A 55,808-nucleotide genomic window follows, 5' to 3' on the forward strand; every position below is an offset into this window, starting at 1 on the left:
GGGCCGCCGCCGAGCAGGTGTGCCGGTGGGCCGGGATCACCGATCCCTGGCAACTCGCCGAGTGCGTCTTCGACGTGGCCGTGACCGGCCGTCCCGAGTTCGCGGTCAGCGGCGTCGGCACCGAGCGGATCGCCCCGCCGGCCGACGCGCCGATCGCCGCGACACCGATCGCCACCGGCGCGCTGACCCCGGGCGGCGACCCGCTGACCTTCCGCGGCCGGGCCGGCGACGCCGTGTTCGTCGACGTCAGCGCGCCCGGCCTGGCGGACCGCTGCTCCCCGTACCGGCTGCTCGACCCGACCGGGACGGAGCTGGCCAGCGGCTGCAACATCGACGGACGCGGCCTCGTCGACCGCACCGAACTCACCCGCGACGGCAACTACACGGTGGTGGTCGACGCCGCCGCCGGGGCACCGGTCGGGCGGCCGTGCGGGTCTACGCGGCCCGGGACGTCACCGGCACCCTGCGACCGGACGGGCCGGCGGTCCCGGTGACGATCGCCGGGCCGGGCGGCCGGGCCCGGTACCGGTTCACCGGCGTCGCCGGCCAGCGGGTCTTCGTCGAGGTGCCGGAGAGCACCCTGCCGGACCAGTGTTCCCCGTTGGAGCTGCGCGATCCGGACGGACAGCGGCTCAGCAGTGGCTGTGTCGTCAACGGCACCGGCGACATCGACGGCACGGTGCTGCCCGCCGACGGCACGTACACCGTGCTGGTGGACCCGGTGGACCGTACCGTCGGCACGGTGGCGCTGCGGCTGTTCGTCACCGGGGACCGGTTCGACCCGATCGCGCTCGACGGACCGCCGGTCGTCGCCACCGTCGACCGGCCCGGCGCGGTGCTCGGCTACCGGTTCACCGGTACGGCCGGCACGTCGGTGACCGTGACGGCCACCGACGCCACCCTGCCGGACCAGTGCTCGCCGCTGGAGCTGCGCGACCCCGACGGGGTGCCGGTGGGCACCGGCTGCGTGGTCAACGGTGCCGGTGGCATCGACGCGACCGTCCTGCCGGCCACCGGTGTCTACACCGTCGTGGTGGACCCGTCCGGGGCGGCCACCGGCACCGTCACCCTCACCCTGCGACAGTGACCTGAGGGCGAGGGTCGGCAGGTGAGGGTGGCGTGGACCGCGTGACGCCCACGGAGCGGACGGCTCCGGTCCGGGGCTTGAAATCCTATCGCATTGATAGGAAAATGAGGCCATGCTGCGCGTTCGGCTATTCACCTCCCGCCGGGTCGTCGACCTGATGCGGGTCGCCGCGCAGCGCTGTCCCGGCACGCCCGTCGCGGCCTGACCGGCCGCGCCGCCGCCGTGCCGGTCACCCGCTGCCGGCCCCGGTCACCGGCCGGTGACTGGCTTCAGCCCCGTCAGCCCTCCAGCCCGCGCGTGGCCGCCCGGCCCGCCCGGCACTTCTTCCACGACCTCGTCGTCCGACCGGGGGAGTCCCGATGACCGACACACCGACCGACACCGCCGCCTTCGTCCGCGACTGGCAGGACTGGCACCGACGGCACGAGGAGGCGTTGGCGGCCCCGCACGGTTTCCTCGCCGTGACCGGGCTGCACTGGCTCACCTCCCGGCCGCAGCGCTTCCCCGACCTGCCGGGGCGCTGGCACACCGGTGACGAGGGGGTGGTCGTCGAGCTGGCCGACGGCGAGCAGCTCACCATCGACGGGCAGCCGGTGCGGGGCCGGCACGGGTTCGCGTCGATCGCCGAGCGCGGCGGGCTCACCGTCGGGATCGAGGGCGGGGTGCTGGAGGTGGCCCGTCGGGGCGGCCGGGACATCCTGCGACCCCGCCGCCCCGACCACCCGCTGCGCACCGGTTTCCGGGGCACCCCGGCCTACCCGCCGACGCCGCGCTGGGTCCTCGACGGGCGGTACGTGCCGTTCGACGCACCCCGGCCGACCACAGTCGGCGCGGCGGTGGAGGGGTTGGCACACGTCTACGACGCCCCCGGTCGGATCGAGTTCAGTGTCGACGGGGTGCCGTTGAGCCTGACCGCGTTCGACGGCTTCACGCCGGGCAGCCTGTCGGTGCTGTTCACCGATGCCACCTCCGGGGTCACCACCTACCCGGCGAACCGGTCGCTGGCCGTCGACGCCCCCGACGCCCAGGGGTGGGTGACGCTGGACTTCAACCGGGCGACCAACCTGCCCTGCGCCTACACCGACTTCGCGACCTGTCCGCTGCCGCCGGTGGAGAACCGGCTGCCGGTCGCCGTCGACGCCGGCGAGAAGCTCCCGTACGAGCGGCACGCGTCCGCCGGGCAGCCGTGACCCGCCGATCCGCGCGCAGGAGGTCCCCCCGATGACCGAGCCCGACAATCGTCCACCGCCCGTCGACGCCGATGCCGACGCGCTGCGTACGCTGCTGCGCCATCAGGCCAGCACCGTCGTGGTGGTCACCGCACCCGGTGCCCCGGCGGTCGGCTTCACCGCCACCTCGTTCACCTCGGTGTCACTGGCCCCGCCGATCGTCTCGTTCTGTCTGAATCTCGGCGCGTCGAGCTGGCCCACGGTGGCCCGGAGCCGGCACGTGGTGGTGCACCTGCTCGCCCACCACCAGCAGGAGCTGGCCCGTACCTTCGCGACCAGCGGCATCGACCGGTTCGCCGCGCCGACCCGCTGGCGGACCGGGCCGGAGGGTGCGCCGATTCTCGACGACACCCTGGCCTGGCTGCTCTGCCGGGTGGTCGAGCGGGTGGTCGTCGGCGACCACGCGATTGTGCTCGCCGAGCCGGAGCTGATCCAGCACGCCGACGTGGGTTCGCCGCTGCTCTACCACCGAGGTCGTTACGCCGGCCTGGCCGGTGGTCCGGACGGCGTGACCCGCCGCCCCGCCGCCTGACCGACGCGGGCCCGACCGGGGTGACCGGCCGGGCCCGCGTCGCGGCCGATGGCTGCCGTGCCGGGTGCCGATGGCGTCCCTGCCGCTGGTCCCGGTGTCGGCGTCACCCGTCCGGGACCCGGGGTGCGTCCCGCCTCGGGTCGTCGCACGAGACACAATCCCCGTAAATCCTATAGCTTTAGTAGGGTATGCGTCAACGGATCGACACCTCCGGGTGCGATAGCCGACATCCGCCGCGCGATTCGTTGACACCGGCGACGCCCGACGGTGGACTCGGCCCATGTCCAGCGAGCTGCGGTTGACGATCCGCGGCCACATCGACTTCGGTCGGGTGTGGTCGAGTTCCTGTCTGGCCTGACCCGGCACCCACACCCGTACCCGACGCGCCGCACCGGCCCGCCGAGGTGGGGCTCACCGCCGAGCTGACCGCCGCACCCCTTCCCCGACACCCCACCGGCCCGCGCACCCTGCCCGGCCGGATGTCGGCGTACCCCTCCCGCCTGTCTGGACAGGAGACCCCGCCATGTCCGTCCGCCCCCTGCGGACCCTCGCCGCCGTCGTGCTCGTCCTCGCCGCCGGCTGCGCCACCACCACCGACCCGGCCGTCGAGGCCGTCGGACAGCCCCGCTCCGGCGGCGCCCTCACCTGGGCCGTGGAGACCGAACCGATCACCCTCAACCCGCACCAGTACGCCCAGGCCAAGGCCCGCCTGCTGGTGTGGAACAGCTTCGAGTCGCTGCTCACCTACGACGACCGGGGCGCCCTGGTGCCCTGGCTGGCGACCGGCTGGCAGGCCACGCCCGACGGGCTGAACTACACCCTCCCGTTGCGCGCCGGAGTGACCTTCACCGACGGCACCCCGTTCGACGCCGTCGCCGTCAAGGCCAACATCGACAAGCTCCGCGAACCCGGGTACGCGCCCGCCGTGGCCGCCGTGCAACTGCGCCACCTCAAGGCCGTCGAGGTCGTCGACCCGCGCACCGTACGGCTCACCCTGACCGCCCCCGACGTGCTCATCCTCGACTTCCTCGCCTCCCCGCAGGGCGCCCAGGTGTCTCCGAGGTCGCTGCGGGAGGCCAGGAACCTCAAGGCCGGCGGCGTCGACGTCGTCGGCACCGGACCGTTCGTGCTGGACCGCTACGTCCCCGGCCAGGAACTGCACTACCGGCGTAACCCCGGCTACGACTGGGCGCCACCCACCGCCGCCCACACCGGGCCGGCCCACCTCGACGAGATCACCTACCGGTTCCTCAAGGAGTCCGCGGTCCGGGTCGGCGCCCTCACCGCGCAGCAGGTGCAGCTCATCGAGGGGGTGCCCGCCACCGACCAGCCACTGATCACCGGCAACCCCCGGCTGCGGCTGACCCGTCAGCTGAACTCCGGCTCCGCCTACTCGTACTACCTCAACGTCTCCCACGCCCCCTTCGACGACCTGCGGGTCCGACAGGCGTTCCGGGAGGCCCTCGACGTCGACACCGTGCTGGCCTCGGTCTACCGGGACACCGCCACCCGGGCGTGGAGCGTGGTCAGCCCGTCCAGCCCGCTGTACGACAAGCGGCTGGAGGGCAGCTTCGGCGGTGACACCGCCAGGGCCAACCGCCTGCTCGACCAGGCCGGCTGGGGGGCCCGCGACGCCGACGGCTACCGCACCCGGGACGGCCGGCGGCTCACCGTACGGCTGGTGCAGGCCGCCCCGTACGTGCGCGACCGCCGCGACGTGCTCGCCCAGGCAGTGCAGGCGGCGGTCAAACAGAGCGCCGGCATCGACCTGAAGGTCGCCGTGGTCGACCAGGGCACCGCCCAGCAGGCGTTCGAGCGCAACGAGTACGAGGTCTTCGACAACTCCCGCGCCGACACCGACGCCGGCGCGGCGCTGAACCTGCTGCTGCACTCCGGTGGCGGCATCAACCGCACCCGGATCAACGACCCGCAGCTCGACCGGCTCCTGGAAGCCGGGCAGGCCACCGCCGACCCGACCCGTCGGGCCGCCGGCTACGCCGACCTGCAACAGCGGGTCGTGGCCGACCAGGCGCTCGCCCTGCCGCTCTACGCCCCGGCCGACCAGATCGCCGCCAGCACCGCCGTGGGTGGGGTGCGGTTCGAGCCCACCGCCGGGGTGCCCGCCAGCGCGTACGACCTGTGGATCGCGCGATGAGCCTGCTGCGGGCGGTGGCCCGCCGTGTGGTCGCCGGTCTGGTCGTGTTGTGGGCCGCCGCCACCGCCGCCTACCTGGCGCTGCTGGCCGCGCCGGGGGACACCGTGGACAGCATCGTGGGCGACGGCGCGGACACCCCGCAGATCCGGGCCCAGGTCATCGCCGAGTGGGGTCTGGACCGGCCGGCGGTCGGGCAGTACCTCGACTACCTGTGGCGGCTGGCCGGGGGTGACCTGGGCCGCTCCTACCTGCGGCAACGCCCGGTCGCCGAGGTCATCGGCGAGCAGCTCGCCCCCACCGCGACGCTCGCCGTCGCCGCCGCCGGCCTCGGGGTGCTGCTGGCCGTGGCGGTGGCGGTCGGCACCGCCGGCCGTCGTCGCCGGTGGCCGCGCCGGGTCAGCTCCGCAGGCGAGCTGCTGCTGGTCTCCACCCCGCCGTTCCTGATCGGCCTCGTGCTGCTCAGCGTGCTGTCCTTCCGGTACGGGCTGTTCCCCGTCTCCGGCGACCAGGGGCCGGCCGCCCTGGTGCTGCCGGCGGTCACCCTCGCGCTGCCCATCGCCGGTCTGCTCGCCCAGGTGCTGCGCGACGGCCTGGACCGGGCACTGGACGAGCCGTTCGTGCTGACCGCCCGGGCCCGCGGGGTGCGGGAGCGGACGGTGCTGCTGCGGCACGCGCTGCGGCACGCGCTGCTGCCGGCGGTCACCCTCGCCGGCTGGCTGTTCGGCATCCTGCTCGGCGGCGCGGTCATCGTCGAGCAGGTGTTCGGTCGACCCGGCCTCGGTCAGGTCACCCTGAGCGCCGTGACCGGCAAGGACATGCCGGTCGTGCTGGCCGTGGTGACGCTCTCCGCCGCCGTCCACGTGCTGGTCAACACCGCCGCCGACCTGACCTACCTGCTCGTCGACCCGCGCCTGCGAAGGAGCTGACGATGACCGTCACCCTGGGCACCACGCCCACCGCCGAGAAGGCGGCCACCCTCGCCGCCCACCCACCCGCACCGGTACGCCGACGCCGGGGCCGACCCCGACCGGGACTGCTCGTCGCCGGGGCGTACCTGGGCCTGCTGGTCGTCGCGGCGGCCGTGCCGGCGCTGCTGGCCCCGGCGACCCGATCGCCGCCGACCCGCGCGCCGCGCTGGCCGCCCCGGACGCGGCGCACTGGCTCGGCACCGACCACCTCGGCCGGGACGTCTGGACCCGGGTGGTGCACGGCGCGGGGCACTCGCTGACCATCGGGCTCGCCGCGACCGCGATCGCGGTCACCGGCGGGGTCCTGCTCGGACTGCTCGCCGGGCTGGCCCACCGGTTCGCCGACGAGACGCTCAGCCGCAGCTTCGACGCGCTGTCGGCGTTCCCGCTGCTGCTGCTGGCGCTGCTGCTGATCACGGTCGCCGGCCCCGGTACGGCCAGCCTGATCGTCGCCATCGGCATCGCCACCCTCCCGCACCACGCCCGGGTGGTACGTGCACAGACCCTGCTGGTCCGTCGGGCCGGCTACGTCGAAGAGGCGGTCAGCTTCGGCCTGTCCCGGCCACGTCTGGTGCTGCGGCACGTGCTGCCCAACGTGCTCGGCCCGGTCCCGGTGCTCGCCGTGATCGGGCTCGGCGAGGCGATCCTGGCCGCCGCCGGCCTCAGCTTCCTCGGCCTCGGCCCGCAACCGCCGTCACCCGAGTGGGGCGCGATGCTCTCCGAGGGGCGCAACTACCTCCAGGTGGCCTGGTGGATGACGGTGCTGCCCGGTGCGGCGGTCACCGCGACGGTGGTGGCGTTGACCGTCGTCGGCCGGCACTGGCAGGCCCGCTTCGACGGGCGGCGACCCTGATGGCCGCGCTGCTCGCCGTCGAGGACCTGCACGTCACCTTCGACACCCCGACCGGCCCGGTGGAGGCGGTCCGGGGCATCGGCTTCACCGTCGGGGCCGGCGAGTGTGTCGCCGTCGTGGGAGAGTCCGGCTCGGGCAAGAGCGTCACCGCCCGTACCCTGGTCGGCCTAGCCGGTGCCGGCGCCCGGGTCCGCGCCGCCCGGCTCGACCTCGCCGGCCGGGACGTGCGGGGCTACCGACCACGGGACTGGCGGCGGGTGCGGGGCCGGCTCGCCGGGCTGGTGACACAGGACGCGCTGGTCTCCCTCGACCCGCTGCGCACGGTCGGCGCGGAGATCGGCGAGGTGCTCGCCGCGCACGACATCGTCGGTCGGCGGGAACGCGTCGGCCGGGCCATCCACCTGCTCGACCAGGTGCACGTGCCCGAACCCGGACGGCGGGCCCGGCAGTACCCGCACCAGCTCTCCGGCGGGCTGCGGCAGCGGGCGCTGATCGCCTCGGCGATCGCCGGGGAACCCGCCCTGCTCATCGCCGATGAGCCGACCACCGCGCTCGACGTCACCGTGCAGGCGCAGATCCTGCGGCTGCTCGCCGAACGGCGGGACACCGGCGTCGGCCTGCTGCTGATCAGTCACGATCTGGCGGTGGTCGCCCAGGTGGCCGACCGGGTCCTCGTGATGCGGGACGGCCGGATCGTCGAGCACGGACCGACCGGCCGGCTGCTGCGGGCCCCGCAGCACCCGTACACCCGGCAGTTGCTCGCGGCGGTGCCGTCGGCCTCGTCGCGGGGACGTCGACTCGGCGAACCGGCCCGGGTCCGCGACGACTGCGCCGTGCCGGTGCTGCGGCGCACCCCGCTGCCGGCGCGGCCCGTCGTCCGTCCCGACGACACCGTGCTCGACGCGGTCGGCCTGACCCGGCGGTACGGCCCGCACACCGTCGTGCGGGACGTCTCGTTCAGCGTGGCCCGGGGCGAGACGCTGGGGCTGGTGGGCGAATCGGGCTCCGGCAAGAGCACGATCGCCCGGCTGGCCGCCGGACTGCTCACCGCCGACGCCGGCGCCGTCACCTTCGAGTCGGCCCGGTGGTCCGGGGTGCCGGAGCGGGCCCGCCGTCCGCTGCGCCGCCGGTTACAGCTGATCTCCCAGGACCCGCTGGGCTCCTTCGACCCCCGCTACACCGTCGGCCGGGTGGTCGCCGAGAACCTCGACCCGGGTCCGGACCGGACCGACCGGGTGCTCGCCCTGCTGCACCGGGTCGGCCTCGGCCCGGACCTGCTCCACCGGCACCCCCGGTCGCTGTCCGGCGGGCAACGGCAGCGCGTCGCCATCGCCCGGGCCATCGCCCCCCGACCCAGCCTGATCATCTGCGACGAGCCGGTCTCCGCCCTCGACGTCTCGATCCAGGCCCAGGTCCTCGACCTGCTGGCCGAGTTGCGCGCCGCCGACGGCACCGCCCTGCTGTTCATCTCCCACGACCTCGGCGTGGTGCACCACCTCGCCGACCGGGTGCTGGTCCTGCACGACGGTGTGGTGGTCGAGCAGGGCCCGGTCGGTGACGTCTTCAGCTACCCCCGGCACGACTACACCCGGTCCCTGCTCGACGCGTTGCCCACGCTCGTCACCGCCGGCTGACCGTAGGAGGAACCCATGCCCGATCCCACCCTGCACCTGGCCGTGGCCCTCGACGGTCTCGGCTGGCACCCCGCCGCCTGGCGGCTGTCCCACGCCGACCCGGCCGGGCCGCTGTTCCCCCGCTGGTGGTCCGCCCTGGTCGGACAGGCCGAACAGGCCGCCCTGGACCTGGTCACCATCGAGGACTCGCTGGACCTGCAGTCGTCGCTGCCCGACGGGCCGGACGGTCGGACCGACCAGGTCCGGGGTCGCCTCGACGCGCTGCTGGTCGCCGCCCGGATCGCCCCGTCGACCCGGCACATCGGGCTGATCCCGACCACCAGCGTCACCCACACCGAGCCGTTCCACGTCTCCACCGCGGTGGCCACCCTCGACCACGTCAGCGGCGGGCGGGCCGGCTGGCGGCCCCGGGTCTCCGCCCGCCACAGCGAGGCCGCGCACTTCGGCCGGCGTGACCTGCCCCCGCTGGACCCGACCCGGTCCGACGACCCACGGACCGTACGCCTCGTCGGTGACCTGTTCGCCGAGGCCGCCGAGGCCGTCGAGGTGGTCCGGCGGCTCTGGGACAGCTGGCAGGACGACGCGGAGATCCGGGACGCCCCGACCGGCCGGTTCATCGACCGGGACCGGCTGCACCACACCGACTTCACCGGCCGGTGGTTGTCCGTCAGAGGACCGTCGATCGTGCCCCGGCCGCCGCAGGGGCAGCCGGTGGTCGCCGTGCTGGCCCACTCGACGGTGCCGTACGCGTTCGCCGCCCGGCACGCCGACGTCGTCTTCGTCACCCCCACCGACGCCGCACACGCCGAGGCCGTCGTCACCGAGGTCCGGGCGACGGAGGAGACCGTCGGCCGGTCCGGCCCACCCCTGCGGATCCTCGCCGACCTGGAGGTGCTGCTCGACGACACCCCGCAGCTGGCCCGGCGTCGGCGGACCCGGCTGGACGAGTGGCACGGCGCGGAGTTCTCCTCGGACGCGGCGAGCTTCACCGGCAGCCCCGGACAGCTCGCCGACCTGCTCGCCGACTGGCGGCGGGCCGGGGTGCAGGGATTCCGGCTGCGGCCCGCCGTGCTGCCCGACGACCTCACCACGATCACCCGGGCGCTGGTGCCCGCGCTGCGGGACCGGGGCCTGTTCCGTGCCCGCTACCCCGGCGGAACGCTGCGCGACCTGCTCGGCCTGCCCCGGCCGGCCAACCGGTACGCCGTCGCGGGCCCCCGCTGATCCCAGGAGACGACCCCGTGCCCAAGCAGATCATCCTCGCCGCGCACTTTCCCGGCGTGAACAACACCACCGTGTGGAGCGACCCGGCCTCCGGCAGCCACATCGACTTCGCCTCCTTCGTCCATCTGGCCCGCACCGCCGAACGGGGCCGGTTCGACTTCTTCTTCCTGGCCGAGGGGTTGCGGCTGCGCGAACAGCGCGGCCGGATCCACGACCTGGACGTGGTGGGCCGGCCGGACACCCTCACCGTGCTGGCCGCGCTCGCCGCCGTCACCACCCACCTGGGGCTGGCCGGCACCCTGAACACCACCTTCCGGGAGCCGTACGAGCTGGCCCGGCAGTTGGCCACCCTGGACCACCTCTGCGCCGGGCGGGCCGCCTGGAACGTGGTCACCACCTCCGACGCGTTCACCGGGGAGAACTTCCGCCGGGGCGGCTACCTCGACCGGTCGCTGCGCTACGAACGGGCCGCCGAGTTCGTCCGGGTCGCCCGGCGGTTGTGGGAGTCGTGGCCGGCGGACGCGATCGTCGGCGACCGTGCCGCCGGCCGGTACGTCCGCGCGGCCGACCCGGGGGCCTTCGTCCACCACGGCGACCAGTTCGACATCGCCGGGCACTTCACCGTGCCGCGCAGCCCGCAACTGCACCCGGTGATCCTCCAGGCCGGCGACTCGCCCGAGGGCCGGGAGTTCGCCGCATCCAGCGCCGACGCGATCTTCTCCCGGCACGGCACCCTGGAGGACGGTCGGGAGTTCTACCGGGACGTGAAGGCCCGACTGGCCCGGTACGGCCGCACCCCCGACGACCTGAAGATCATCCCGGGGGTGACCTTCGTGCTCGGCGACACCGACGCCGAGGCCCAGGAACGCGCCCACCACATCCGCCGCCAGCAGGTCAGCCCGCAGACCGCGATCCTGCTGCTGGAACAGCTGTGGAACCGGGACCTGTCCGGGTACGACCCGCACGGCCCGCTGCCGGCCGAGGACCCCGACGTGGACGGCGACGCGATCAGCCGGGGCCGGGCCGGCATGTACCCGGACCCGGTCGGCACCGCCCGGCAGTGGCGGGCGCTGGCCGAGGAGAAGGGACTCGGCATCCGCGACCTGATCATCGAGGTCACCGGCCGGCAGTCCTTCATCGGCACCCCGCAGCGGGTCGCCGAGCGGATGAACCACTTCGTGCAGTCCGACGCCGCCGACGGGTTCATCCTGGTGCCGCACCTGACCCCGGGCGGGCTCGACGAGTTCGTCGACCGGGTCGTCCCGCTGCTCCAGGAACGCGGCGTGTTCCGTACCGAGTACACGTCCACCACCCTGCGTGGGCATCTCGGCCTGCGGCCGGCCCGACCGGCCACCCGGGTCGGCGCGGCGTGACCGGCCCGGTGGCGTCGACGCCGGTTACCGTCTGCCGGCTGCGCTGGGACGACCCGGACGCCGTGGCGCTGCGCGCGGCGATGACCGGGGAGCTGCGCCAGCGCTACGCCGACCGTCCGCACGACCCGATCCACCTGCCCCCGGCACGGGTGCTCCTGCCGGGCTCGGTGGCCTGGACCGGGGTGGCGTACACCGCCGACGCCACCCCGGTCGGGCACGCCGCGCTGCGCTGGTGCGGCCCCGACCTGGAACTGAAACGGATGTACGTGGCGCCCGCCCACCGGGGGCGGGGCATCGCCGACCAACTCCTGGACGCCGCCCGGGAGGCGGCCGGGCGGTTCGGTGCCGGCCGGATCGTGCTCCAGACCGGCGACCGGCAGCCCGACGCGGTCCGCCGCTACCTTCGGGCCGGCTACCGACCGGTCCCGGTCTTCCCGCCGTACGACGCGTTGCCCTACTCCCGTTGCTACGCCCTGGTGGTCCACCCCATCCCTCCCCGGAAGGCCCCGGTCCCGGCATGAAGTTCCTGCTGATCACCCTGATCACCCACCTGCCCGACCCCGTCACCGGGCGACGCCGCAGCACCACCGAACGGTTCCGGGAGGTGGTCGACACCGCCGTGCTGGCCGAGGAACTGGGCTTCGACGGCTACGGCGTCGGCGAACGGCACGAACGCCCCTTCATCTCCTCCTCGCCGCCGGTGGTGCTCAGCCACATCGCGGCGCGGACCAGCACCATCCGGCTCTTCACCGCCGTCACCACGCTGAGCCTGCTCGACCCGGTCCGCGCCTACGAGGACTACGCCACCCTCGACCACCTCTCCGACGGTCGGCTGGAGCTGATCATCGGCAAGGGCAACGGCGCCGCCCAGGCCCAGCTGTTCCACGTCACCGCCGAGGACCAGTGGGACCGCAACCGGGAGAGCTACGAGCTGTTCCGCCGGCTCTGGCGGGAGGACCGGGTCACCTGGTCGGGCCGGTACCGCCCGGCGCTGACCGAGGCCGAGACCTGGCCCCGTCCGCTGCAACCGGCGATCCGGGTCTGGCACGGCAGCGCCACCAGCCGGGAATCGGTCGACCTGGCCGCCCGCCACGGCGACCCGATCTTCTCCGCCAACGTCACCAACCCGGTCGAGCCGTACGCCGAGCTGGTCCGGTACTACCGGCAGCGGTGGGTGCACCACGGCCACGATCCGGCGGACGCCCTCGTCGGGGCCGGCACCGCCGGGTTCTACGCCGCCCGCACCTCGCAGGAGGCGGTCGAGACGTACCGGCCGATCTTCGACGCCCGGCTCGCTGCGTTCCGCCGGCTCGGCGTGGAGCCGGTCTTCCCCACCATCGCCGACGCCGTCGCCCGCAGCTCCCTGCTGGTGGGCAGCCCGCAGCAGATCGTCGACAAGGTGCTGCGCCACCACGAGCAGCTCGGGCACGAGGTGATCCACCTCCAGGCCGACCCCGACGGGCTGACCGACAAGGCCCACCGGCAGAGCCTGGAGCTGTTCCAGGCCGAGGTGGCGCCGGTGCTGCGTCGGGAGATCCCCAGCCGCCCCTTCCGCCCGCCGGCGACCGCCGTCGCGTCGCGCTGACCAGAAACGGGACCCCCATGTCATCGACCGCGCTGTCCGTGCTCGACCTGTCGCCGGTGCCTGCCGGCGGCACCGTCACCGACGCCCTGCGGCACACCGTGGACCTGGCCCGCCGGGTCGAGCAGTTCGGCTACCGCCGCTACTGGCTGGCCGAGCACCATCTGGCCGCCGGGGTGGCCAGCTCCGCCCCGACCGTGCTCATCGGGCAGGTCGCCGCGGCCACCAGCGTGCTGCGGGTCGGCTCCGGCGCGCTGCTGGTGGGGCACCGTACCGCCCTGTCGGTGGTGGAGGAGTTCGGCACCCTCGCCGCCCTGCACCCGGGCCGCATCGACCTCGGCATCGGCCGGTCCGGACCGCCCCGCGCCGACGCCACCCGGGAACCCGTCCCGCCACCGACCGGGGCCCGGGTGGTCGACGGGCTGCTGATCCCCGCCCCGTTCTCCTACGCCCACCTCGTCGGCGCACCCCGGTACGCCCTCGCCACCGCGCTGCTGCACCAGGCCGGTGCGCAACCACCCGCGTTCGCCGGACAGCTCGACGACATCCTCGCGTTGCTGCGAGGCGACTACCGGGACGCCGACGGCCTCGACGCGCACGCCGTGCCGGGGGAGGGGGCGGATCTGCAGGTGTGGCTGTTGGGCAGCAGCGGTGGGGAGAGCGCTCGGCTGGCCGGGGCGTGGGGCCTGCCCTTCGCCGCCAACTACCACGTCAGCCCCGCGACGGTGCTCGACGCGGCCGAGGCGTACCGGGCCGCGTTCCGGCCGTCGGCGGCGCTGGCCGAGCCCTACCTGGTGGTCTCGGCCGACGTGCTGGTCGCCGACACCGACGCCGAGGCGCGTCGGCTGGGCAGCCCGTACGGGCACTGGGTGCGCAGCATCCGTGGCGGCGACGGCGCGATCCCGTACCCGAGCCCCGAGCAGGCCGCCACGCTGCCGTGGCGCGACGCCGACCGGCAGCTCGTCGCCGACCGGGTGGACACCCGGTTCGTCGGCGCGCCGGAGACGGTCGCCGCCCGGTTGCGCACCCTGCGGGACGTCACCGACGCCGACGAACTGCTCATCACTACGATCACCCACGACCACGCCGACCGGGTGCGGTCCTACCAGCTGCTGGCCAAGGAGTGGGCCCAGTCCGGCGACACCGGCCGGGCCCGATAGACACGACGGTGCGCTCACCCCGGCCCGGACGGGGACCACGGATTTGGGGGTGTCCGGGTCGGGGTGTCGCGTCAGGTCATCGTGCTGAGCAGCCCGACCTCCGGATGCAGGACGCCGTCCTGGCCCAGCGACCGGAAGTCGGCCTCGACGGCGGCCCGCTCCAGCCGGCCCGCCCGCACCGCGTGGTAGCGCACGACCGACCAGAGGAAGACGTCGAGGGTGTCGAAGCGGGTGCCGCCCTCGACGACCTCCTCCTCGTGGAACCAGAGGCCGACCTGCCCGTCGGCGAGGACCACGTGCAGGTTGCCGCCGCCGTCGGCACCGACGGAGTAGACGTCGTCGTCGGCGAGCGTCGGTTGGTAGTCGGCGTCGAGGAGTTGGCAGTCGTTGCCGGCGAAGTCGAACCCGTAGGACCAGTCGTAGATGTCGAGGAACTGGGGCATCCGCCCGGACCGGACGCGGTGGTCGAAGGCCGCCAGCGCCGTGGCGGCCGGGGAGGGGAGACGGTCGAGCAGCGACGTCACCGGGCGGGTCCCGGCGGGAACGGTGACGGGCGGCCGGTCGGCGAACCACCGGGCGAGATCGGCGTCGAGGTCCCGCTCGACGTAGCCGGTCAGATCGTCAGGGGTGAGGGTCACCGGCGGATGCTAACCGCCGACCCCGACAGGCTCGCCCGCCGGACCCGGGGGCCAGCGGCAGGGTCGTCGACGAGCGTCGGTTTCGTCCACCGCTGCGGCTTTCACCGAGGTCGGGCTATATTGACGCAAGTCACTACTGCTCTGGAGGTGCCCGACGTGAGAGTCCGTTCGATGGTGGCGGCAGCGGTCGCGGCGGGGCTGGCGGCCACCGGCGTCGGCACCGCCACGCTCGCCGGGGCCGCGCCGGCCGACCCGGCCCGGCCGCCGCGACCCTGGCCGTCGGCGACTTCGACTTCACCCGCCCCCAGGTGGTCGCCACCGGCCTGACGGTGCCCTGGGGGATGGACTTCCTGCCCGACGGCAGCGCCCTGACCGCGCTGCGCAACTCCGGCCAGGTGGTACGGGTCCGACCCGGTCAGGCCCCGGAACAGGTGGCCCAGATCTCCGGCGTGAACGCCAGCGGCGAGGGCGGCCTGCTCGGCCTCGCGGTCTCCCCGGGGTACGCCCAGGACGGCTACGTCTACGTCTACCTCACCACCACCACCGACAACCGGATCGTCCGGTTCCGGCTCAGCGCCCCGCAGAACCAGGAGCCGGTCCTCACCGGACTGGCCCGCTCCACCATCCACAACGGCGGGCGGATCGCCTTCGGCCCGGACGGGATGCTCTACGCCGGGGTCGGTGACGCGGGGCAGACGGCCAACGCGCAGAACCCGCAGAGCCGCAACGGCAAGATCCTCCGGATGCGTCCGGACGGGTCCGCGCCGTCGGACAACCCGACGGCCGGCTCCCTGGTCTACAGCCTCGGGCACCGCAACGTGCAGGGCCTGACCTGGGACGCTCAGGGGCGGCTCTACGCCGCCGAGTTCGGGCAGAACACCTGGGACGAGGTCAACCTCATCGTGGCCGGCGGCAACTACGGCTGGCCCACGGTCGAGGGGCGGGCCAACGACCCACGGTTCCGGGACCCGCTGCTGGTCTGGACGACCGCCGAGGCGTCCCCGAGTGGCGCGGCGGTCGCCGGCAACCGGCTCTTCGTCGCCGCCCTGCGCGGCACCCGGCTGTGGACCGTGCCGCTCACCGGCACCGGCGGGGTCGGCACCCCGGCCGCCGAGCTGACCGGCGCGTACGGTCGCCTGCGTACCGTGGAGTACGGGCCGGACGGCTGGCTCTGGGTCACCACCAGCAACCGGGACGGGCGTGGCACCCCGGCGTCGACCGACGACCGCATCCTGCGCTTCCCGCCGAAGGACACCACCCCGCCCCCACCAGCCAGCCACCCACCACCCCGCCCCCGACGACGCCTCCGCCCACCACGCCTCCGCCGACCACACCCCCGCCCACGACGACGCCTCCGCCCACGACGCCGGGCACCCCGCCGCCCGTCTCCTGCCGGGTCGTCTGGCAGCCCAACGAGTGGAACGGCGGGTTCACCGCCGAGGTGTCCATCACCAACCTGGGTTTCCCGGTCACCAGTTGGACGTTGACCTGGTCCTTCGCCGCCGACCAGCGGATCACCAACGCCTGGAACGCACAGGTCACCCAGTCCGGGTCCGCGGTCACCGCGCGTAACGCCGCCTGGAACGGCAGCGTGCCGCAGAGCGGCACGGTCAGCTTCGGCGTCCAGGGCACCTCCGGCGCGAGCAACCCACGCCCGGCCGCGTTCCAGTTCAACGGGGGAGTCTGCCTGGTCCAGTGATCCACGACGGGGCCGGTCCGGGGCACCCCGGACCGGCCGCCGTCCGCCGTGCCACCCGGCCCGTCCGGGCGACACGGTCGCGTCGTCGCCGACACCCCGGCGTCGGTCGAACCGGGGCAATGTGCCGGATTCGCCGACGCCGGCCGTCGTTCCGGTGGAGCCTGCGAGGGACGCTATCGCGCACGGTGCGGCGGAACGGGGTGGTCTTGAACCGAAGGTTCGTCGGGCTGCTGCTGGTGACCAGCCTGGTGCCGATGATCGAGGCCACCGTGCTGGTCGCCCTCGGATTCCGGGCCGCCCAGGGTATCCCCCCGCAGCTCACCGCCCTGTGGCCGTACGACACCTACCACGACCTGCGGTGGCTCTACGTCTACCACCGGTCGTGGTGGGAGTTCGCGCTCTGGCTGACCTACGTGCTGGTCGCCCGGGGCCTGTTCACCACCGGCCTGGTGCTGCTGGCCTGGCCGGCCGGGGTGCCCCGGCCGCCACTGGGCTGGCTGCTGCGCCGCAACGTCGTGCTCGGCGTGCTGGTCGGCGGGTTCGTCGCGCCCTGGGCGGCGATCTCGGTGGCGGCGTCGGTGGTCGCCCTGTCCTGGGTGCTGCTGGCGTCGCTGCTGCCGATGTTCCTGCTCGCGCCGTTCCTGCAACGGGTGGCCGTGGTGGAGCACTGGTGGCGGGGGCTGCCGTCGATCTCGCTGGTCGGCTGGTCACTGCTGAACTTCGTGGTGCTCACCGTGGCCGGCGCGCTGTGCTGGGTGGTGCCCGGCTGGTGGACGGTGCCCGTGGCCGGGGCGGCGGGGGCGCTCAACGGGGTGCTGTGGAACCGGACCGTACGGGCGGCGCTGCTGCCCTCACGGGTGCGGTGGGCCCGGGTGCCGGTGACCCCGCTGGCGGCGCTGCTGGCCGTCGCCGTGCCGCTGGTCATCCCGCCGGTGACCGAGCTGGTCCCGGGAAACGAGCAGTGGATCAGGACGGCGGTGCTGGAACGACCGCTGCCCGCCGCGGTCACCCACGCGGTGATCGTGCTCACCGGCTACGGCTCGGACTACGGCGGTGAGCAGCCGTCCGACCCCCGGGTGCAGCGCTTCTCCTACCGGGGGCTCGACTCCGACGGGAAGCCGCTCGCGTACCGGTCGGCGGACACCACCCGGTCGATGGCGGACAGCGTGGCGCTGCTCGCCCGGCAGGTGGAGCTGCTGCACCGGCGCACCGGACGGCGGGTGGCGCTGATCGGGGAGAGCGAGGGGGCGATGGTGGCCCGCACCTATCTGGCCCGGCGGCACGACGCGACGGTCGACATCCTCGTCATGTTCAGCCCGTTGATCTATGCCGGCCGGGCCTACTACCCGCCCCCGCACCACGACGAGGGCTGGGGGGTGGTCACCGGCTGGCAACTGCGGGCCATCTTCGGGCTCGCCGACGTCGGCGGCGGCCCCGACGAGCCGTTCATCCGGTCGTTGCTCGACGACGCGCCGTTCTACCGCAACCAGTTGATGTGTCCCGTGCCCGGGGTCCGGATGGTCGCCTTCCTGCCCACCGCGACGGCCACCGAAGCGCCACCGGGGGAGTACAGCCGGATTCCGGTCTACCAGATCCCCGGCGTGCACGGTGGCCTGCTGGACCGCAGGCTGCTCCAGGACCGGCTGATCGACTTCCTGACCGGCAAGCCGATCGCCCACACCCGGGCCGAGTACCCGCTGATGCAGAGCTTCGCCGCCGCCTGGCAGGCGCCGCCGCTGCCGATCGCGGCGAACCCGGCCTGGGCGGGTAACCGGCAACCCGACCCGGCGTTCACCGGGAAGGTCTGCCTGCCGGCCCGCTGAGCGCCAGGCCGCCACCGTCACCCCGCGAGCAGTTGGACGACCACCAGCACGGCGACCAGGTCCGGGCCGCGCAGCACCTGACGGACCAGGTCCACGGGCACCATCGCGAACGGCGTGTTCACCACCGCCCCGCCGTACCGCATGGGTGGGCGGGTGCCGGCCCAGAAGGCCGCCGCCACGACCCCGAGCAGCAGCACCGCGTCGAGCGGGACGGGCACCGGCCGCAGGGCGGGCAGGGTGGCCAGATACCAGAGGGTGGCGCCGACGCCCGGCACGACGAGATGCGTCAGCCGCAACAGGGCGTCGTTGCCGCCGAGGGACCGCCGCAGGCCCGGTGCGCGACTGACCGCGCGGAGCCCGCCGGTGAGCCCGCCCGTCGCCAGGTACGCCAGCACCAGGTGCGCGGGACCCGCGATCGACGGCAGCGCCACCGCGACGGCGTACATGGTCAGCAGCGCCCCGACCCAGCCGACGAGGGCACCCCGGCGGCGCGACAACCGGCGTACCTCCGCCTGGAGCAGCACCCGCAACCGACCACCGGCACGGAAGGGCCGCCCGCGCACCAGGCCGATCCCGCGCCACCGGCGGCTCTCCACCAGCGCGGCGAGCAGCGACGGATCCAGCAGCACGGCGGCGGTGGTGGCGGCGTTGGCGAACTGCGCGCCCGTGGTCAGCGCCGCCCGGTCCACCCGGGCGAGCCGCCGGTGCGCACGGACGGTGGACGCCACCGCGACCGGCAGCAGCACCAGGCCGACGCCGGCGGTGAGCGGCACCGGCGGCAGCGGGAGGGACCACCCGGCGGCGTGCCCGAGCACCACCAGCACCGCGATCGTCGCCCCGGCGGCGGACAGACCGACGCCGAGCCGTCCCGCCCAGCGGGGTGTGGGGCGGACGCTCTGGGCGACGACGGCCCACCCGGTCGCGGTGGCCCCGCAGGTGAGGCCGGCCAACGCCGCCCAGCCCAGGTCGACGGGGCGGTCGAGGCCACCGGCGTACGCGGCTGCCACCGCCAGCAGCCCGACACCGACGGTGCCGCCGCCGACCAGGCCACCGAACCGGGGGAGCAGCCACGCCCGGCGGTCCACCGGTGAGCTGACCAACCAGGTCTGCGCGGCCGGGGTGACCAGCAGCGGCCCGGTCAGCCGCAGGCCCCACCAGGCGAGCCCGGCCCCCGCCGTCACCGCGGCGACGGCGATCCAGTACCTGTCGCCCGGGTCGGTCCGGGTCACCTGCGGGGCCGCCAGGTGGTCGCGGATCGCGGCGACCGCGAACCAGCCGTACAGGGCGACGAACAGGACCACGACGTAGGCGTCGGTGAGCACCTCGCCGAGCGAGCCGGGATGGTGGCGGCGGCGGGCCCGTCGCAGCCCGGCCCGCAGTTGCCGGGGCGTGGGCCCGACCACCGGTGGTGGGGAGGTCCTGGTCGACGTCACCTCAGCCGCCGATCTCGATCCGCCGGTCGGCGACCGCGTCGATCAGTTCGGTGTCGTGCGACGCCATCAGCACCGCCGTGCCGGCTGCCTTCTCCCGCAGCAGCCGCTGCGCCAGCCAGGCCCGGCCCCGGACGTCGAGGCGCTGCTCCGGTTCGTCGAGGACGAGCAACCGGCGCGGGCGCACGAAGCAGGAGGCGAGGGCGAGGCGGCGGCGCTGGCCGCTGGACAGCGTCGCCGGAAGCTGGTCGCGGGCCGGTTCGAGACCCAGCTCGGTGAGCACCTCCTCGACCGGGTCGGCGGTGCCGCCGTGAGCGTAGGCGAGCAGTTCGAGGTGTTCGACGACGGACAGGTCGGGAAAGAAGTCGATGTCGTCGAGGGCGGCGGCGACCGCCGCGCGGACCCGGGGGTCGGTCTCGTCGCAGCGCCGGCCGTCGAGCAGGACCTCACCCTCGTCGGGGCGGTCCGCCCCGACGACGCAGCGCAGCAGGGTGGTCTTGCCGGAGCCGTTGGGCCCGACGACGACGGCGACCTGCCCCGCGTCGAGCTGGAAGCGCACGTCGTCGAGGACGACCAGCGCGCCGAACCGGCGGGTCAGCCCGCGTACGGCAAGTGTGCTCACAACCAGCCACTGTCGCACGCGGGCCGGTGTGGCCGTCGACCCGGTCCCGCCGCAGCGGTCAGCCCTTGACGGCGCCGATCAGCACACCCTTGATGAAATGCCGCTGGATGAACGGATAGACCGCGACGATCGGGGCGACGGTGAGCACGACCACCGCCATCTTGATCGCCTCGGTCGGTGGCATGGACACGCCGGTGCTGCCGCCGGAGGTGTGCGGGGCCTGGCCGGCCAGCAGGTAGCTCTGCAACACCCGCTGGATCGGGTACATGTCGTTGCGGTCGATGAACAGCAGCGCGTCGAACCAGACGTTCCAGTAGCTCACCGCGTAGAACAGCCCCACCACGGCGATGACCGCCCGGGACAGCGGCAGCACGATCCGCACCAGGGTACGGAAGTGGCTCGCCCCGTCGACCCGGGCGCTGTCCAGCAGTTCCTGCGGGATGGCCTGGAAGAAGCCGCGCACCACCACCAGGTTGAACACGCTGATCGCCGGCGGCAGGATCAGCGCCCAGATGGTGTCCTTGAGGCCCAGCCCGGTCACCACCAGGTATTTCGGCACCAACGGCGGGTACACCAGGAACGGGACCAGGAAGTAGATCAGCAGCCAGCGGTAGCCCACCGAACGCGGCTGGGACAACCCGTACGCGGCGAGGACGGTCACGGTCAACGCCAGCGCGCTGCCGATGACGGTGACCAGCGTGCTGATCCACAGCGCCCGGGTGACCGCCCCACCGGCGAAGATCGTCTCGTAGGCCGCGGTGTCGATGCCCCGGGGGATGACGACGATGCCGCCGGCCTCGGCGAGGGTCTCCCGGGAGGACAGGCTGGTCACCAGGATCACCCAGAGCGGGAAGAGCACACTGAGCACGAGCAGACCCAGGAAGGCGGCCTTGAACCCCTGGCCGATCCGGGTCGGTGGCTCCTCCCACACCGGCCGGCGGTCGCGCCCGGAGCGGGCCCGCAGTGCGACGGTCTCGGTCATTTCGAATAGATCCCTCGTTCGCCGAGCAGGTGGGCGACCCGGTTGGCGGCCAGGATCAGGCCCAGCCCGATCGCGGCCTTGAACAGCCCGGCCGCCGCGCCGTAGCCGTAGTTGCCGGTGGCGATGGAGAAGTGGTAGACGAAGGTGTCGAGCACCTCGGCGGCCTGCCGGCCCACCGCGTCACGTTGCAGCAGGAACTGTTCGAACCCGACCGAGAGCGCGTCGCCCAGCCGCAGGATGAGCAGCAGCACGATCACCGGGCGCAGGCCGGGCAGGGTGATGTGCCACAGCCGGCGCCACCGGCCGGCGCCGTCGGCCGCCGCCGCCTCGTAGAGGCTGGTGTCGATGGTGGACAGCGCGGCGAGGAAGACGATGGTCCCCCAGCCGACGTCCTTCCAGACCGCCTCGGCGGTGACCAGGATGATGAAGGTGTCCGGGTTGGTCATCACGTTCCACGGCTGCATGCCGGCGTCGCGCATGGTCTGTGCGAGCAGGCCGGCGCCGCCGAGCATGGCGACGAAGAAGCTGACCACCAGCACCCAGCTGAAGAAGTGCGGCAGATAGACGACGGTCTGCACGAAGCCGCGCCACCGGCTGGAGAGCAGGTTGTGCAGCATGATCGCCAGGAAGATCGGCAGCGGGAAGAAGAAGACCAGCTGGAACGCGGTGATCGCCAGGGTGTTGCGCAGCGCTTCCCAGAAGGCCGAGTCCTCGAAGAGCAGTTGGAACTGGCCGAACCCGATCCAGTTGCTGCGCGCGAACGCCTGCAACGGGTTGTCGCCCAGGTAGGGGTTGTAGTCCTGGAAGGCGATGATGTTGCCCAGGATCGGCAGGTAGCTGAAGACCAGCAGGACGAGGAAGCCGGGCGTCACCATGACCAGCAGCTGCCAGTCCCGGGCGAGCCGGGTGCGCAGCGGCACCCGGCGACGGCGGGCGAGACGGCGCCCGCGTGGCGTCCCGGTGGGCCCGTCGGGCCGGGTCCGGTCGGACCCGGCCGCGACGGTGGTGTCGCGAGTGGTCATCGCCCGGCCTTGGGCAGGGACTTGGCGAGCAGTTCCCGCGCTTCCTCGCCCCCGTTGGCCTTCCACTCCTGCACGATGGCGTCGACGTCGGAGAGCGGCCGGCGGCCGCGCAGGAGGTCGGTGAACTTGTCCTCGGTGGGCACCTGGTTGGCCTTGTACGCGGCCGGCATCTCCAGCTTCACCCCGTCCCAGGGGTCCTTCTCCAGGAACTTCACCATGGCGTTGGAGTAGTTCAGGAGGTCCGGAACGTAGTTCGGGGTCTCCGGGTACGGGCCGATGGTGGGGTTGCGCCCGCTGATGAAGAAGTACTGGTTGGCGATCTCCTTGAACGCCAGGTCGGTCTTGACCGGCCCGTTCGGGGTGCTGTTGTGGTGCTTGCCCGCCAACCCGTAGTCGCGCAGCTGCGCCTCCTGCGAGCCCAGCGGCGCGGAGCACCAGTTCATGATCCGCAGCAGCTCCTCGACCCGTTCCTTGCCGAGTCCCTTCTTGACGAAGGTGAAGGAGATCGGCTCGTCGTCACCCCAGACCAGCGGGTCACCGCCGGTGGCCGAGAAGACCGGCACCGGCTGGATGTTCAGCTTGGGGTTGACCTTCTGGTGCTCGGCCTGGGCGCCCTGCCAGAAGCCCACCCCGTTGCGGGAGAAGACGATCGCGCCGTTCTTGGCGAACAGTTGGACGTTGTCCGCGCCCTTGCTGGCGACGATCTCGGGGTGGACCAGACCGTCCTTGTAGATCTTGGCCATCACCTCGACGGCCTGCCGGTACTCCGGGGTCTCGTACTTGAACTCCGGGGTCCCGTCGGCCTTCAGCCGCCAGCCCTGCTTGGAGGCCGGCACCTTGTGGTACATCTGGATCATCTCGAAGACGTTGTCGAACGCCCACACCTTCTTGGCCGGGTCGGTGACCTGCCTGGCCACGGTGAGCAGGTCGTCGAGTGACGCCGGCACCGCCAGCCCGCGCGCGTCGAGCAGGTCCTTGCGGGTGAACAACGCCCAGGGGAACGGCCCGTCGGTCGGGTTGGGCACGGCCATCAGCCGCTCGTTCCACAGCGAGTTGCGCCAGGCGCCGGTGGGGAACGAGGCCAGCATCGGGTACGCGTTGGCCGCGTCGCCCTTGAGGTAGTCGGTGAGGTCCTCGAAGAGCACCTTGATCGCCTCGGAGAAGCGCGGGATCTTCTGCACCTCCCAACCCGGCACGCAGAGCAGCTCCGGGACGTCCCGCGCGCCGAGCATCGCGTTGAGCTTGTCGGCGTAGGTGTTGCCGTCCTGGATGGTGAAGTTCACCGGCGTGCCCAGCTCGGCGTTGACCGCCTGGAGGTAGGCGTTCTGGGCGACCCCAGGTGGGGCCGGGCCCCAGGCCGGGGTCATCGCGGTGATCTCCTTGCCGCTGGTGCCGGGCCGCTCGGTGATCGCGTCGACCAGCGAGGTCGGGTACTTCGTGTAGCCGTCGGGCACCGGCCGGGTGCCGATGATGTCGGGCTTGATGCTCTGGGCGAGGTCCTTCTGCGTCGGCAGCAGGTTGGCGTACGCGTCCAGGTTCTGCGCGGCACCGGAGCCGGCCGGCTTCTCGGAGCACCCGGCGAGCAGCGGGCCGCCGGCGATGGCTGCCGTGCCGAGGCCGACCAGGCCGAGGAAGTGTCGGCGCGAGCCTGTCGAGCCGGGTTGCTGGGGTGTCATCGGTCCCCCTTCGAGAAGGGCTAGGTAGTGGGTTCGCAGGTTGGGGTAAAGCTAGTTGGTCTGGATGTTAAACAAACTAATGGACGGCGGGAGATTCCGACAAGAGGCATCGACGGTCGCCGTACCGGTACCGGCGGCGCGTCGGGTCGCCGTGACGTCGGCGTGCCCGCCGGGCCGAACCCCACCCGGAGACGACGAGCGGCCCCCGCACCCGCTGCGTAGGCTGCCCGGATGAGCGCACCGTCCCGGATCCTGGTCTACGGGGTGTACGGCGCGGGAAAGTCGACCCTCGCGGCGGTGCTGGCCGACCGGCTGCGGTTGCCGTGGCACCCGGTCGACGACCTGCTGTGGCAACCCGGCTGGGTCGAGGTGCCGGTCGCCGAGCAGCGCAGCCGGATCATTGAGGTCTGCCGGGGCGACCGGTGGATCCTCGACGGGGCCTACCACGGGTGGCGGGACGTGCCCCTGGACCGCGCCGACCTGGTCGTCGCCCTGGACTACCCCCGCTGGCGTTCGTTCGGGCGGCTGCTGCGGCGTACCCTCCGCCGGCTGGCCACGGGGGAGGAGATCTGCAACGGTAACCGCGAGTCACTGGGCAGTGTGCTGTCCCGGGACTCGATCCTGGTGTGGCACGTCAGCGCGTTCGGTCGTGCCCGGCGGCGGATGCGGGCCTGGCAGGCCGACCCGTCGGGACCACCGGTGCTGCTGTTCCGCTCCCCGACCGAGCTGGACCGCTGGCTTGCCACACTGCCCCGACGGTGAGCGGCCGGGACAGGTGAGTGGCCGGGACGCCGCCGCGCCCCGGACCGTCGTCACTTGGGCGCGGGCCCGTTGTCCACGAACCGGAACACCGTTTCCAGGGGAGCGTCGCCGAGCTCCTCCAGGATCAACCCGCGCTGGTCGGAGTACTGGAGATAGGCGGAGTTGTTGCTGAGGGCGTAGGTCCGCTGGCCCCCCTCCGAGCTGTGCACCACGATCGAGAACAGTTGCCTCGGCTCGTCCGGCGAGCAGGCCGCCGCGACGACGGTGAGCGGGTCGGAACCCGCCGACCGGACCTGCCAGCAGTCCCGGTTACCGTCAGCGTCCGGTTCGGCGGTACGGACCAGATAGGTGCCGGACCCCTGGGGCACGAACACGAACAGGCTGCGCCCCTCGTCGCCGTCGACCTCGCCGAGACTGCCGTCGTCGAGCAGGGACACCACGGACTCCATCGCGGCGGACCGCAGGACGACGTAGCGGCGCTGTCCGAGCCGTAGCGGGTCGGTGGACGCCGAACTCTTCGACCCGCTGGGCGTGCCCCTGGGGGTGGCCCGGGGCGACCCGGACGTCGGATCCCCGGTGGTCGAGGTGTCCGGGGTCGGCCCGGTGGACGGGGTGGCCCCCGGTGTCGGGCCCGACGTCGTACCGCTCGGGCCGGCGGGCAGGGTGGTGCGCCCAGTGCCGGCGAGGTGCACCACGGTGGCACCGGCACCCACCGCCCCCAGCAGGGCGATGCCCAGCGCGGCGGTCGCGACGTGCCGACGCCGACGCCGGCTGTCACCGCGTCGACGGACCTCGGCGACGGTGGCGAGCCGACCGGTCTGCCCGGCCTGTCGGGCCAGCCCGCGCAGGGCCTCGTCGAGCCTGTCGTCAGGCCCCATGGCTCCTCCCGGCCGTCGTCTGATGTCCGTCATCGCTCAGGTACCTGGCCAGGGCCTGGCGGCCCCGGGCCAACCGGGTCTTGACGGTGTTCGGATTCGCCCGGGTCTCCGCGGCGATCTCGGCCACGCTGAGGCCGACCAGATGATGCAGCACGATGGCCCGGCGCTGCTCGGAGGGGATGTGCCGTAACGCGTCGACCAGCACCACGTGGTCGACGGAGACCGGTTCCACCTGCTGTCCGGTCGCCTCCCGCCGGTGCGCCGTGACCCGGTTCACCGCCTTGCGCCACGCGCTCACCGCCACCCGGTAGGCGACCTTGCGTACCCACGCCTCCGGGCTGTCGCACTCCCGCACCGTCGCCCACCGGCTCCAGGCCCGGGCGTACGCCTCGGCCACCGCGTCCTCGGCCTCGGTACGGCTGCCGAGCATCGCGTACACCTGCCCCAGCACCCGTTGCGCCGACGAGGCGTAGAAGGCGTCGAACTCCTCGGCGTCACGCATCGATCACGCTCTCCACCTGACCGGTCGCCTCTGCACCCGCAGCGCCCGGCCCGGGGGCCGCCCCGCCCCGCGCGGGCCCGGTCGGATCGGACGGGACGTCGGTCCAGTCCGATCCGACCGGCCTGCCGTCAGCGGTTGGCGGGCGCCGGTCCGTTGTCGTTGAACCGGAAGCTGCTCGTCGGCGGGGCGTCACCCAGCTCCTCGAGGATGAGGCCGGAGCGTGCGGAGTCCCGCAGGAACGCCCCGGCGTTGCTGATCAGGTAGGACGGCGTGGTGCCGGTCGCGGCGAAGATCTCGAACTGCTGGCGGGGATCATCGGCGTTGCACGTGGCGGCCCGAACCTCCAACGGTTTGCTGTTGCCGGGATTATGCACCCGCCAGCAGAGCGGGCCGGCACTGGCCCGGGAGTACGACTTGACGAGGTACTTCTGCCCACCCAGCGGGGTCGGCACGAACAGCTGCCGGCCCTGGTCGTCGTCGACCTCGGCCAGCCGCCCGGAGTCGGTCAGCGACAGGCCGCTCTCGAACGCGCCGACCCGGACGATCGTGTACTGCCGGGTGCCGGTGAACCCGCGTGGGGCCCTGGTCGCCGTCGGCGGCGTGGCCGACAACCCCACCGGTACGCTGTCCGCCACGGCCGTGGTGTCCCGTTGCGCCGGGGCCGCCTGCCCACCGTCGGCCCCGGGCCGGGTGTCCACCGCACAGGCCGCCAGCGCCCCGGTCAGCGCCAGCAACCCGGCACCCGCGAGCCATCGTCTCATCGCCATTGTCCGCTCCTTCACCTGGGGACGTGGTCGGCAGGTCCGTCGTCGCACCGGCCCGGTGCCGACGTCCCGCCCGACTCACCCTTCAGGACGCTCCACACCGTCGCCCGGTTTCAGTCCCACCCCACGGTGTTTTCCGGCACCACCGGTGACGGCCCGGCGAGAATCCGTGACGCCGGCCCACCCGTCCGGTCGAGCCGCCGGATCGCGGGTACCGTCGTCGGGTGCCCGAGCTGATCGCACCCGCCGTCCAGCTGCACGACGCCTGGCGGGAAGCACACGCGGAGTGGGGGCCGGGGTGGCACGAGGACGGCTTCGATGCGGCGGCGTCTTCGAGGCGTCGGGGAGACCCGGCTCGGTCCCACCCGCCGCTACCGTTTCACGCTGCGTGGGTAGGACGGGCAGCCCACGGAGCGACACGCGGTGCGGGTGGCCCATGGGCGGGTGCCCGGCCGGCGACTTTGGGATGCTGTGACGGTCCAGCAAGTGATCCATCCGACTCGAAGGGACCTTTCCGATGGCAAAGGTCATCTCCACGCTTTTCATCTCGGCCGACGGCGTGGCCGAGATCGACCCCGACTGGCACTTCCCGTACTTCGACGACAACATGGGTCGGGCCGTCAGCGAGGACTACGACGCCGCCGACGTGCTCCTCCTCGGCCGGGAGACCTACGACAGCTTCGCCGGGGCGTGGCCCGGCCGCGAGACGGCGGGCGGCGACGACGCGCCGTTCGCCAAGCAGCTCGGTGACCTGCGCAAGGTGGTCGTCTCGCGGCAGTCCCGGGAGTTCCCCTGGCGCAACTCCGAGCTGCTCGACGGCGATCTCCTCAAGGTCGTCGCCGCACTCAGGAACGACACCACCATCGGTGGCGTCCTCATCCCCGGGTCGATCTCCGTCGTGCAGCAGCTGCTCGCCGCCGGACTGGTCGACGAGCTGCGGCTGCTGGTGCACCCGGTGGCGGCGCGGAAGGGCCGCAGACTGTTCGACGACGGTGACGCGCCCTACCACCTGCGGGTGACGACGACGGAAGTGTTCCCGACCGGGGTGATCCGGGTGGTCTACGCGCCGGTCGAGACGCCCGCCCCGGCCGGCTACGACGAGGCCAAGGAGCAACTGCCCGCAGGGGAGTAGCCGCGCCCCGCGCGGGCCGCCTCGGCCGTCGTCACCCGCAGGTGGCACACCGCGCCACCATCGTCGCGTGGTGCCCGTCCGGCCGGTGGTCCGCGCGGCGACCCGGCCGGCGTTCCGGCTAGCGGGTTGAGCCGGGCGTGCGCCGATCCAGCTCGGCGGCGGTGACGGCCCCCCGGGCCCGCAACCAGACGACCAGCTCGGTGGCACCGCGCCGGACGGCCGCGTCCAGGGCGGTACGGTGCTCCCACGGTGCCACCCAGTTGAGCTGGGCGCCCCGCTCCCACAGGTACCCGGCGCAGGACTGCCGGCCGCCGTGGCAGGCGCCCCAGAACGCCACGTCGATCTCGTCCGCCGACGGCGGGACGACGTCGGTGCAGGCCCGCTCCACCCGGTCGAGCAGGCCGAGGGTGGCCGCGTCGGTGAGGGTGGTGCGGGCCCCCCGGACGACGAGCCGGTAGGCCGCCCGCCACTGGGCGAAGGCCCGCGCGTCGGCGAGCGGCGTGCCGCCGGCGATCACGCCCCCGGCAGCCTCGATGTCGGCACCCGCGTCCAGCAGTGCGTCGACGACGTCCACGTCGTCGCAGCTGGCCGCCCAGTGCAGCGGGGTCTCCCGGTGCGGTCCGACGAACCGGGCGTCGACGTCGCTGCCGGCGGCGACCAGGGCGGCCACGGTGGCCGCCCCGTGCGGAAACCGGCCCGGCCAGTCGGTGACGACGTGCAGCAGCGTGCGGGACGTCGCACCGGAGGCCCCACCGACGTGGTCGACGAGGTGCGCGGTGGCCAGCCCCGGATGTGCGGTGAGCAGCCGGCGCAGCGTGGTGAGGTCGCCGCTGCGGATCGCCCCGCTCGCCGTGACCGCCAGCGGGTCGTCGACCGCGAGCAGCAGGAGGTCACCCGTCACCTTGGCGACCCTACCTGCCGCCGGGGAGCAGCCGGTCCAACGGCCGGGGGACGTGCTCCAGATCGAGGGCGTGCACCAGTGCGGCGGCGTACCTCGCCTTACGGCCGCTGGTGGTGCCCAGGAACCGGCGTAGCTGCCGCTGCACGGACCGACCGCGCTGGGCGGGCTGGTTCTGGAAGACCCGGAATCTGGGCAGGTCGCCCTCGGTGTCCAGGACGTCCTCGACACCGGCGGGACCCAGCGCGCGGATCAGCTCGTCCTCCAGGTCGGCGACGCACACCGGGAAGCCGAGCGCCTCCATCGCGGGGCGGTTCAGGTCGACGCCGAGGCCGACCTGCTCCAGAGCGCGCCGGAACCAGCCCTCCTCGGCCTCGTCGCAGAGACCCCGGACGGCCAGGCCGAGACCCGGCGGGCCGAGCAGCCGCAGGAACCGGCCGGCGCTCATCGCGCCCCCGATCGACAGCACGCAGACGCCCTCGTCGGCCAGGTCGCGGCCACGCCGCACGGCCAACGCCTCGACCGCGCTCCGGTCACTGACCCCCTCGACGAGCACGACCGTGGCCACCACGTCACCGGCCAGGCGGCGGGCGGTCACCGCCGCCGCCGCCGCGTCCGCGCCGCCGGCCGCCCAGGTGCCGACGGCGGCGCGGAAACGGTCGGGCTCTCGCACGGGTGGCAGTCTCGCAACCACCGGCCGGGACTGCCACCGGGATTCGGCGGCGGTCGGCGGCCCGGATGATCACCCTTGCGGCCGGCGCTGCGAACCTGGTCCGACCCGCGGCGCGGTGAACTGGAGCTGCCACCGGGAGCCGTGCCGGCTGAGCCGTACCACCGCCAGCGGGGCGACGTCCAGTCGGGGCAACACGGCCATCGGAAGTCGCAACGCGTGCACGATCGCCACCCGGACCACCATCGGATGGGTCACCGCGGCGATCCGGACACCCGGGGCGAGCCGACCGTCGAGCCAGCCCCCGACCCGGTCGCGCAGTGCGGCGAGGGACTCCCCGCCGTGCGGTGCCGCCCCGGGGTGCTCCCACCACTGCCGCAACGCCTCGGGCTCCCGCGCCCCCACGTCCGCCAGGCTCCGCCCGGCCCAGGCGGCGTAGTCGCAGTCCGCCAACGCGGCCTCGACGGTGGGGTGCAACCCGAGGGCGTACGCGGTCTGCGCCGCTGCCGCCGCCGGGCTGGTCAGACAGACGTCCACCCTGCCCAGAGGGGTGCGCCGGTCAGGGCCGACGAGGGCGAGAGCGGCCTGCCGGCCGCCCTCGTCCAGGTCGTCGTCACCCGCGCCGAACACCGCCTGCCGCAGGGCGGCGGTGTGCGCGTGGGCGACCAGCCGCAGGCTGGTCGTGCTCACGGGTGAGCCGGTGTGCCCTGACCGATTGCCGGCTCACCGGGGCGGTCGCCTGCGTGCCGCTCGCTCTTCGGCCGTCCGCCGCCCCGACTCATCAGGGCGCTGAACAGCAGGCCGATCGCGGTCCAGAGCACCACCTGGGTGCCGAGCGAGGCCAACCGGAAGTTCCACAGCAGGGTCGCCGGGAAGTCGTCCGGAACCTCCTGGAACGACGGCAGGACCACATAGCCGACGACGGCGACCAGGAGGAATCCGCCGACGCCCGCCCCGAACCGTTGCCAGACCGGCGCGTCGGCGCGCACCGACCGGTAGCCGAGGGTGCCCGCCCAGACCGCCACCAGGCCGAGGACCACCAGCGCCAGGTAGGCGACGGTGCGCTGGTCGATGGTGTCGGGATCACCGACCGCCGGTGGATTGGCCGGGTACTTCCCGAACGGCACGAGCACCGCGCCGACCAGGGTGCCACCGGCGAGCAGCAGCACCGACCGGCCGTCGTCCGTGCTGCGCAGGCGACGGCGCAGCAGCACGTACGCCGTCGCCAACAGGCCGCCCATCGCGGTCCCGAACAGCCCGGTGGCCAGGAACAGGCCGGCCCGCTGCCCGCCCCGACCGACCAGGTCGTCCGCGTGGTGGTCGTCGGCCACCGGCCCGGTGTGGGTGGCCGACTCCTCGATCGCGATGGCCGCCTCGATGCGCGGCTCACCGACGAGATAGCCGAACGCCCCCGCGAGCAGGCCGGCGACGAGACCGGCGAGTAGACCGCGGAGCAGGACGGTCGCGAACGTGGGTGGACTGTGGGGTGTGGTCAGTGGCACGGGACACCGAGCAGGTGCCGCCCGTCGTGCATGAGTTCGTGCAGGTACATGCCGCTGCGCGAGATCGCGCCCTGATCGAAGGCGACCAGGTAGGTGAGCAGGAGGAGTACGCCGACGACGACCAGGGCCGTCCCCCACACGCGGGCGGACCCGACGGGTTGCACCAGCGACTGGGTGGGAGTGGAACTCGACATGGGACACGAACCTTCCCGGGGATGACGCGTCCCCATCGCAAGGCTGCGGACGACCGAGCGTCCTGGCTCGTGGCACCGTCGACGACGGGACCGCTCACAGTGGCGCGACCGCGCCGGAATCTCACCGGCTTACCTCGCGACGCCGCAGATAGTAGGTCGACCGTAACGGCGCGACCCCCGACTGGTCAATCGTCACCCTGACGAATGTGAGCCACCCCGGGCGGAAGCCCGACGCCTTTGACGGGTCGACGGTCCCGGCCGGCCGTCGCGCGACAACCGGCCGGGACCGGTCATCGACCGGCGGGTGCGGGTGACGTGGGGGTGGTGGTGCGCCGACGCCGTCGCGAGGTCGCGCCCAGGACGACGTCGATGGTGAGGAAGGCCAGGAGGGTGAGCCCGAACAGGGGCAGCGCCCAGCCGATCGCCACCGTCGACGGCACGCCGACGAGCAGGACCCACCGCGGTACGGCCCGCACGCCGCCCCGGGCCGGTGGGGTGCCGACGAGCGCGCGCCGGTCGGTGCGGGTGGGTCGCCGTTGCCACCACATGCGGTAGCCCCACACGATGACGCAGAGCAGCCCGAGAGCCAGCGCGGCGAGCAGGAGTTGGTTGACCGGGCCGAAGAGCACGCCCATGTGGGCCTGGATGCCGAGACCACTGAGCTTGGCCAGCAGCGGCCAGTCGGCGAAGTCGCTGCGGGCGGTGACCGTGGTCGTGGCGGGGTCGACGGCGACCCGGTCCTTCGCGACCGGCCAGGTGTTGTCGACCTGGGTGACCGTCCAGGCTGAGCCCGGCTCCGCAGCCGGGGCGATCTCGACCGGGCCGACCAGCCCGGCCGTCCGGGCGGCGGTCAGCACCCGGTCGAAGGCGGCCGACTCGACCACCCCGCCCGCCCCGGACGCACCGTGGTGACCACCGCCGTCGGCATCGGCCGGGTCGCTCGGCGTCGCGGTGAGGGCGGTGGACAGCAGCGGGGCGCGGGCGTCGAGGGAGTCGAGGCCGGCGCCGAAGTTCGCTCCGGCGTACCGGGACCAGGTCAACCCGGTCGCCGAGAGGAACAACAGGCCGACGGTGAGCCAGACCCCGAGGGTGGCATGCCAGCCCCGGGTCCGGCGGACCCCCCGGGCGGCGGACAGGTCCGGCACGAGCAGGTGCCGCACGGTGGCCCGGGAGGCCCGGCGGCGTCGCCACCACAGCACGACCCCTCCCAGCGCGATGATCCACAGCCAACTCGCGGCCAGCTCCGAGTAGTGCCGGCCGACCTCCCCGAGGTGCAGGTTGCGGTGCAGGTCGTCCAGCCAGGTGGTGGCCGGGGTGGACCCGAACCAGGTGGTCAGCTGCCCCTGCACCCGTGCCGTGTACGGGTCGACGTACACGGTGTGCTGCTTCTCCCCGTACTCCGGGGCCGCGAACACCACCCTCGTGGCCTGGTCACCCGTTCCCGGCTGCACCGAGGCGACACCGCCTTCGGGGTGGGCGTTGCGGGCCGCCCCGACCTGGTCGGCCACCGGTAGTGGCCGCTCACCCACCTCGGCCACCGTCATCCGGTCGCCGTAGAGCACCCCGTCCACCTGCGGCGCGACCGTGTACGCCAACCCGGTCAGCGCGGCGACCACCAGGAACGGCGCGACCAGCACACCCGCGTAGAAGTGCAACCGCAGCAGCAACGCGCCGAACGGGGAACCACCCCGGGTGGACCGGACGGGCGGGTCGGCGGGTGGGGCGGGTTCCGGCCTCGACGGGCCGGGCAACTCAGTGACAGACATACTCATCCGATCGAGATCGTCGGGAGGTACCCGATGGTCGTCCCGTGCCTACGGGCGGATCAGCCCGCGTTCGTGGTGCCGGCGTCGCGCCGGCCCGCCCTCAGCGGCGTGCCGACCGGCGTCGCCACCGGAGCGCGCCCGCCGCCACCGCCAGCGCGGCCACCGCGCCGCCGGCCACGCCCAGGACCGTGCCCCGGCCGCCGTCGTCGTCCCCGGCCGGGGCCGCGGCGGTGGCGGCGGCCGGGGGGCCGACGCGGTGCTGGGGGCGACGGTCGGCGCGGCGGGGTCGGCCACGGTGAACGGGTACGACCCCTGCACCGGGTGCCCGTCGGCGGACACCACCCGGTACGCGACGGTGTACGTCCCGTTGGGCAGGGTGTCCGTCACCTGGACGGTGCTCTTCGTCCCGTCGACCACCGGATCGCCGGTGGGGACGCGTCGTTTCGTCCCGTCGGTGAGCACGATGGTGGTGAAGGCCGGGTCCAGCCGGGCCAGGAACTCGAGCGTGATCTCGGTGGGCGCGCGGGACAGGGTCGCCTCCCGAGCCGGTGAGGCCGAGGTGAGGCTGTTGTGTGCCCAGGCCGGCGTTGCGGCGACGAGGAGCGCCAGCGCGGCGGCCAGCAGCGCGGCGGCGAGCCGGCAGGTCGAGGTGATCATGACGCTCTACCGGGCCGGCTCATCCGAGCACCTGCTGACCGATCCAGCCGTCGGGTGGGCAGCCGGGCGGGACGGCGAACACGGCGGAGCCGATCGGGGTGGTCCATTCGTTGAGCAGGTCCCGGTCGGCGAGTCGTCGTTGGATCGGCAGGAACTGGGTGGTGATGTCGGCCTGGTAGGCGGCGAAGATCAGTCCACTGTCGGCGTGCCCCTGCGGGGTGGGTGTGCCGTCGTAGTTGTAGGGCCGGCGCAGGATCTTCAGCCGGTCGTCGGTGACGTGTGCCCGGGTGAGGTGGGAGAAGTCCGGGATGACGGTGAGGCCGTCGTCGCCGGTGGCGGCGAAGTTGGGTTCGTCGTGTTCGGCGGTGCCGGTGAGCGGGGCGCCGGTGTCGAGGCGGCGGCCGATGGCGAGTTCCCGGTCGGTGCGGCCGAGCAGGTCCCAGGTCTCCAGGTTCATGCTGATCCTGCGGACCACGAGGGTGGTGCTGTCCTTGAGCCAGGCCGGGCCGTCGGGCACCCACACGGCGGTGTCCGACGGTGGGCCGGGGCGAGGGTTGGCGGTGCCGTCGAGCTGACCGAACAGGTTGCGTTGGGTGTGGCCGGCCGGCTCGACGCCGGGGCTGCGCCGGAAGCCCTGCTGCACCCAACGGACGGTGGCGAAGGGCCGGCTGTCCTTGATCAGTACCCGTTGGGCGTGGGCGACGGTGACCGCGTCGTCGGCGCAGATCTGCACCAGTAGGTCCCCACCGGACCAGGCCGGCTGGAGCCGGTCGACACGGAACGCCGGCAGGTCCACCACGGACGGCGGCCGGCGGTCGTCGACGCCTGCGGCCCGGTAGAGGCCGGGGCCGAAACCGAAGGTCACGGTGAGCCGGGCGGGCAGCAACCCGAGTTCCGCCTCGGTGTCGGCCAGCGCCGGCCGGCCCTGGGTGAGCCGGGCGGCGTCGTCGCTGAGCAGCCGCAGCAACCGGCCCAGCGCCGCCCGGTCGGTGCCCGGTCGCAGGGTGAACGCGACGAAGGCACCGTGCGCCTGTGGCTCGGTGGTGACCCCGGCCTGCCGGGGACCGTGGAACGGCTCGACCAGCGCACCGACGGCCGCCACCGGGCTCGGCGCAGCCGTCGCAGGCGGGCCACCGGCCTGGTCACCGGTAGCGGCGGCGACCACCGCCGCGCCGGCCACCGCGCCACCCGCAGCCAACGCCCCACCGGCGAGCAGACCCCGCCGGCTCACCGCCCGGGCGGGCGGGGTCGTGGTCACGACGCCGGACTCGTCGTCGGCTGCCCGCTCATGCTCGGCATGGGAGCGCCGTGGCCGGGGGCGTAGCTCTCCTGCGCGCCGGTGAACGGCTTCGCCACGGCGGTGAACTGCTGGGTCCGACCATCGCCGAAGGTGAGGGTCACGGTGAGGGCGTCACCGGCCCGCACCGGCTGACGCAGGTCCATCAGCATCAGGTGATCACCGCCGGGCTCCAGGACATGGGTGCCCTTCGCCTTGATCACGATGCCGCCCTCCTTCTGTCGCATGACCATCTTTCCGTCCTTCATGGTCATCTCGTGCAGCTCCATCGGCGACACCGACGTCGTGGCACCGGTGAGCGTCACGTCGGCGTCGCCGCTGTTGACCAGGGTCGCGAAGGCCGCCGTCATGCCCTTGTCGGCCGCCTTCACCCACGGGTCGCGAATGTCGACCACCCCCGTGACCGCGCTCGCCGGGGCCGAGGCGCTCGACTGCGGAGCTGCGGCCGGATCGGCCGGGCCGCAGCCGGCGGTGCCGAGCGCCAGCAGCGCTGCGGCGGTGGTGGCGAGGACGACCGACGGGCGTCGATACGAGCCGAGTGGACGGGTGGGGCGCATGGGTTCTTCCTCCGTTGTGCTGGTGCTCTGTCCCGTTGGTCGGTCACCGGGCCCTGGAAGTTCCGGCCGGTCGGCATCGACGTTTCGTGGTCGGTCAGGCCGCCGACCGGTCGCGGATCCGCGCCGAACCGACGTGCGGCGGCACCAGGCGCAGGGGCGGCGTGGCGGTCGGTACGTCGTGCGCGGCCAGCCGCCACGCGGGACGGTCGCGCTGGTCGCGGCCCGCCGGCCCGTCGGGTCGCAGTCGGGGTCGGGACAGGGCGACCACGATCAGGTAACCGGTGAGCAGGAAACCGTGACTGACCAGCCGGGGCGGTTCCACCCGCCCGGTGACCAGGTCGTTGGCCGAGAGCAGCACCAGGGCCCCGACGAAGGCGCTCAGGGTCGGCAGGAGCCCGCTGGTCGGGGTGCGCCGGGCCGCGACGAACAGGAAACCCGCGCCGACGGCGATGTTCCAGGCGGCGGACTCGTGCCACAGGTGCCCGGAGGTCAGCGTGTCGAGCGCGCCGTGGGCGTGACCGGCAGCCGGGCCCCGCCCGACCTGGGCCAGTCCCAGCACCAGTTGCAGTGCGCCGATGAGGGCCAGCCCGGTGCGCAGGGCGAACACGAGCCGGTCGCGGAGCCGGCGGGGTGCGGGGAGCGCGGCCAGGACGGCGTCGGTGAGATCGGGGCCGGGCACCGCCTGACGCCGCCGGACGGGGGCGGGGGCGGAGAGGGCCAGTCGGGACCGTCTGGTCACCGTCGCGGCCTGGTCACACCAGTCCCGGCAGCCCGTGCACCCGTCCAGGTGGGCGTCGACCGCGATCCGCTCGGCGGGGGTCTCCTCGCCGTCCAGCTGCGCCGACAGGATCTCACGCCACTGCTCACACCCCATGTACCGGTAGTCGGACCGGGGTGCCCGTTGGTTCCCGTGGACCGTGGTCGCGACCCAGGTCAGCGGTCAGCCGGCGGCGCTTCCGGGCCGGCGGCGGATCGAGCGGGGGTTGCCCTCGACCAGCACGACGAGATCCTCCCGGGCCCGGGCGACCCGGGACCGGATGGTGCCGACCGGACAGCCGCACACCTCGGCCGCCTCGGCGTAGGACAGGCCGAGGACCTGGGTGGCGACGAACGCCTCCCGACGGTCGGCGGGCAGGGCCAACAGCAGGTCGTTGAGGACCACCTCGCCGTCGAAGCCGCTGCCCCGAGTGTCCGGGGTGTCGTGCCACTCGGACAACGGCACGGTGCGCGGGCGCGACGTGGCGGCCCGTACGTGGTCGACGGCGGTGCGCCGGGCGATGCCGAGCAGCCAGGTCCGGGCCGACGACCGGGCGGCGAACGACGGCAGCGACCGCATCGCCCGCAGGTACGTCTCCTGGGTGAGGTCGTCGGCCTCGGCCGGACTGATCAGGTGGGCGACGAACCGTCGTACGTGCTGCTGGGTGGCCCGGATGAACCGGGCTGCTGCCTCCCGGTCACCCCGACCCGCGGCCAGCGCCCACGCGGTGACCTCCGCGTCGTCGTCGCTCACCTGCTACCTCCGTGTCCGGTCGCGCACGCCCGCCAACCGTAACGACGGGGTGTAGTAGGTCTCGGGTGAGCGTACGGCACACCCGGCGTCACCCTCGCCCACTGGTACGGACGGAAGCCGGCAACGGATCACCTCGTCCTTACCCGGTGGCGCGGTCCTGCGTCGGGCGGTGCCGTCGCCGCGGCGAGTTTTGATCATCCGGGGTCGGGATCGGGGCGTCCTGGCCAAAACTTTTGCCATCTGCGTAAAAAGTTGGTGAACTATTGATCGAAGTCCACTCTTCGTGAGGATGATCCGATGCGCTGTCCCCCTCCAGCCACCGGGCCCACCGGGCGTGCCCTCGCGGGCCTCCTCGCGTTCGTGCTCGCCTCGGCGGTCGTCCTGCTCCCCACCGCCCGGCCGGCCCAGGCACACGGCACGCTGGCGATGTCCACCCCGGCGGCCGACGCCACGGTGACCGAGGCGCTGACGGAGGTGGAGCTGTACTTCACCGAGCAGGTCGCCGCCAACGCCTACTTCACCGTCACCGGCCCCGGGGGTGGTCGGGTCGACAACGGCTGGCGGCAGGGCTCACCCCGGCCCCTGGACAAGCCGGTCCGCGAGTACCTGCTGGTCGACGGCAAGTTCGAGCCGAAGGAGTACAGCACGGGTTTCCCGGCGGTGGTGACCCTGGCCCACCTGCCGGCGGCGGGGCAGTACGCGGTGAGCTACCTGTCGGTGGCCTCGGACGGCGAGCCGGTGCGGGGCACCATGAGTTTCCGGTACACCGGGCGGGCGACGGCCGCCCCGCAGGGCTGGCGGCCACCGGTCGACCAGCCGGACCCGGCGTTGGTGGCCGCCGCCGAGCAGCACGCCACCTCCGGCCACACCGGCGGCGCAGCTCCGGGCGGGCCGGCCTCCGCGGTCCCACCGGCCCCCTCGACGGCCGCCACCGCCGCGGCCCCGCCGGCCGCCGCCACCCCCGGCAGCGACGGGAACGACCTCGGGTGGCTGGCCTGGGCCGGCGGTGCGGTGCTGGTCGTGGCGGCGGTCGGCTTCGCAGCCTGGCGGCGTCGCCCGGTCCCGGCTGCCCGGGCCGCCGGCCGCGCCGGTGGCCGGCCCCGCAGCCGGGGGTCGGTCGCCCGGTCCGCCGCCGGGGCCCGCCCGACCCGGTCGACGACGGCGCGCGGTCGCCGGGGGGCGAACCGTCCCGCTGCCCCGCGCGCGGGGCCGCCGAGCCGGTGCCGGCACCCCCCGCCACCGAGGTGGTACCCGCCAAGGCCGCCCCCGCCGCCAAGGCGGCATCAGGCGTCAAGGCGGCAGCAAGCACCAGGGGAGCCGCAGCCAGCACGGTCGCGCCCGCCACCGAGGCGGTACCCACCACGGCCGAGGAGGGACCCGCCGTGGCCGGGCCGGCAGCGGAACGGGGCACCCGGCTGGGCAACACCGGCCTCGCGCTGCTCGTCGGGGGCTGGTGGTCGCCCTGCTGGCCGGGTTCGGGCTCGGCCGGCTCGGCTCCGGCACCCGGCCCGCCGACCGCAGCGCGACAGCGCCGCCGGTCACCGGGGCGGCGCTGTCGGCGGGGGACGGGCACCAGCACGGACCCGGCACCGGCGCGCACACCCATCCCGGTGACGGCGCGACACAGGCGCAGGTGACCGGGTTGTCGGTGAACTCCGGCGGCTACACCGTGCAGCCGCAGGCCAGGACCCAACCAGCGGGGGTACGCACGGACTACCGGTTCCGGATCGTCGGTGCCGACGGTCAGCCGGCGACCCGCTTCGCGGTCGTCCACGACAAGCAACTGCACCTGGTCGTGGTGGGTCGCGACCTGAGTGGCTACCAGCACCTGCATCCCACCATGGCGGCGGACGGCACCTGGACGGTCCCGCTGACGCTGGCCCGGCCCGGCGGCTACCGCATCTACGCCGACTTCTCGGTGACCGGCGTCGACGGCAAAACGGTGCCGCTGGTGCTGGGCGTCGACCACCAGGTGCCCGGCGCGCACACTCCGGCCCCGCTGCCGCCCGCCGCGCAGCAGTCGACGGCCGGCCCGTTCACGGTGACGATGACCGGTACGCCGACAGTGGGCGTGACGGTGCCGCTGTCCTTCCGGCCCGACGGGGTCGAGCCGTCCCGGCTGGAGCGCTACCTGGGGGCGTACGGGCACCTGGTCGTGGTGCGGGAGGGTGACCTGGGCTACGTGCACGTCCACCCCGAGCCGGAGCTGGTGGACGGGACGGTCCGGTTCTGGCTGACCGCCCCGAGCACCGGGCGGTACCGCGCGTTCTTCGACTTCCAGGTCGACGGGCAGGTGCACACCGCGCAGTACACCCTAGACCTGGGCTGAGCGCCGGCCCCGGCGACCGGTCCCCGGATTGCCGACCCGGCGGGTGGTCCCGGCCGCCGGGCCCACAGGCGTCAGCCGGCCGGGCCGTCCGGCGGGGGCCGGCAGCCCGGCGGGGGTGAACCGGTGGGCCCGGCCGGGACGAATCGGAGGGCCCGTACCCGGGGTGTCGGTGGCAGCGGCCATGATGGGCCGGTGAAGATCCTGTCCATCCAGTCCTCGGTCGCCTACGGTCACGTCGGCAACTCGGCGGCCGTGTTCCCCCTCCAGCGCCTCGGGCACGAGGTCTGGCCGGTGCTCACCGTGCACTTCTCCAACCACACCGGCTACGGTGCGTGGCGCGGGCCGCTGCTGGCCCCGGCCGACGTGGCGGAGGTGATCGAGGGCATCGCCGACCGTGGGGTGCTCGGCACCGCCGACGCGGTGCTGTCGGGCTACCAGGGCGACCCGGCGATGGGTGCGGTGATCCTCGACGCGGCCGACCGGGTCCGGGCCGCCAACCCGGACGCGGTGTACTGCTGCGACCCGGTGATGGGCGACACCGGCCGCGGGATGTTCGTCCGGCCGGGCATCCCGGAGTACCTGCGCGACGTGGTGGTCCCGCGGGCCGACATCATCACCCCGAACCACTTCGAGTTGGACTTCCTCGCCGGCCGGACGACCACCTCGCTGACCGCCGTGCTGGACGCCGTCGACGTGGTCCGCGCCACCGGCCCCCGCGACGTCCTGGTCACCAGCGTGCTGCACGACGACGTGCCGGCCGGCTTGCTGGAGGTGGTGGCGGTCTCGGACGAGGGTGCCTGGGCGGTGACCACGCCCCTGCTGCCGATCAGCCCCAACGGCGGCGGCGACGTCACCGCCGCGCTCTACCTGGCCCACCTGCGCACCACGGGCTCACCGGCGATCGCCCTGGAACGGACCATCGCCTCGGTCTTCACCGTGCTGGAGCGCACCCTCGCGGCGGGCACCCGGGAGATCCAGCTGGTCGCGGCCCAGGACGCCATCGCCGACCCGCCGACCAGGTTCGTCGCGCGCCGGCTGCGCTGACCCCGGTACGGGCTGCGACCCCGTACTCGCCCCGGCCGGCGCGACGGTCAGGGCGACGTGGAGAACGCCGCGACGAGGCCGAAGCCACCGCAGCAGAGCACCCCCAGCACGGCCAGCGTGACGAGCAGGATGCTGTAGTTCGACCACATGCCGAACTTCGTCACGTCGGTGCCCTGCCCGTCGTGGACCCGGTTGCGCCAGCCGCCGAAGCGGAACGACAACGGGTACACCACCCCCGGCTGGGTGACCAGCGCGGTGGTGATGACGGGGATGCCCATGAAGTCGGTGTAGCGGACGTCGTGCGGCCCGGCCGGGACGGCCACGTACCAGGTGCCCTCGCCCGGGATCGCCACCAACCGGCCGTCGACCTTGAACCGGCTCGTGGAGGGGGCGGGCACCAGGTACGGCCCCCGGTTGACCGAGACGGTCAGCACCGCGTGCCCCGGGGGCGGCGGGATCGGGTGGGGGTAGGCGATCATCGGCGTGACGCCGCCGGGCGCGGCCGGGTACGACGGCTGAGGGGGATACGACACCGCCACATCCTGGCACGGCCCCCGGACCACGTCCGCCCGGGCGGCGTACCACCGGTGGAAGTGGGATGGTCCGGCGGCCCGTCCGTCCCGGCGCGCAGGCCGATCGCCCTCCGGTTGAACCGTCGGCACCCCGGTTCGTAGAAGGGGACCGGGACGGGAGGATGTCGGTGGGACCGAGGGTGTGGAGAGCAATGGTGGGGATGCGGCGAGCCTTTGTCACGGTGCTGCTGGTCGGGATCGTGCTGGTCGTTGCGGCGGGGCCGGTACGTGCGGTGCCCGCCGAGACCGGCCGGTACTACGTGGTCGGGCCACCCGTCGACGGTCAGCGGGAGTACCTCTACGCCATCGCGCTGCGTACCCTCGGCAACGGTAACCGGTTCCGGGAGATCGTCGAGCTGAACGCGGGGCGGGCCCAACCGGACGGCGAGACGTTCACCGACGGTGTGGTCCTGCGCCCCGGCTGGCAGCTCGTGTTGCCCCGGGACGCGAAGGGCCAGGGGGTACGGATCGGACGACTGCCGCAGCTCGGCCCGCCCGCCCCACGGCCACCGGGTCCGAGCGCCCCGCCCTCGACCCCGGTGCGTCCCAGCCCGACCCCCGGACGACGACGTCCGCTGCGCCCCGGCCCGCCACCACCCCGGCGCAGGCGGGCACCCGGGCGGTCGCCCGACCCCCCGATGGCCCGGTGGCGGCCGGCCCGCTGAGCCCGCTGCTGATCCGGGGTACCGCCGGGCTGCTGGCGGTCTTCTTCGCGGCGGTGGCGGTGATGCTGCTGCGGCGGGGTGGGAACCGCCGGGTGGTGCTGGAGGACGACGGGCCGTGGCCGCCGCAGCGGCACCACACCCCGACCCCCGCCGAACTCACCGCCGGCCCGGCGGTCGGCGACGTGGACATCCCACCACCGCCTCCGACCAGTGGACCGGCCCCGGGTACGGCACCCCGAGCGGCTCCGGTGGCCGCAGCGCCCCGGCCGGCTCCGGTGGCCGTGGCGCCCCGACCGACCCCGCCGCTGCCACCGCCGGTCACCCGGCCGATCCCACCGCCGCCCGTCACCCGGCTGGCCACGCCATCCCCGGTCGCCGGGCCGCTCCCGCCGGCACCGTCCTTCGCCCCCCAGCCGCCCCCGCCCCCCAGCCGTCACCGCTCCCACCGGCACCGTCATCCCCGGCTCCGGCCCCGGCGGCACCGTCACCAGCGTCCCCACCGACCCTGGCGGTCCCGGCACCGTCACCGGCCACCGCGTCACCGACACCGTCGCTGCCGATCCAGCCACCGATCCCGGCATCACCGACGTCACCGGCCCCGGCATCACCGACGTCACCGGCTTCGGCGTCACCGGCCCCGGCATCACCGACGTCACCGGCCCGGACGTCGCCCCCGCGGCTCCCAATCCCGGCGTCACCGGCCACGGCTCCGCCGGTGCCATCGGAGCCGACAGTGCAGCGTGCGCCCGGCACCGGCGCTGCGGAGCCCGAAGGGGCCACACCCCCCGCCGCACCGGCACTCCCGGTTCCGGCGCTCCCGGCGAAGCCGGTCTGGCCGCCCCGGTCACCGCAGTCGGCACCGCCCCGGCCGACCCCGGTGGACCTGGCGACGGTCGAGCCGTCGGGGCCGTCGGGGCCGTCGGGTGCGTCGGGTGCGTCGGAGCCATCAGGGCTTCCGGAGCCGTCGGGTGCGCCGGCCCCGGCCCGTCCGGTCACCGGCACGCCGGTCGCCCCGCCTGCCGTACCCGAGCTGCCCCGGCCGACGGTGCCGGGCGGCAACGAGGTCCCCTACCTCAGCACCGAGCTGGAAACCGAACTCGGGCCGATCCAGGTCCGGTTGGTCGGGGTGGCGGCGGGCCGGGGTGCGCCCCCCTACGCCTGGCTCGGCCCGGACGAGGCCGCGCCGCCGGCGACCCTGCCGCTGGTGCTGGGGCACCGGGGACCCTGGCGGCTGCACGTCGACCTGGGCCGGGCACCCGACGTGCTCACCCTCGTCGGCGGGACCGACGACTGCCGAGACACCGCCGCCCTCTTCGCCCGCCGGCTACGGTCCGCCGGGATCGGGGTGGCCACGGTGGGTGGGGTGCTCGGTGCGCAGGCCCCGGAGGGCTGCCGTCCGCTGCCCGGGTTACCGGCGGCCCCCGCTCCCGACGTGGACCCCGCCCCGCCGTACGTGGTGTTCACGCCCGGTCTGGCGGGTGCGGAACTGGCCGGGGCGCGTCGACTCGCCACGGAGAGCGGGGGACGGTGCGTACCTGTGGTGATCGGGCCGGTGCCGGCCGGCCGGTGGTCGGTTCAGGTGGCGTCGACCGGCGGCGGGTCGACCACCCGGGCCGGTACGGCGGACTGAAGGTCGGCGACGACGGACGGCAGCGGGCCGGGGGTGAGATCCCCGATCCGTTGCCACCCGCCGCCCTGCGCACGGTAGGCGCGCTGCACCACGATCCGGTCGTACGACCGGCTGCCGAGGACCAGCGCCACCCCCGCGTGGTGCAGCCGCGCGACCCTGGTCCGGGCCAGGGGCAACCCGGTCAGCGCGGTGTGGGTGGCGTCGACGTCGACGGTGCGGCCCGCCGGCACCCGGACCTCCACCAGCAACCGGCCCGGGCGGGCCACGGGCCGCTGTTGGTGCAACGGCAACCAGCCCCGGGGCAGCCCCCGTGACCTGGCCGGCAGCAGGGCGTACGCCGTCCGGGTGCCGAATCCGGGCCAGCGGCGGACGTCGTGGGGTAGCCCGGCGACCGAGCGGCTGGTGGGCGCGGGCCGGATCCGCAGTGGTTCGCCGTCGGCGTCCACGGTGGGCAGCAGCCGGCCGTGGCCGTCGGACCGGAACCCGCCCACCAGCCGGACCCGGTCCAGCCGGGCGGCCGGCAGCAGGTAGGTGTCGGGGCTGCCCAGGACGTACTTGAACCGCGCCGGGACGTGGGTACGCAGCACCGCCATGGCGACGGCACCGCCGGGTCCGATCCGGACCCGCAGCAGGTCGCTGCCGGCCGGGGCCGACCGGGGATCGAGGAAGGCGGCCAGGAACAACTCGACGCTCGGCACACCGTCGGTGACGGCGCGGGCCGGATCACCCTCGGCGAGGACGAACGCCTCGAACGCCTCGGCGTTGACCTGCTGGCCCCGCCGCAACCAGGGTGGACCGTAGTCCGCGGCCCGGCGGTTGTCGGTGACGAGTGCGGGGCGGGGCAGGGCCACGGCCGGCTGCTCCGCCGCGGACCCGACGGTGGTGCCGGCCGGTGTCGGGGCGGGTGCGGTGGCGGGGTCGAGGGCGCGGGACGGTCCGCCGTCGGGCTCCCGGTGTCGACGCCGTCGGGTTCGCCGGTCCGGTCCGCCGGGGGACGGTCGGACACCGGGGTGGTGTCGACGGTCCCGCCGGTGGCCGACGCCACCACGATCCGCTGCCGGTCCAGCCGGGACACCAGCAGCCCTTCGGGGGTCGCGTCGAGGGTGGCTGGCCCGTCGGCGTACCTCGGCCGGTGGGCCTGCCAGGCGGCGATCGCGCCGGCCGGGTCGAAGGAGCGCAGGTCACGGCGGTCGTCGATCAGCTCGGCCCGACCACCGGGGGGTGGGGTCCAGACGGTGGCACCGGTCGTCTCGGCCAGCTCGACGACCTGGGTGACGAGCCGGGCCTGTTCGTCGGCGTCGGACGGCCAGGTCAGCCAGAGCCGCAGGTCCGCGCCGTAGAGCGGGAGGTCGCCGAGGACCGCGGCGAGCTGCCCGCCGCTGTGCACGTCCTGGGTGCCGCTGTAGTTGCCGACCAGGAAACCCCCGGACCGGGCCGTGACGGCCACGGTGACCACCCCGGTCGACGCGCCCAGCCGGTGCGCGGTGGCCCGTCTGGTGACGAAGTCGGCCCGGGTGGCAAGGGCGAGACCGTCCGGCAGCGGCAGGCCCACCACCCCGGTACGGGGGCGGACCAGACCGTCGTCCACCGCGAACCAGCCGGGCAGCGAGGTGGCGAGATCCGGTGGTTGGAGCACGAGCCAGTCCATCGGCTGGCGGGTCACCCGGTCCAGCGGCACCGCGTCCAGCGGCCCGCCGTCGCTGGTCGACCGGGTTGCCGGGCCGGTCGTGCGGTCCGTGGCGTGCCGGATGTCGGACCCGTCCGGGCTGACCAGCACGTCGTGGCCGAGCAGGCCGGCCACCTCGGTGAACAGTTCGACGTGCCGGGCTCCGTCGTCGGCGAGGATCCGCACGTCCTGTGCCGCGTCCGCGCCGTGCCGGACCAGGGTGGCCACGGCCCGGGCGTCGAGCGGTCGACCGGGGTCGGTGGGCACCACCAGCCGTCCGCCCGGCCCGGGTGCCAACCACAGGTCGAACAGCCCGGCGATGCGGCGGTGTCGGCGGGGGTCGAAGCGACGGGTTGCCGGCACCCGGTCGAAGCCGTTGCCGCCCGTCGGCCCTGCCGTACGCCCAAGCCCGTTCACCGCCGCCCCACCTTCGTCTCCACCGGGCCTGACGGCCCGGTCTCCTCGGTCGTCGTCGCCACCGTCGGCGGTGGACCGTCGGCTGCCTACCGGTCATCCGCTCCCATCGGGGGGACGGCCCGAGGAGATCTTCCCGTCATCGTCGGCCGGTACTCTCGGCAGACCTCATGACGAGGATCATGGAAATCTGGTTCAGATTGATTTGAACGAACTCGCCGCTGATCCGCAATAGACGGTGAAGGCCGGTGACGCTCGGCCATGGTGACTGAAGGGGGACACCCAGTGCTGGCGAAGCGCTCGATCCTTGCCCGCCTGCTCGCGGTGGCGACGGCTGGCTGCGTGCTCATGGCGCTGACCGGGCCGGCTGTGGCGAAGGCCACCAACGATCCGCAGCCCTACGTGAAGTTCTACGTGGTCGCGGCGCAGTACCAGGGCCAGCCGGAGAGCCTGACGGCGATCGCACGGCGGTTCCTCGGCAGCGGTGAGCGGTCCGCGGAGATCTACCACCTGAACACGGGACGGGTGCAGCCGGACGGGTCCCGGTTGACCGACCCGGGGCGGTTGAAGGCCGGCTGGCAGTTGGTGCTGCCGTGGGACGCGGCCGGTGAGGGGGTGACGTACGGCCAGCTCCCGGCGGGGAAGCGGCCCACCCCGAGTGCCCGGCCCGCCGGCACGGCCGGTCCCACACCCGGCGCCGCCAGCCCGACCCCGCCCCGACGCCGAGCCCGAGCCGCACGGGCGCCAGCCCCCGCCCCGGGGGTACCGGCCCGAAGTGCACCGCCACGACCGGGTCGAGCAGCCGTTCGGACTGGGCGCAGCTGCGGATGGCCGCCGACAGCGCCTGGACCCTGACCCGGGGCAACGGGGTCAAGGTGGCGGTGGTCGACAGCGGTGTCGACGCGAGCGTGCAGCAGCTCAGCGGCCGGGTCGCGGTCGGCGCGGACGTCACGGTCGGCAACGGGCGTGGGGACACCGACTGCCTGGGCAGCGGCACCGCGATGGCGGGCATCATCGCCGGTGACAGCAGTGTCGACGGCAGCCCGGTCGGCATCGCCCCGGACGCCACCATCCTGCCCGTGCGGGTGGTACGCGGGTCGGGTGCCGCCCGGCCGGCCGACGCGGCGAACGCCATCGAGGTGGCGGTCAGCGCCGGTGCTTCGGTCGTCGCGGTCGGCTCGCACGTCGACCTCGGTGACCCGGCGGTGGCGTCCTCCGTGGCCACCGCCCTCGACCACGACGTCCTGCTGGTGGCCGGTGCGCCGACCAAGGCGGTGACGCCGCCGTCCCCGGCCGGCCGGTCCGGAGGTGGGGCGCTGCTGTTCACCGGCGGGGTCGGGGCCGGTGACCAGCTCGCCGAGCAGTACGTGGCGGGCGCGGTCGAGGTGGTCGCGCCCGGGGTGGACGTGGCGAGCCTCGGCGTCGGCGGCGGCCGGGCGGTCAGCAACACCGGCACCGAGTTCGCCGTGGCGTTCGTGGCCGGGCAGGCGGCGCTGATCCGGGCGGCCCAGCCCGACCTGACCGCCGCGCAGGTCAAGGAGCGGATCCGCGGCACCGCCGACGCGATCGGCACGGCCCCCGACGCCAAGTACGGCTCCGGCATGATCAACCCGGCTGCCTCGGTGTCGGTGGCGGTGGACGACCGCAACCAGGTGGCCAGCCAGCAGCAGGGCAGCACCGGCGCGGCGCTGGCCGTCATCCTCGGCATCGCGTTGCTCTGCGGTGCCGGCGTGGTCTTCGGGCTGCGCCTGCGTCGCCGCCGGTTCGCCGGCTGAGCCGACCCCGGGTCCGGTCCGACGTCGGACGGCCGGGTGTCCCGGTCGGGCGGGCACCGCCGGTAGCCGGATGCCCGGTGGCCGACCCCCTCGGGTGGGCCACCGGGCATCCGGTCGTGTGGGGGCCGGTCAGCGCCGGGTGAAGGTCTGCTTGGGGTTGAACACGCAGACCCAGGACATCATCGGGGCGCCCACCCCGTGGCCGTCGACGTCCAGGCACCGGTCGGTCTCCCGGTTGAGCAGGGACGTGCGGCCGTTGTACTCGGTCCACTCCCACTTCTGGGCCGGATTGCCGCTGCACACGGCGACCTGCACGGGGGTGCCGTCCTTCTTCTCACCCCAGGCCACGTCGAGGCAGAGTCCGTTGGCCCGGACGGTGCCGTCGGATCGGAAGTCCCACCACTGCGACTTCTCCTCCCGACACTTGCTCAGCACGGCGCGTACCCCGTCGCTGGTGCCGGCGGTGACGCACAGCCCGGTCTCCTTGCCCACCAGTTGCTTCGTGCCGGCCGGCCGGGTCGGTGCCGGCGTGGGCTTCTTGCCCGGCGGGCTCGCGGGGGCGTCGTCGGGGCGGCCGGGCTGCCGCTCGGGGTGGGCGACGGCGTCGGGCTCGGCGTGGGCGACGGACTGGGCGACGGCGACGCCGCCGCCCGGAGCCGGCTGTCGAGGGCGTAGTAGTCGGTGTGTTCCCGTACGGTCCGCAGGAACGCCTGCGTCCCGGCGTCGAGGTCCCCGCCGGACTGCCGGACGGCGGCGGGACCGTTGCGGTACGCGGCCAGCGCCAACAGCGACGGGTCGCCCTCCAGCCCCGACAGTTCCCGGTGCAGCCCGCACAGGGCGGCACCGGCCGCCGGGATCGCCGCCTGCGGGTCCCAGGCCGAGGTGTCGGTCGGGCCGTACGCCTGCCAGACCTCGGGGCGGAACTGCGCGACGCCCCGCTGACCCTCGGGGCCGAGCAGGTTGACGTCGAAGCCGGACAACGCCATCAGCTGCGCGGCGACCAGCGGGGGCGTGACCTCCGGGCAGACCGAGCCGGCCCGGACCACGAGCGCGGTGTAACCGCCGGGCACCGCCTTGGGCTGCTGGACACCGCTCGACGGGCGGGGCTGACCGGAACCGCCGAACGCGGTCAGCTTGCCGTAGTAGGCGGCGTACCCGCTGGCCTGGTCGACGTACTCGACGGCGTCGGCGGGCACCCCCTTGGCGTCACGTACCTCGTCGAGGCCGGTGTGGAACGCGGCCAGGGACAGCCGCCAGGCCTCACCGGGCACGTTCGCCAGCCGGACCTGCCCGTTGAGGTCACACATGAGGTGCGCCAGGGCGAGGATGTTGGCGGCGGGATCGGAGCGTTCCGCACCGGGCCACGGTGCCCACGACTTCCACGCGGCGGCGTCGAGACCGGCGATGCCCTGACCACCGGAGGCGGTCCGGGTGGCCCGGCCGTCCAACCCTGATTCGGCCATCAGCTGACCGGCCAGCCGGGCCGGGGTGAGCGTCGGGCAGGACCGGGCGGCGGCCTGGATGGTCGTCAGGTGTTCCGTGGAGACGGGTCGACCGGTCAGGTCGTCGTCCCGGGCCGAGGCCGCGCCCCAGCCGACAGCGGCCACCACCGTGGACAGTACGGCCAGGCCGGCGACCAGGCCGGCAACGGTCCGACGGGGGATCGACCCCAGTCGGGAGCGTAAGGAGGGGTGATCGGATTTCACGGGGAGGTGTCCCTTCCGGCGTGACGGCATCGCTGTGGTGACGGACGCGCGATGTCCTTGGTTCACCGGGCTCGGATCGGATCGGATGATTTTGGTCCGGTCGACATTGAACCGAGGGGGGTACCGGGCCGTCAACGTGGCTACCGCCGGGCCCGGCCGATGTCACACCGGGTGCCGGCGGCGATGGCCGTCGTCGATCGGAGCTGTGATGCTGACTCGCCGCAGGATACTCGGGATGGGACTCGCGGGTGCCGCCGTGGTCGGTGTGCCGCTGGTGGCGGCCCCGTTGATCTCCCGGGCGCGGGCCTCGGGCGGCCTGCCGTTGAACGTGGTGAACAGCACAGGCCGGTTCGCCAACTCGGCGATCCGGATGTACGTCGTCGGCACCCACGCGGAGACCGGCGCGATGGGCTACGTCCGGGAGAGCGGGATCTTCACGCCGGCCGACCCGGCGCACAACGGACCGGACGGCGTCGCCGACATCGGTGTGCCGCTGGCCGGCTCCGGTGTGACCCGGTTCGTCCTGCCGATGATGTCGGGTCGGATCTACTTCGCCATCGACGGTCACCTGAGGTTCACGGTCGTCACCGACGGCAACGGGCGGCCGGCGTTGCAGTACCCGGTCGGCTGGGTGGCGGACGACCCGAGCTTCGGGGTGCTGCACGACTGCTGCGAGTTCACGTACAACGCGAGCGGGATGTTCTGCAACACCACCATGGTGGACATGTTCAGCATCCCGATGTCGATCCGGTTGCACGGCGACGTGGAGCAGGCCACCGGCAAGCTGGTCGACGGCGGCCGGGACGCGATCTTCGCCGAGCTGGCCCGCCAGCCTGGGTTCGAGCGGCTGGTGGTCGGCGACGGACTGCGCGTCATCGCCCCCGGCAAGGGCATCGAGACGGGCCGCTTCGACCCGGGATACTTCGACGGCTACATCGCCGAGACCTGGGACCGCTACAGCCGCTCCGAGCTGCGCGTCAGAGGTCCGTTGGGCAGCTACCGGGGGCGGGTGGTCGACGGGCGGTTGACCTTCGACGACGGGGCGCGGTCGTTCGACCGGCCCTCGACGTTGAACGTGTTCCACTGCGACGGGGCGCTCGCCGCGCCCAACGACGGGCACTACGGGCCGGTGGCGGCGATCATCGGGGCCGGGTTGAACCGGTCGGTGCTCGACCAGCCCGACCAGCCGACCACCAACCGGGACGCCTACTACCAGCACCCGGTGACCAACCACTACGCCCGGGTGCTGCACCGGCACAGCGCCGACGGCCGGGCGTACGGTTTCCCCTTCGACGACGTGGCCGACGACGCGTCGTACATCCAGGACACCGCGGCGCACGAGGTGACGGTCACCCTGACCCCGTTCGGCGCCGGTCCGGGGGAGGCCCCGCCACAGCAGGCCGGCGGGCCGGTGGTCGTCGAGCGGGCACCGGTGGTCGTCGAGCCGGCCCCGGTCGTCGTCGCCGGGCAGCGGGGCGTGGGCCAGGAGATCGCGGCGGCGGGCTTCGACCGGCAGCAGGGCGTCCGGACGGAACCGTCCAGCGAGGGCGGCGAGCACCTGGGGTTCCTCGCCCACGGCGACTGGGCCGGCTACCGGGGGGTCGACTTCGGCCGCGAGCCGGCGACGCAGTTCCAGCTGCGGGTGGCCTCCGGCGCCCCGCAGGGGGTGTCGGGCCTGATCGAGGTACGCCTCGACGCCCCGGGCCTGCCACCGGTGGGCAGCATCGCGGTGGCCGGCACCGGCGGTTGGCAGAGCTGGGTCACCGTGCCGGGCAACCTCGCCCCGGTGACCGGTGTGCACGACGTCTACCTGACCTTCGCCAGTGGGCAACCCGAGGAGTTCGTCAACGTCCGCTGGCTGCGTTTCACCCGATGAGCCCGGCCACCCTCCTCGCCCCCGTGGAGCATCCCGACCGGTGCGTCGGGGCCACGGCGTCCACCACCCTGCACCGACGGTTCCGACCGGCCACACGATGGCCTGGTGGACCGTCCGATGAGCACGGTTATGCTCTCTTCCTAGGCGGGCTCGACGTCGAGACGACGGCGCGGCCGTACGGGCACGACCCGTACGTCAGGGGGAGGCGTTCTGTGTCGGCGGTGCCCAACGAAGCGCCCGGGGTGACCGGCGACGCGGCGACCGAACGGGCCTCCCCCGAGGCCCTGATGCGGGCGATCCACGAGCAGTACCGGGGGCCGCTGCTGCGGTTCCTCACCCGGTTGGTCCTCGGCCGGCAGGAACTCGCCGAGGACCTGGTCCAGGAGACGTTCCTACGCACCTGGCGCAACCTGGAGACCCTGGCCGAGGACCCGCGTCGGATCGCGCCGTGGCTCTACACGGTCGCCCGGCACGTGGCCATCGACGCGATGCGCGCCCGGCAGTCCCGCCCGCCCGAGGTGGCCATCCCCGACCTCAACCGGCTCGCCTCGGCCGAGGACGAGATGGACCGGGTGGTCAGCACCCACACGGTCCGGCTGGCGCTGCAACAGATCAAACCGGAGCACCGCGAGGTGCTGGTCGAGATGTACTACAAGGGTTCGTCGGTCGCCGAAGCCGCGCAGCGACTGGGCATCCCGGAGGGTACGGTAAAGTCCAGGACGTACTATGCGGTGCGCGCGCTGCACGCAGCGATCGGCCCGACCGAGTCCTCCTGATGACGCGACGTGTCGATCTCCCGTTCGACCCCCCGGACGCTCACCGTCCCGGGGGTCGTCACACCGTCATCGGTGTCTCCGGGTCGAAAAGGAGGGCGTGATGCGCACCGGCGGCGAACACCCCACCGCTGAGCACTCCGCCCTGGCCCTCTATCTGCTCGGCGCGCTCGACGACACCGACCGGGTCGCCTTCGAGGCCCACCTGGCCGGGTGCGGGGAGTGCCTGTCCGCAGCCGGTGAGATGGGCAGCGTGACCAGCGCCCTCGGCGGGTTGGCCGCCGCCGACTGGGACGACCTGGGTGGCCTGCCGGAGTTCGCGCCACCGGCGGAGTTCCTCCCGCCGGCCGGCCACACACCCGCCCCGGGCCTCGCCCCACCGGCCGGGCCGCCGCCGGCTGTCGGCCCCGACGTGCCGGCGGCGTCCGCCCCGGTAGTGGTGCCGAGGCAGCCGGTGCCCGACCCACCGACCCGCGCCTCCGACCCACCCCGCACCTCCGACCCAGCACCCCGCACCACCGACGCACCCCGCGCGGCTGAGCCGGTCGCCACCGTCACCGGTGCGGACCCGAGCGCCGGGGTGACCCCGCCGAGGGCAGCGGATGAACCGGCCGGGACGGCCCGGCGTGGCGCTCGCCGGGGCACCGGTCCGCGTGCCGACGCCGGCCGTCCGGTCCGGAATCGGCCGTCGGGGAGCCGCCCCGGCGGGGACCGACCGGGGTCGGCGTCCGCAACGGGTGGCACCCGGCCGGATTCGGCCCGCCGTCGTCGGATGCTGTTCTGGGGTGGGGTGGCCGCCGCCCTGGTGGCCGTCGTCCTGGCCGGTGGCGTCGCGGCCGTCACCGGGTTCGGTGGCCATAGCGCAGTGGTGCTCACCGCGACCGGCGAGGCCCCGGCCCAGGGGGTGAGCCTCTCGGTGGCGATCACCACCGACGAGGGGCGCGGCTCCACCATCCGGATCACCGCCACCGGGCTGCGTCAGGGCCTGCGGTACCGGCTGTTCGCGGTGACCCGCGACGGCGTCACGCACGTGGTGCGGGACTGGACCGCCTCGACCGGGCCGCAGGAGGTGACCGGCGAGTTGTCGCTGCCGGTCGCCGACCTGGCCTTCGTCACGGTGGGCCTGGTGGACGGCACCGCCGTCGTCACCGCACCGATCTCCCGCTGAGCCGGCCGGTCTCCCGCTGAGCCGGCCGGTCTCCCCGGCCGGCCGGGTAGACCGGATGCGGCGACGTCGCGGGTGGATCGCGGACGAGACCCCGCCCCCGTCGTCGGGCCACCGTCGGTCAGTACGGGTCGGTGTGCGGGACCTCCTTGGCCCGGTGTGCTCCCGCCTTGCACCCGGCGAACGGCCCGGTCGGGCTACGCAGACTGTTCAGCACCGGTTCCAGATAGTCGCGGTGCCAGTTCGCCGGGCCGCACAGCCCGGCGTCGGGCCCGGTGAGTTCCTGCCAGGCGAGCCACAGGCCGTGCAACTGCGCCACCGCCTCGGGGTGCTGCCACCACCGCCCGCACCACGGCGCGGTCGAGGACGCCTCCCGCGCGTAGATCGGCACGAGCAACAGCCGGACCCAGTTGCTGAGCAGCTCCAGCTCCTCGGCGTACTCCTCGTCGCGCAGGTAGAGGATGAACGGCGAGGTCGGCGGCGCGTCGCTCGGCGGTGGGCCGTCGTCGGGGCGCTGTTGCCGCCCGGCGGGGCGTTGGTCCTGCGGGGTCACCGTCATCGGAACTCCTCATCGGTCGGTCAGCGGGTCGGTCGGGGTCAGTCGCCGGTCGGCGACGCGCTGGGGGAGGCGGTCGGCGGGAACGACGGCGGTGGACCGCCGAGCCCCTGGTACTTCGCGAACAGGGAGCGGACCTGCGCCAGGTAGAGCTGCGCCGCGTTGGTCGAGGGCACACCACCGGACCGGCGTACCTCGTCGATGCCGACGGCGTACGCGGCGAGCGTCAGGTCGAGCACCTCACCGATCGCCTGGCCGTCGTCGATGAGGGCCTGAGCCTGCCCGGCCAGGGCGCAGACGTGCTTGGCCTGTGCCGCGATCGAGTCCTCCTCGTCGGTCGCGTCGGTGTCGCCGTCGTCGTCGGTGTCCTCGCCGTACTGGGCGAAGACCGCGGGCGGGAGCTGGGAGATGCCCTTCTCCCCGTTCGCGCCGACCTTCGCCGGGTCCCATCCGGAGGCCACCTCGATCTGCGCGGCGATCACCACGGGCCCGATCTGGGTGCAGGTCTTCCCGGCGCCCTCGATGCTGTCCACCAGGCCCTCGGGCACCTGGTCGGGGTCGAGGGTCCCCTTGCCGTCGCCCTGCGCGGCGGCCAACGAGTCGTCGGCGACGCTGACCGGGTCGGCCGACCCACCGCCGCCCCCGAAGAACAGGATCAACGCGACCAGCGGGGCCAGCAGCACGCCCAGCGCGCCGATCACGAAGACGGCGGCCGCGCCGACGACCCCGACCACCGGCGTGGCCAGGCAGCTCAGCCCGGCCGCGACGGCCGCGCCGATCAGGGCCGCGCTGCTGCGGTTGGACCCTTGCGTCGGCTCCGCGCCGTCGTTGTCGGACGTTGCCATGTCGCCTCCCAGGCTGCTCACCATCGCGGTGGAAAAAGTTGGTCCCCGGCGTGAACCGGGGGGCGGGAGCCCCCGTAGAGGCGTCCGTCGACTGCCCGGCCCGCCGTGATGACGGGACCGGACCCGGGGTGGTTCAACCGGGACGCCGACGAACTGGAGCGACATTTGGCGAGGAGGTGGGTGCATGGGGTCCGCGACGATGAGCGACCCGGCATCGCGGATGTCACCGGGGCCGTTGTCCGCCCGGACCGGTCCCGGGCCGGTCGCGTCGCCCCGGCGGTCGCTGTCCGAGGTGGGGCTGGGCTGGATCGCGGCGCACGGTGGTGCCGGCGCGACGACGCTCACCCGGCTCTTCGGCGGCACCGACCTGGGCTGCCGGTGGCCGGACGCGGCGCGGGCGGAGCCGGCCACGGTGATGCTGGTCGGCCGGACCGACGCCGAGGGGATGCGGGCGGTGTCCCGGGCGCTCAACGCCCTGCGGGAGGGCCGTCACCCGCCCGGGATGCGGCTGGCCGGCCTGGTGCTGCTGGCCGACGCCCCGGGCCGGTTGCCGCCGGTGCTGGCCCGCCGGATCCGGGTGTTGCGGTCGGTCGCGCCGGTGCACCGGGTGCCGTGGATACCCGCCTGGCGGCTGGGCCAGCAGCCCGCCCGGATGCCCAAGCCCCTGGAACGGCTCCGGGCGGCGACCGGCCTGGCCAGGGACGGGAGTCCGTCATGACCGTCGGGTACGGCGTGGACCGGCTCGCCGGCCACCTCCTGGCGTTCGGCCCGGGGGCGGCGCCCTCCCCGTTGCCGAGCCTCAAACCCCCGCCGCCGTACAACCCGGCGGGTGGTGCGGCCGACGACCTGCTGAACCTGCTCGCCTGGGGGGTCAGCGCGGCCGGTGTCGCCGGGCTGCTCATCCTCGGCATCTCGATGGCCATCCAACTCAACCGGGGCGTTCCCGGGGAGATGAGCGACCACTTCCGTGGGGCGGTGTTCGTCGCGATGGGCTGCGTGCTCGGCGCGACCGCCGGACCACTCGTCATGTTCTTCGGTGACCTCGGACTCTGAGCCGGATCGCCGCCGGCCGGACAGCGCACCCCGCACTGCCGGCCCGTTCCACCCCGTCACCGCCGGAGCGTCGTCGACGCCTCCGGTGATGCCACCTGCCCGAAGGAGCTGTTCCGATGTCGTTCACGAGCCTGTCCCAGTACGCCGCCGCCTACCTGGTCGCCCGCTTCCCGATGGCCCTCGACCCGGAACCCGCCGGGGGTGGGGGGATCAACCCGACCCCCAACGCGCCGGGGCAGCTGACCACCCTGGTGAACAAGCTGCTGGGCCTGATCGCCTGGGCCGGCACCGCCGCCGGGGTGGCCGGGGTGCTGATCACCGGCACGATGATGGCGATCTCGGTGAAGCGGGGCGAGAGTTCCGAGCACATGTCCCGGCTCGGTCTGGTGCTCGGTGGCTGCATCCTGGTCGCCGTCGCGGGCCCGCTGGCGAACTTCTTCCTCGGCGGTGCCGGCACCACCGCAGGCCAGCCACAGTGACCGGCGGGCGCGGCCGGACCCCGGCGGACCCGCCGTTCTGGACCGAGCGCGGCTGGATCCTCTCGGTGGCGTTCCTCGCCGGCATGGCGCTGCTGGCGGCGGGGGCCTGGATGTCCGGGTCGGCCCGGGAGACCCCGGCCGACCCGGTGGCCCGTAACGCCGCCGCGCAGGTGGCGCAGTGTCCGCCCCGGACGGTGGTCGCGGCGGGGCCGGCGGTGCCGCCGGACGACGTGGCGTGGCGGACCCTCGACGGTGGGGACCGGGTGCCGGTCTCCGCGACCCAGGGACCGTCGCGTACCGCCGACGGGGTGTTGGGCTGCTTCGCGCACACCCCGATCGGTGCGGTGCTGGCGGCACACGCCGTGCCAACCCAACTGGCCGGGGCCACCTGGCGGACGGTGACCGACCGGCAGGTGGTGCCGGGACCGGGCCGGGACGTGCTGGTGGCCCGGCTGGAGGCAGCCGCCGGGGTCGTCACCAGT

The 55,808-nt window shown here is 74.1% G+C and carries 60 protein-coding genes and 1 riboswitch (2 of these 61 cut by a window edge); of the genes, 34 read left to right on the forward strand and 26 right to left on the reverse strand.

What is annotated here, in order from left to right:
- The 14 genes from J7462_RS02560 to J7462_RS02615 form a co-directional block, all read left to right on the forward strand.
- Positions 1-494, forward strand: partial view of a VWD domain-containing protein gene (locus J7462_RS02560; RefSeq protein WP_255597551.1) — the 3' portion only. 1,993 nt of this gene lie to the left of the window's left edge; only the last 494 of its 2,487 coding nucleotides appear in the window; its start codon lies beyond the left edge, outside the window; the stop codon is at positions 492-494.
- Positions 428-1,087, forward strand: a complete 660-nt coding sequence (locus J7462_RS31710) for a hypothetical protein (RefSeq protein ID WP_255597552.1) — start codon at positions 428-430, stop codon at positions 1,085-1,087. The genes J7462_RS02560 and J7462_RS31710 overlap by 67 nt, the downstream gene beginning before the upstream one ends.
- A gap of 359 nt (positions 1,088-1,446) precedes the next feature.
- Positions 1,447-2,277 (forward strand): DUF1684 domain-containing protein, encoded by an 831-nt coding sequence (locus J7462_RS02565; protein ID WP_219461243.1) that lies wholly within the window; start codon positions 1,447-1,449, stop codon positions 2,275-2,277.
- Between the two features lie 31 nt (positions 2,278-2,308).
- On the forward strand, positions 2,309-2,848 hold the full coding sequence (locus tag J7462_RS02570) for a flavin reductase family protein (RefSeq protein WP_219461248.1): 540 nt from the start codon (positions 2,309-2,311) through the stop codon (positions 2,846-2,848).
- 523 nt (positions 2,849-3,371) lie between these two features.
- On the forward strand, positions 3,372-5,003 hold the full coding sequence (locus J7462_RS02575; protein ID WP_219461252.1) for an ABC transporter substrate-binding protein: 1,632 nt from the start codon (positions 3,372-3,374) through the stop codon (positions 5,001-5,003).
- Positions 5,000-5,929: an ABC transporter permease gene (locus J7462_RS02580; RefSeq protein ID WP_219461255.1), complete on the forward strand. Its 930-nt coding sequence runs from the start codon at positions 5,000-5,002 to the stop codon at positions 5,927-5,929. The genes J7462_RS02575 and J7462_RS02580 overlap by 4 nt, the downstream gene beginning before the upstream one ends.
- A 2-nt stretch (positions 5,930-5,931) precedes the next feature.
- Positions 5,932-6,231: a hypothetical protein gene (locus tag J7462_RS31715; RefSeq protein WP_255597553.1), complete on the forward strand. Its 300-nt coding sequence runs from the start codon at positions 5,932-5,934 to the stop codon at positions 6,229-6,231.
- Positions 6,204-6,824, forward strand: coding sequence for an ABC transporter permease (locus J7462_RS31720; RefSeq protein ID WP_308290705.1), 621 nt, complete (start codon positions 6,204-6,206; stop codon positions 6,822-6,824). Before J7462_RS31715 ends, J7462_RS31720 begins: the two co-directional genes overlap by 28 nt.
- Entirely contained in the window at positions 6,824-8,458 is a 1,635-nt protein-coding gene (locus J7462_RS02590; protein WP_219461258.1) for an ABC transporter ATP-binding protein, read from the forward strand. The genes J7462_RS31720 and J7462_RS02590 overlap by 1 nt, the downstream gene beginning before the upstream one ends.
- A gap of 15 nt (positions 8,459-8,473) precedes the next feature.
- Positions 8,474-9,682, forward strand: a complete 1,209-nt coding sequence (locus J7462_RS02595; protein WP_219461260.1) for an LLM class flavin-dependent oxidoreductase — start codon at positions 8,474-8,476, stop codon at positions 9,680-9,682.
- Positions 9,683-9,699: 17 nt separating this feature from the next.
- Positions 9,700-11,055, forward strand: a complete 1,356-nt coding sequence (locus J7462_RS02600; protein ID WP_219461274.1) for an NtaA/DmoA family FMN-dependent monooxygenase — start codon at positions 9,700-9,702, stop codon at positions 11,053-11,055.
- On the forward strand, positions 11,052-11,576 hold the full coding sequence (locus J7462_RS02605) for a GNAT family N-acetyltransferase (protein WP_219461277.1): 525 nt from the start codon (positions 11,052-11,054) through the stop codon (positions 11,574-11,576). The genes J7462_RS02600 and J7462_RS02605 overlap by 4 nt, the downstream gene beginning before the upstream one ends.
- Entirely contained in the window at positions 11,573-12,640 is a 1,068-nt protein-coding gene (locus J7462_RS02610) for an LLM class flavin-dependent oxidoreductase (RefSeq protein ID WP_219461281.1), read from the forward strand. Before J7462_RS02605 ends, J7462_RS02610 begins: the two co-directional genes overlap by 4 nt.
- A 17-nt stretch (positions 12,641-12,657) precedes the next feature.
- The gene (locus J7462_RS02615) at positions 12,658-13,797 is read left to right on the forward strand and encodes an LLM class flavin-dependent oxidoreductase (RefSeq protein WP_219461284.1); all 1,140 of its coding nucleotides are present in this window, start codon (positions 12,658-12,660) and stop codon (positions 13,795-13,797) included.
- A 71-nt stretch (positions 13,798-13,868) separates the two neighbouring features.
- Here the strand turns inward: J7462_RS02615 and J7462_RS02620 are convergent, their stop codons facing one another.
- Positions 13,869-14,435: a hypothetical protein gene (locus J7462_RS02620; protein ID WP_219461287.1), complete on the reverse strand. Its 567-nt coding sequence runs from the start codon at positions 14,433-14,435 to the stop codon at positions 13,869-13,871.
- Positions 14,436-14,591: 156 nt separating this feature from the next.
- On the opposite strand from J7462_RS02620, the gene J7462_RS31725 reads away from it, so the two are divergent.
- The 4 genes from J7462_RS31725 to J7462_RS02630 all read left to right on the forward strand — a co-directional run bounded on the left by J7462_RS31725 (position 14,592) and on the right by J7462_RS02630 (position 17,957).
- Positions 14,592-14,762 (forward strand): hypothetical protein, encoded by a 171-nt coding sequence (locus J7462_RS31725; protein ID WP_255597554.1) that lies wholly within the window; start codon positions 14,592-14,594, stop codon positions 14,760-14,762.
- On the forward strand, positions 14,744-15,922 hold the full coding sequence (locus J7462_RS02625) for a PQQ-dependent sugar dehydrogenase (protein ID WP_308290706.1): 1,179 nt from the start codon (positions 14,744-14,746) through the stop codon (positions 15,920-15,922). The genes J7462_RS31725 and J7462_RS02625 overlap by 19 nt, the downstream gene beginning before the upstream one ends.
- On the forward strand, positions 15,877-16,134 hold the full coding sequence (locus J7462_RS31730; RefSeq protein WP_308290707.1) for a cellulose binding domain-containing protein: 258 nt from the start codon (positions 15,877-15,879) through the stop codon (positions 16,132-16,134). Before J7462_RS02625 ends, J7462_RS31730 begins: the two co-directional genes overlap by 46 nt.
- A 119-nt stretch (positions 16,135-16,253) precedes the next feature.
- Complete coding sequence (locus tag J7462_RS02630) at positions 16,254-17,957, forward strand: hypothetical protein (protein WP_219461290.1); 1,704 nt, start codon at positions 16,254-16,256, stop codon at positions 17,955-17,957.
- 17 nt (positions 17,958-17,974) lie between these two features.
- Here J7462_RS02630 and J7462_RS02635 read toward each other — a convergent pair whose 3' ends face one another.
- Genes J7462_RS02635 through J7462_RS02655 form a run of 5 tightly spaced genes read right to left on the reverse strand, consistent with a single transcriptional unit; the run spans position 17,975 to position 23,689 of the window.
- Positions 17,975-19,390 carry a DUF6297 family protein gene (locus tag J7462_RS02635; protein WP_219461292.1) on the reverse strand — a complete coding sequence of 472 codons (1,416 nt, stop codon included), beginning with the start codon at positions 19,388-19,390 and terminating at the stop codon, positions 17,975-17,977.
- Between the two features lies 1 nt (position 19,391).
- Positions 19,392-20,009, reverse strand: coding sequence for a heme ABC exporter ATP-binding protein CcmA (gene ccmA / locus J7462_RS02640; protein WP_307799071.1), 618 nt, complete (start codon positions 20,007-20,009; stop codon positions 19,392-19,394).
- A gap of 58 nt (positions 20,010-20,067) precedes the next feature.
- Positions 20,068-20,991, reverse strand: a complete 924-nt coding sequence (locus tag J7462_RS02645; RefSeq protein ID WP_219461295.1) for a carbohydrate ABC transporter permease — start codon at positions 20,989-20,991, stop codon at positions 20,068-20,070.
- Positions 20,988-22,013: a sugar ABC transporter permease gene (locus tag J7462_RS02650; protein ID WP_219461299.1), complete on the reverse strand. Its 1,026-nt coding sequence runs from the start codon at positions 22,011-22,013 to the stop codon at positions 20,988-20,990. Before J7462_RS02650 ends, J7462_RS02645 begins: the two co-directional genes overlap by 4 nt.
- A complete protein-coding gene (locus J7462_RS02655) occupies positions 22,010-23,689 on the reverse strand; it encodes an extracellular solute-binding protein (RefSeq protein WP_219461303.1) in 1,680 nt (559 codons plus the stop codon). Before J7462_RS02655 ends, J7462_RS02650 begins: the two co-directional genes overlap by 4 nt.
- A 231-nt stretch (positions 23,690-23,920) precedes the next feature.
- Here J7462_RS02655 and J7462_RS02660 point away from each other — a divergent pair, with 231 nt between their 5' ends.
- Positions 23,921-24,451: an adenylate kinase gene (locus J7462_RS02660; RefSeq protein ID WP_219461306.1), complete on the forward strand. Its 531-nt coding sequence runs from the start codon at positions 23,921-23,923 to the stop codon at positions 24,449-24,451.
- Positions 24,452-24,501: 50 nt separating this feature from the next.
- On the opposite strand, the gene J7462_RS02665 is transcribed toward J7462_RS02660, so the two are convergent.
- The 3 genes from J7462_RS02665 to J7462_RS02675 all read right to left on the reverse strand — a co-directional run bounded on the left by J7462_RS02665 (position 24,502) and on the right by J7462_RS02675 (position 26,598).
- Entirely contained in the window at positions 24,502-25,329 is an 828-nt protein-coding gene (locus J7462_RS02665; RefSeq protein ID WP_219461309.1) for a hypothetical protein, read from the reverse strand.
- Complete coding sequence (locus tag J7462_RS02670) at positions 25,319-25,831, reverse strand: RNA polymerase sigma factor (RefSeq protein WP_208566224.1); 513 nt, start codon at positions 25,829-25,831, stop codon at positions 25,319-25,321. The genes J7462_RS02665 and J7462_RS02670 overlap by 11 nt, the downstream gene beginning before the upstream one ends.
- Before the next feature lie 128 nt (positions 25,832-25,959).
- Positions 25,960-26,598 (reverse strand): hypothetical protein, encoded by a 639-nt coding sequence (locus tag J7462_RS02675; protein ID WP_219461313.1) that lies wholly within the window; start codon positions 26,596-26,598, stop codon positions 25,960-25,962.
- Between the two features lie 514 nt (positions 26,599-27,112).
- Here J7462_RS02675 and J7462_RS02680 point away from each other — a divergent pair.
- Positions 27,113-27,727, forward strand: coding sequence for a dihydrofolate reductase family protein (locus J7462_RS02680; protein WP_219461315.1), 615 nt, complete (start codon positions 27,113-27,115; stop codon positions 27,725-27,727).
- Between the two features lie 118 nt (positions 27,728-27,845).
- Here the strand turns inward: J7462_RS02680 and J7462_RS02685 are convergent, their stop codons facing one another.
- From J7462_RS02685 to J7462_RS02735, 11 genes are all read right to left on the reverse strand, one after another.
- On the reverse strand, positions 27,846-28,628 hold the full coding sequence (locus tag J7462_RS02685) for an ankyrin repeat domain-containing protein (RefSeq protein WP_219461318.1): 783 nt from the start codon (positions 28,626-28,628) through the stop codon (positions 27,846-27,848).
- A 10-nt stretch (positions 28,629-28,638) separates the two neighbouring features.
- Entirely contained in the window at positions 28,639-29,298 is a 660-nt protein-coding gene (locus tag J7462_RS02690; protein WP_308290708.1) for a TOPRIM nucleotidyl transferase/hydrolase domain-containing protein, read from the reverse strand.
- Positions 29,299-29,367: 69 nt separating this feature from the next.
- The gene (locus J7462_RS02695) at positions 29,368-29,985 is read right to left on the reverse strand and encodes a histidine phosphatase family protein (RefSeq protein ID WP_219461327.1); all 618 of its coding nucleotides are present in this window, start codon (positions 29,983-29,985) and stop codon (positions 29,368-29,370) included.
- A complete protein-coding gene (locus J7462_RS02700; RefSeq protein WP_219461329.1) occupies positions 29,982-30,797 on the reverse strand; it encodes a CbtA family protein in 816 nt (271 codons plus the stop codon). The genes J7462_RS02695 and J7462_RS02700 overlap by 4 nt, the downstream gene beginning before the upstream one ends.
- Positions 30,788-30,991 (reverse strand): CbtB-domain containing protein, encoded by a 204-nt coding sequence (locus J7462_RS02705; RefSeq protein ID WP_208566216.1) that lies wholly within the window; start codon positions 30,989-30,991, stop codon positions 30,788-30,790. Before J7462_RS02705 ends, J7462_RS02700 begins: the two co-directional genes overlap by 10 nt.
- Before the next feature lie 60 nt (positions 30,992-31,051).
- A riboswitch (cobalamin riboswitch) is annotated at positions 31,052-31,120 on the reverse strand.
- A 161-nt stretch (positions 31,121-31,281) separates the two neighbouring features.
- Positions 31,282-32,757, reverse strand: coding sequence for a PepSY domain-containing protein (locus J7462_RS02710; protein WP_219461331.1), 1,476 nt, complete (start codon positions 32,755-32,757; stop codon positions 31,282-31,284).
- Positions 32,758-32,805: 48 nt separating this feature from the next.
- Complete coding sequence (locus tag J7462_RS02715) at positions 32,806-33,414, reverse strand: copper resistance protein CopC (protein ID WP_374197499.1); 609 nt, start codon at positions 33,412-33,414, stop codon at positions 32,806-32,808.
- Between the two features lie 19 nt (positions 33,415-33,433).
- Positions 33,434-34,645, reverse strand: a complete 1,212-nt coding sequence (locus J7462_RS02720) for a Dyp-type peroxidase (RefSeq protein ID WP_219469933.1) — start codon at positions 34,643-34,645, stop codon at positions 33,434-33,436.
- A gap of 23 nt (positions 34,646-34,668) precedes the next feature.
- Positions 34,669-35,268, reverse strand: a complete 600-nt coding sequence (locus tag J7462_RS02725) for a copper chaperone PCu(A)C (RefSeq protein ID WP_219461333.1) — start codon at positions 35,266-35,268, stop codon at positions 34,669-34,671.
- Positions 35,269-35,362: 94 nt separating this feature from the next.
- Positions 35,363-36,142: a zf-HC2 domain-containing protein gene (locus J7462_RS02730; RefSeq protein ID WP_219461336.1), complete on the reverse strand. Its 780-nt coding sequence runs from the start codon at positions 36,140-36,142 to the stop codon at positions 35,363-35,365.
- Positions 36,143-36,208: 66 nt separating this feature from the next.
- The gene (locus tag J7462_RS02735) at positions 36,209-36,778 is read right to left on the reverse strand and encodes a sigma-70 family RNA polymerase sigma factor (protein ID WP_208566211.1); all 570 of its coding nucleotides are present in this window, start codon (positions 36,776-36,778) and stop codon (positions 36,209-36,211) included.
- A 297-nt stretch (positions 36,779-37,075) separates the two neighbouring features.
- Here J7462_RS02735 and J7462_RS02740 point away from each other — a divergent pair, with 297 nt between their 5' ends.
- The 3 genes from J7462_RS02740 to pdxY all read left to right on the forward strand — a co-directional run bounded on the left by J7462_RS02740 (position 37,076) and on the right by pdxY (position 40,151).
- Positions 37,076-38,392 carry a copper resistance CopC family protein gene (locus tag J7462_RS02740; protein ID WP_219461340.1) on the forward strand — a complete coding sequence of 439 codons (1,317 nt, stop codon included), beginning with the start codon at positions 37,076-37,078 and terminating at the stop codon, positions 38,390-38,392.
- 19 nt (positions 38,393-38,411) lie between these two features.
- Positions 38,412-39,107 carry a hypothetical protein gene (locus J7462_RS02745; protein WP_219461344.1) on the forward strand — a complete coding sequence of 232 codons (696 nt, stop codon included), beginning with the start codon at positions 38,412-38,414 and terminating at the stop codon, positions 39,105-39,107.
- Between the two features lie 192 nt (positions 39,108-39,299).
- Entirely contained in the window at positions 39,300-40,151 is an 852-nt protein-coding gene (gene pdxY / locus J7462_RS02750; protein ID WP_219461347.1) for a pyridoxal kinase PdxY, read from the forward strand.
- Positions 40,152-40,198: 47 nt separating this feature from the next.
- Here pdxY and J7462_RS02755 read toward each other — a convergent pair whose 3' ends face one another.
- Entirely contained in the window at positions 40,199-40,684 is a 486-nt protein-coding gene (locus J7462_RS02755) for a hypothetical protein (RefSeq protein WP_208566208.1), read from the reverse strand.
- Positions 40,685-40,884: 200 nt separating this feature from the next.
- On the opposite strand from J7462_RS02755, the gene J7462_RS02760 reads away from it, so the two are divergent.
- Both J7462_RS02760 and J7462_RS02765 read left to right on the forward strand, forming a co-directional pair.
- Positions 40,885-41,388, forward strand: coding sequence for a hypothetical protein (locus J7462_RS02760; protein WP_219461349.1), 504 nt, complete (start codon positions 40,885-40,887; stop codon positions 41,386-41,388).
- A gap of 877 nt (positions 41,389-42,265) precedes the next feature.
- Positions 42,266-43,018 (forward strand): hypothetical protein, encoded by a 753-nt coding sequence (locus J7462_RS02765; protein ID WP_219461353.1) that lies wholly within the window; start codon positions 42,266-42,268, stop codon positions 43,016-43,018.
- Here the strand turns inward: J7462_RS02765 and J7462_RS02770 are convergent.
- Positions 42,964-43,869: a hypothetical protein gene (locus J7462_RS02770; RefSeq protein WP_219461357.1), complete on the reverse strand. Its 906-nt coding sequence runs from the start codon at positions 43,867-43,869 to the stop codon at positions 42,964-42,966. The two genes, J7462_RS02765 and J7462_RS02770, sit on opposite strands and share 55 nt — an antisense overlap.
- A 281-nt stretch (positions 43,870-44,150) precedes the next feature.
- On the opposite strand from J7462_RS02770, the gene J7462_RS02775 reads away from it, so the two are divergent.
- Both J7462_RS02775 and J7462_RS31735 read left to right on the forward strand, forming a co-directional pair.
- A complete protein-coding gene (locus J7462_RS02775) occupies positions 44,151-45,272 on the forward strand; it encodes a hypothetical protein (protein WP_219461360.1) in 1,122 nt (373 codons plus the stop codon).
- Positions 45,273-45,925: 653 nt separating this feature from the next.
- The gene (locus tag J7462_RS31735) at positions 45,926-46,873 is read left to right on the forward strand and encodes a S8 family serine peptidase (RefSeq protein ID WP_255597555.1); all 948 of its coding nucleotides are present in this window, start codon (positions 45,926-45,928) and stop codon (positions 46,871-46,873) included.
- 129 nt (positions 46,874-47,002) lie between these two features.
- Here the strand turns inward: J7462_RS31735 and J7462_RS31740 are convergent, their stop codons facing one another.
- Entirely contained in the window at positions 47,003-47,365 is a 363-nt protein-coding gene (locus tag J7462_RS31740) for an RICIN domain-containing protein (protein ID WP_308290711.1), read from the reverse strand.
- Positions 47,302-48,480 carry a hypothetical protein gene (locus J7462_RS02785; RefSeq protein WP_255597556.1) on the reverse strand — a complete coding sequence of 393 codons (1,179 nt, stop codon included), beginning with the start codon at positions 48,478-48,480 and terminating at the stop codon, positions 47,302-47,304. The genes J7462_RS31740 and J7462_RS02785 overlap by 64 nt, the downstream gene beginning before the upstream one ends.
- A gap of 334 nt (positions 48,481-48,814) precedes the next feature.
- Between J7462_RS02785 and J7462_RS31745 the strand changes: the two genes are divergently transcribed.
- From J7462_RS31745 to J7462_RS32890, 3 genes are all read left to right on the forward strand, one after another.
- On the forward strand, positions 48,815-50,455 hold the full coding sequence (locus J7462_RS31745) for a beta-1,3-glucanase family protein (RefSeq protein ID WP_255597557.1): 1,641 nt from the start codon (positions 48,815-48,817) through the stop codon (positions 50,453-50,455).
- A 221-nt stretch (positions 50,456-50,676) separates the two neighbouring features.
- Positions 50,677-51,231 (forward strand): sigma-70 family RNA polymerase sigma factor, encoded by a 555-nt coding sequence (locus tag J7462_RS02795; protein ID WP_208566204.1) that lies wholly within the window; start codon positions 50,677-50,679, stop codon positions 51,229-51,231.
- A gap of 100 nt (positions 51,232-51,331) precedes the next feature.
- Complete coding sequence (locus J7462_RS32890; protein ID WP_219461363.1) at positions 51,332-52,396, forward strand: zf-HC2 domain-containing protein; 1,065 nt, start codon at positions 51,332-51,334, stop codon at positions 52,394-52,396.
- Between the two features lie 118 nt (positions 52,397-52,514).
- Here J7462_RS32890 and J7462_RS02805 read toward each other — a convergent pair whose 3' ends face one another.
- Together J7462_RS02805 and J7462_RS02810 are read right to left on the reverse strand one after the other, a co-directional pair.
- Positions 52,515-52,952: a DUF4913 domain-containing protein gene (locus J7462_RS02805; RefSeq protein WP_219461365.1), complete on the reverse strand. Its 438-nt coding sequence runs from the start codon at positions 52,950-52,952 to the stop codon at positions 52,515-52,517.
- Positions 52,953-52,990: 38 nt separating this feature from the next.
- On the reverse strand, positions 52,991-53,794 hold the full coding sequence (locus tag J7462_RS02810) for a transglycosylase SLT domain-containing protein (protein ID WP_219461368.1): 804 nt from the start codon (positions 53,792-53,794) through the stop codon (positions 52,991-52,993).
- Positions 53,795-53,978: 184 nt separating this feature from the next.
- On the opposite strand from J7462_RS02810, the gene J7462_RS02815 reads away from it, so the two are divergent.
- The 4 genes from J7462_RS02815 to J7462_RS02830 all read left to right on the forward strand — a co-directional run.
- Entirely contained in the window at positions 53,979-54,512 is a 534-nt protein-coding gene (locus tag J7462_RS02815; RefSeq protein WP_255597558.1) for a hypothetical protein, read from the forward strand.
- On the forward strand, positions 54,509-54,847 hold the full coding sequence (locus tag J7462_RS02820; protein ID WP_208566200.1) for a hypothetical protein: 339 nt from the start codon (positions 54,509-54,511) through the stop codon (positions 54,845-54,847). The genes J7462_RS02815 and J7462_RS02820 overlap by 4 nt, the downstream gene beginning before the upstream one ends.
- Before the next feature lie 116 nt (positions 54,848-54,963).
- A complete protein-coding gene (locus J7462_RS02825) occupies positions 54,964-55,326 on the forward strand; it encodes a hypothetical protein (RefSeq protein WP_255597559.1) in 363 nt (120 codons plus the stop codon).
- Positions 55,323-55,808: the 5' portion of a hypothetical protein gene (locus J7462_RS02830; RefSeq protein ID WP_219461374.1), read on the forward strand. 225 nt of this gene lie beyond the right edge of the window; 486 of the gene's 711 nt are visible here — the first part of the coding sequence; it begins with the start codon at positions 55,323-55,325; its stop codon lies beyond the right edge, outside the window. Before J7462_RS02825 ends, J7462_RS02830 begins: the two co-directional genes overlap by 4 nt.

This window comes from Micromonospora sp. RL09-050-HVF-A (genome assembly GCF_019374995.1).
Classification (GTDB): domain Bacteria; phylum Actinomycetota; class Actinomycetes; order Mycobacteriales; family Micromonosporaceae; genus Micromonospora; species Micromonospora antibiotica.

Bases quoted from the DNA above. Each gene is read 5' to 3' on its own strand.
- J7462_RS02565 (WP_219461243.1), top strand. From the start codon at position 1,447: ATGACCGACACACCGACCGACACCGCCGCCTTCGTCCGCGACTGGCAG.
- J7462_RS02570 (WP_219461248.1), top strand. From the start codon at position 2,309: ATGACCGAGCCCGACAATCGTCCACCGCCCGTCGACGCCGATGCCGAC.
- J7462_RS02575 (WP_219461252.1), top strand. From the start codon at position 3,372: ATGTCCGTCCGCCCCCTGCGGACCCTCGCCGCCGTCGTGCTCGTCCTC.
- J7462_RS02580 (WP_219461255.1), top strand. From the start codon at position 5,000: ATGAGCCTGCTGCGGGCGGTGGCCCGCCGTGTGGTCGCCGGTCTGGTC.
- J7462_RS31715 (WP_255597553.1), top strand. From the start codon at position 5,932: ATGACCGTCACCCTGGGCACCACGCCCACCGCCGAGAAGGCGGCCACC.
- J7462_RS02590 (WP_219461258.1), top strand. From the start codon at position 6,824: ATGGCCGCGCTGCTCGCCGTCGAGGACCTGCACGTCACCTTCGACACC.
- J7462_RS02595 (WP_219461260.1), top strand. From the start codon at position 8,474: ATGCCCGATCCCACCCTGCACCTGGCCGTGGCCCTCGACGGTCTCGGC.
- J7462_RS02610 (WP_219461281.1), top strand. From the start codon at position 11,573: ATGAAGTTCCTGCTGATCACCCTGATCACCCACCTGCCCGACCCCGTC.
- J7462_RS02615 (WP_219461284.1), top strand. From the start codon at position 12,658: ATGTCATCGACCGCGCTGTCCGTGCTCGACCTGTCGCCGGTGCCTGCC.
- J7462_RS02630 (WP_219461290.1), top strand. From the start codon at position 16,254: ATGTGCCGGATTCGCCGACGCCGGCCGTCGTTCCGGTGGAGCCTGCGA.
- J7462_RS02645 (WP_219461295.1), bottom strand. From the start codon at position 20,991: ATGACCGAGACCGTCGCACTGCGGGCCCGCTCCGGGCGCGACCGCCGG.
- J7462_RS02650 (WP_219461299.1), bottom strand. From the start codon at position 22,013: ATGACCACTCGCGACACCACCGTCGCGGCCGGGTCCGACCGGACCCGG.
- J7462_RS02655 (WP_219461303.1), bottom strand. From the start codon at position 23,689: ATGACACCCCAGCAACCCGGCTCGACAGGCTCGCGCCGACACTTCCTC.
- J7462_RS02660 (WP_219461306.1), top strand. From the start codon at position 23,921: ATGAGCGCACCGTCCCGGATCCTGGTCTACGGGGTGTACGGCGCGGGA.
- J7462_RS02665 (WP_219461309.1), bottom strand. From the start codon at position 25,329: ATGGGGCCTGACGACAGGCTCGACGAGGCCCTGCGCGGGCTGGCCCGA.
- J7462_RS02670 (WP_208566224.1), bottom strand. From the start codon at position 25,831: ATGCGTGACGCCGAGGAGTTCGACGCCTTCTACGCCTCGTCGGCGCAA.
- J7462_RS02675 (WP_219461313.1), bottom strand. From the start codon at position 26,598: ATGGCGATGAGACGATGGCTCGCGGGTGCCGGGTTGCTGGCGCTGACC.
- J7462_RS02680 (WP_219461315.1), top strand. From the start codon at position 27,113: ATGGCAAAGGTCATCTCCACGCTTTTCATCTCGGCCGACGGCGTGGCC.
- J7462_RS02705 (WP_208566216.1), bottom strand. From the start codon at position 30,991: ATGTCGAGTTCCACTCCCACCCAGTCGCTGGTGCAACCCGTCGGGTCC.
- J7462_RS02710 (WP_219461331.1), bottom strand. From the start codon at position 32,757: ATGTCTGTCACTGAGTTGCCCGGCCCGTCGAGGCCGGAACCCGCCCCA.
- J7462_RS02715 (WP_374197499.1), bottom strand. From the start codon at position 33,414: ATGATCACCTCGACCTGCCGGCTCGCCGCCGCGCTGCTGGCCGCCGCG.
- J7462_RS02725 (WP_219461333.1), bottom strand. From the start codon at position 35,268: ATGCGCCCCACCCGTCCACTCGGCTCGTATCGACGCCCGTCGGTCGTC.
- J7462_RS02730 (WP_219461336.1), bottom strand. From the start codon at position 36,142: ATGGGGTGTGAGCAGTGGCGTGAGATCCTGTCGGCGCAGCTGGACGGC.
- J7462_RS02740 (WP_219461340.1), top strand. From the start codon at position 37,076: ATGCGCTGTCCCCCTCCAGCCACCGGGCCCACCGGGCGTGCCCTCGCG.
- J7462_RS02760 (WP_219461349.1), top strand. From the start codon at position 40,885: ATGCGGCGAGCCTTTGTCACGGTGCTGCTGGTCGGGATCGTGCTGGTC.
- J7462_RS31735 (WP_255597555.1), top strand. From the start codon at position 45,926: ATGGCCGCCGACAGCGCCTGGACCCTGACCCGGGGCAACGGGGTCAAG.
- J7462_RS31745 (WP_255597557.1), top strand. From the start codon at position 48,815: ATGGGACTCGCGGGTGCCGCCGTGGTCGGTGTGCCGCTGGTGGCGGCC.
- J7462_RS32890 (WP_219461363.1), top strand. From the start codon at position 51,332: ATGCGCACCGGCGGCGAACACCCCACCGCTGAGCACTCCGCCCTGGCC.
- J7462_RS02805 (WP_219461365.1), bottom strand. From the start codon at position 52,952: ATGACGGTGACCCCGCAGGACCAACGCCCCGCCGGGCGGCAACAGCGC.
- J7462_RS02810 (WP_219461368.1), bottom strand. From the start codon at position 53,794: ATGGCAACGTCCGACAACGACGGCGCGGAGCCGACGCAAGGGTCCAAC.
- J7462_RS02815 (WP_255597558.1), top strand. From the start codon at position 53,979: ATGGGGTCCGCGACGATGAGCGACCCGGCATCGCGGATGTCACCGGGG.
- J7462_RS02820 (WP_208566200.1), top strand. From the start codon at position 54,509: ATGACCGTCGGGTACGGCGTGGACCGGCTCGCCGGCCACCTCCTGGCG.
- J7462_RS02825 (WP_255597559.1), top strand. From the start codon at position 54,964: ATGTCGTTCACGAGCCTGTCCCAGTACGCCGCCGCCTACCTGGTCGCC.